Source organism: Chloroflexota bacterium, from assembly GCA_026710945.1.
Taxonomy (GTDB): domain Bacteria; phylum Chloroflexota; class UBA11872; order VXOZ01; family VXOZ01; genus VXOZ01.
The window spans coordinates 1-57,671 of the sequence record JAPOQA010000021.1 but is presented as its reverse complement, the minus strand read 5'-3'; the positions used below and the strand labels follow the sequence as shown (position 1 = coordinate 57,671).

46 protein-coding genes (1 of these 46 running past the window's edge) are annotated in these 57,671 nt (G+C 58.5%); 25 read left to right on the top strand and 21 right to left on the bottom strand.

The features are described 5' to 3' along the window. Both OXE05_04130 and OXE05_04125 read left to right on the top strand, forming a co-directional pair. A protein-coding gene (locus OXE05_04130) for a hypothetical protein (GenBank protein ID MCY4436504.1) crosses the window boundary here: on the top strand, positions 1–600 show its 3' portion. It extends 759 nt beyond the left edge of the window; 600 of the gene's 1,359 nt are visible here — the last part of the coding sequence; its start codon lies off the left edge, out of view; the stop codon is at positions 598–600. 177 nt (positions 601–777) lie between these two features. Then, complete coding sequence (locus tag OXE05_04125; protein ID MCY4436503.1) at positions 778–1,866, top strand: Gfo/Idh/MocA family oxidoreductase; 1,089 nt, start codon at positions 778–780, stop codon at positions 1,864–1,866. 222 nt (positions 1,867–2,088) lie between these two features. Here OXE05_04125 and OXE05_04120 read toward each other — a convergent pair whose 3' ends face one another. Beyond that, on the bottom strand, positions 2,089–3,348 hold the full coding sequence (locus tag OXE05_04120; protein MCY4436502.1) for a deoxyguanosinetriphosphate triphosphohydrolase: 1,260 nt from the start codon (positions 3,346–3,348) through the stop codon (positions 2,089–2,091). Between the two features lie 633 nt (positions 3,349–3,981). On the opposite strand from OXE05_04120, the gene OXE05_04115 reads away from it, so the two are divergent. Together OXE05_04115 and OXE05_04110 are read left to right on the top strand one after the other, a co-directional pair. Further along, positions 3,982–5,496, top strand: coding sequence for a hypothetical protein (locus tag OXE05_04115; GenBank protein MCY4436501.1), 1,515 nt, complete (start codon positions 3,982–3,984; stop codon positions 5,494–5,496). A 382-nt stretch (positions 5,497–5,878) separates the two neighbouring features. Further along, positions 5,879–6,799 (top strand): hypothetical protein, encoded by a 921-nt coding sequence (locus OXE05_04110; protein MCY4436500.1) that lies wholly within the window; start codon positions 5,879–5,881, stop codon positions 6,797–6,799. A gap of 283 nt (positions 6,800–7,082) precedes the next feature. Here OXE05_04110 and OXE05_04105 read toward each other — a convergent pair whose 3' ends face one another. Beyond that, positions 7,083–7,520, bottom strand: a complete 438-nt coding sequence (locus OXE05_04105; protein ID MCY4436499.1) for a hypothetical protein — start codon at positions 7,518–7,520, stop codon at positions 7,083–7,085. Between the two features lie 19 nt (positions 7,521–7,539). On the opposite strand from OXE05_04105, the gene OXE05_04100 reads away from it, so the two are divergent. The 8 genes from OXE05_04100 to OXE05_04065 all read left to right on the top strand — a co-directional run bounded on the left by OXE05_04100 (position 7,540) and on the right by OXE05_04065 (position 18,921). After that, positions 7,540–8,793, top strand: a complete 1,254-nt coding sequence (locus tag OXE05_04100) for a metallophosphoesterase (GenBank protein ID MCY4436498.1) — start codon at positions 7,540–7,542, stop codon at positions 8,791–8,793. A gap of 350 nt (positions 8,794–9,143) precedes the next feature. Beyond that, positions 9,144–10,535, top strand: a complete 1,392-nt coding sequence (locus OXE05_04095; protein ID MCY4436497.1) for an extracellular solute-binding protein — start codon at positions 9,144–9,146, stop codon at positions 10,533–10,535. Between the two features lie 465 nt (positions 10,536–11,000). After that, positions 11,001–11,915 (top strand): hypothetical protein, encoded by a 915-nt coding sequence (locus tag OXE05_04090; GenBank protein MCY4436496.1) that lies wholly within the window; start codon positions 11,001–11,003, stop codon positions 11,913–11,915. A gap of 27 nt (positions 11,916–11,942) precedes the next feature. Further along, entirely contained in the window at positions 11,943–13,106 is a 1,164-nt protein-coding gene (locus tag OXE05_04085) for a hypothetical protein (protein MCY4436495.1), read from the top strand. A 121-nt stretch (positions 13,107–13,227) separates the two neighbouring features. Further along, a complete protein-coding gene (locus OXE05_04080; protein MCY4436494.1) occupies positions 13,228–14,739 on the top strand; it encodes a leucyl aminopeptidase in 1,512 nt (503 codons plus the stop codon). Positions 14,740–15,208: 469 nt separating this feature from the next. Next, positions 15,209–15,634 (top strand): hypothetical protein, encoded by a 426-nt coding sequence (locus tag OXE05_04075; GenBank protein MCY4436493.1) that lies wholly within the window; start codon positions 15,209–15,211, stop codon positions 15,632–15,634. 134 nt (positions 15,635–15,768) lie between these two features. Further along, positions 15,769–18,222 (top strand): ATP-dependent Clp protease ATP-binding subunit, encoded by a 2,454-nt coding sequence (locus tag OXE05_04070; protein ID MCY4436492.1) that lies wholly within the window; start codon positions 15,769–15,771, stop codon positions 18,220–18,222. A 240-nt stretch (positions 18,223–18,462) separates the two neighbouring features. Then, positions 18,463–18,921 carry a ComF family protein gene (locus OXE05_04065; GenBank protein ID MCY4436491.1) on the top strand — a complete coding sequence of 153 codons (459 nt, stop codon included), beginning with the start codon at positions 18,463–18,465 and terminating at the stop codon, positions 18,919–18,921. A 619-nt stretch (positions 18,922–19,540) separates the two neighbouring features. On the opposite strand, the gene glpX is transcribed toward OXE05_04065, so the two are convergent. From glpX to OXE05_04030, 7 genes are all read right to left on the bottom strand, one after another. Next, a complete protein-coding gene (glpX, locus tag OXE05_04060; GenBank protein ID MCY4436490.1) occupies positions 19,541–20,569 on the bottom strand; it encodes a class II fructose-bisphosphatase in 1,029 nt (342 codons plus the stop codon). A gap of 150 nt (positions 20,570–20,719) precedes the next feature. After that, the gene (locus tag OXE05_04055) at positions 20,720–21,106 is read right to left on the bottom strand and encodes a hypothetical protein (protein ID MCY4436489.1); all 387 of its coding nucleotides are present in this window, start codon (positions 21,104–21,106) and stop codon (positions 20,720–20,722) included. Positions 21,107–21,122: 16 nt separating this feature from the next. Further along, a complete protein-coding gene (locus tag OXE05_04050; protein ID MCY4436488.1) occupies positions 21,123–23,855 on the bottom strand; it encodes a VWA domain-containing protein in 2,733 nt (910 codons plus the stop codon). A gap of 2 nt (positions 23,856–23,857) precedes the next feature. Next, positions 23,858–25,705: a VWA domain-containing protein gene (locus OXE05_04045; protein MCY4436487.1), complete on the bottom strand. Its 1,848-nt coding sequence runs from the start codon at positions 25,703–25,705 to the stop codon at positions 23,858–23,860. After that, the gene (locus OXE05_04040; GenBank protein ID MCY4436486.1) at positions 25,702–26,589 is read right to left on the bottom strand and encodes a DUF58 domain-containing protein; all 888 of its coding nucleotides are present in this window, start codon (positions 26,587–26,589) and stop codon (positions 25,702–25,704) included. Before OXE05_04040 ends, OXE05_04045 begins: the two co-directional genes overlap by 4 nt. Then, positions 26,586–27,587 carry a MoxR family ATPase gene (locus OXE05_04035; protein MCY4436485.1) on the bottom strand — a complete coding sequence of 334 codons (1,002 nt, stop codon included), beginning with the start codon at positions 27,585–27,587 and terminating at the stop codon, positions 26,586–26,588. Before OXE05_04035 ends, OXE05_04040 begins: the two co-directional genes overlap by 4 nt. After that, positions 27,584–29,296, bottom strand: coding sequence for a hypothetical protein (locus OXE05_04030; protein ID MCY4436484.1), 1,713 nt, complete (start codon positions 29,294–29,296; stop codon positions 27,584–27,586). Before OXE05_04030 ends, OXE05_04035 begins: the two co-directional genes overlap by 4 nt. 324 nt (positions 29,297–29,620) lie before the next feature. On the opposite strand from OXE05_04030, the gene acs reads away from it, so the two are divergent. The 3 genes from acs to OXE05_04015 are packed head-to-tail and all read left to right on the top strand — an operon-like array spanning position 29,621 to position 32,663. Continuing rightward, complete coding sequence (gene acs, locus OXE05_04025) at positions 29,621–31,582, top strand: acetate--CoA ligase (protein MCY4436483.1); 1,962 nt, start codon at positions 29,621–29,623, stop codon at positions 31,580–31,582. A 54-nt stretch (positions 31,583–31,636) separates the two neighbouring features. Beyond that, on the top strand, positions 31,637–32,320 hold the full coding sequence (locus OXE05_04020; GenBank protein MCY4436482.1) for a hypothetical protein: 684 nt from the start codon (positions 31,637–31,639) through the stop codon (positions 32,318–32,320). After that, the gene (locus OXE05_04015; protein ID MCY4436481.1) at positions 32,307–32,663 is read left to right on the top strand and encodes a DUF805 domain-containing protein; all 357 of its coding nucleotides are present in this window, start codon (positions 32,307–32,309) and stop codon (positions 32,661–32,663) included. The genes OXE05_04020 and OXE05_04015 overlap by 14 nt, the downstream gene beginning before the upstream one ends. A 49-nt stretch (positions 32,664–32,712) precedes the next feature. On the opposite strand, the gene OXE05_04010 is transcribed toward OXE05_04015, so the two are convergent. Continuing rightward, positions 32,713–33,081 carry a helix-turn-helix domain-containing protein gene (locus tag OXE05_04010; GenBank protein ID MCY4436480.1) on the bottom strand — a complete coding sequence of 123 codons (369 nt, stop codon included), beginning with the start codon at positions 33,079–33,081 and terminating at the stop codon, positions 32,713–32,715. Between the two features lie 576 nt (positions 33,082–33,657). Between OXE05_04010 and OXE05_04005 the strand changes: the two genes are divergently transcribed. The 8 genes from OXE05_04005 (at position 33,658) to OXE05_03970 (ending at position 42,702) form a co-directional block, all read left to right on the top strand. Further along, complete coding sequence (locus OXE05_04005; GenBank protein MCY4436479.1) at positions 33,658–34,128, top strand: septal ring lytic transglycosylase RlpA family protein; 471 nt, start codon at positions 33,658–33,660, stop codon at positions 34,126–34,128. Positions 34,129–34,164: 36 nt separating this feature from the next. Next, positions 34,165–35,145, top strand: a complete 981-nt coding sequence (locus OXE05_04000; protein MCY4436478.1) for a GNAT family N-acetyltransferase — start codon at positions 34,165–34,167, stop codon at positions 35,143–35,145. Positions 35,146–35,508: 363 nt separating this feature from the next. Further along, a complete protein-coding gene (locus tag OXE05_03995) occupies positions 35,509–36,114 on the top strand; it encodes a superoxide dismutase (GenBank protein MCY4436477.1) in 606 nt (201 codons plus the stop codon). 327 nt (positions 36,115–36,441) lie between these two features. After that, positions 36,442–37,233 carry an MBL fold metallo-hydrolase gene (locus OXE05_03990; GenBank protein ID MCY4436476.1) on the top strand — a complete coding sequence of 264 codons (792 nt, stop codon included), beginning with the start codon at positions 36,442–36,444 and terminating at the stop codon, positions 37,231–37,233. Then, entirely contained in the window at positions 37,230–38,513 is a 1,284-nt protein-coding gene (locus OXE05_03985) for an amidohydrolase family protein (protein ID MCY4436475.1), read from the top strand. Before OXE05_03990 ends, OXE05_03985 begins: the two co-directional genes overlap by 4 nt. A 550-nt stretch (positions 38,514–39,063) precedes the next feature. After that, positions 39,064–40,455, top strand: coding sequence for a hypothetical protein (locus OXE05_03980; protein ID MCY4436474.1), 1,392 nt, complete (start codon positions 39,064–39,066; stop codon positions 40,453–40,455). Between the two features lie 68 nt (positions 40,456–40,523). Continuing rightward, positions 40,524–42,200, top strand: coding sequence for a hypothetical protein (locus OXE05_03975; protein MCY4436473.1), 1,677 nt, complete (start codon positions 40,524–40,526; stop codon positions 42,198–42,200). Between the two features lie 250 nt (positions 42,201–42,450). Further along, on the top strand, positions 42,451–42,702 hold the full coding sequence (locus tag OXE05_03970) for a hypothetical protein (GenBank protein ID MCY4436472.1): 252 nt from the start codon (positions 42,451–42,453) through the stop codon (positions 42,700–42,702). Positions 42,703–43,048: 346 nt separating this feature from the next. Here the strand turns inward: OXE05_03970 and OXE05_03965 are convergent, their stop codons facing one another. From OXE05_03965 to OXE05_03940, 6 genes are all read right to left on the bottom strand, one after another. After that, the gene (locus OXE05_03965; GenBank protein ID MCY4436471.1) at positions 43,049–43,417 is read right to left on the bottom strand and encodes a transposase; all 369 of its coding nucleotides are present in this window, start codon (positions 43,415–43,417) and stop codon (positions 43,049–43,051) included. A gap of 488 nt (positions 43,418–43,905) precedes the next feature. Beyond that, positions 43,906–44,652, bottom strand: coding sequence for an SDR family oxidoreductase (locus OXE05_03960; GenBank protein ID MCY4436470.1), 747 nt, complete (start codon positions 44,650–44,652; stop codon positions 43,906–43,908). Between the two features lie 207 nt (positions 44,653–44,859). Further along, positions 44,860–45,426 (bottom strand): transposase, encoded by a 567-nt coding sequence (locus OXE05_03955; GenBank protein MCY4436469.1) that lies wholly within the window; start codon positions 45,424–45,426, stop codon positions 44,860–44,862. 190 nt (positions 45,427–45,616) lie between these two features. Beyond that, positions 45,617–47,605, bottom strand: a complete 1,989-nt coding sequence (locus tag OXE05_03950; protein MCY4436468.1) for an alkaline phosphatase family protein — start codon at positions 47,603–47,605, stop codon at positions 45,617–45,619. 598 nt (positions 47,606–48,203) lie between these two features. Beyond that, positions 48,204–49,214, bottom strand: a complete 1,011-nt coding sequence (locus tag OXE05_03945) for an IS30 family transposase (GenBank protein MCY4436467.1) — start codon at positions 49,212–49,214, stop codon at positions 48,204–48,206. A 533-nt stretch (positions 49,215–49,747) separates the two neighbouring features. Beyond that, on the bottom strand, positions 49,748–50,605 hold the full coding sequence (locus tag OXE05_03940; protein ID MCY4436466.1) for a sugar phosphate isomerase/epimerase: 858 nt from the start codon (positions 50,603–50,605) through the stop codon (positions 49,748–49,750). 374 nt (positions 50,606–50,979) lie between these two features. On the opposite strand from OXE05_03940, the gene OXE05_03935 reads away from it, so the two are divergent. Then, on the top strand, positions 50,980–52,173 hold the full coding sequence (locus OXE05_03935) for a C39 family peptidase (GenBank protein MCY4436465.1): 1,194 nt from the start codon (positions 50,980–50,982) through the stop codon (positions 52,171–52,173). A 38-nt stretch (positions 52,174–52,211) separates the two neighbouring features. Here OXE05_03935 and OXE05_03930 read toward each other — a convergent pair whose 3' ends face one another. From OXE05_03930 to secG, 3 genes are all read right to left on the bottom strand, one after another. Continuing rightward, a complete protein-coding gene (locus OXE05_03930) occupies positions 52,212–53,003 on the bottom strand; it encodes a competence/damage-inducible protein A (GenBank protein MCY4436464.1) in 792 nt (263 codons plus the stop codon). A 16-nt stretch (positions 53,004–53,019) separates the two neighbouring features. Beyond that, positions 53,020–54,654, bottom strand: a complete 1,635-nt coding sequence (locus OXE05_03925) for a peptide ABC transporter substrate-binding protein (protein MCY4436463.1) — start codon at positions 54,652–54,654, stop codon at positions 53,020–53,022. A 118-nt stretch (positions 54,655–54,772) separates the two neighbouring features. Then, positions 54,773–54,988, bottom strand: coding sequence for a preprotein translocase subunit SecG (gene secG, locus OXE05_03920; protein ID MCY4436462.1), 216 nt, complete (start codon positions 54,986–54,988; stop codon positions 54,773–54,775). Positions 54,989–55,530: 542 nt separating this feature from the next. Between secG and OXE05_03915 the strand changes: the two genes are divergently transcribed. Further along, entirely contained in the window at positions 55,531–56,400 is an 870-nt protein-coding gene (locus OXE05_03915) for a sugar phosphate isomerase/epimerase (GenBank protein ID MCY4436461.1), read from the top strand. A gap of 112 nt (positions 56,401–56,512) precedes the next feature. Here OXE05_03915 and OXE05_03910 read toward each other — a convergent pair whose 3' ends face one another. Together OXE05_03910 and hisI are read right to left on the bottom strand one after the other, a co-directional pair. Further along, positions 56,513–56,887 carry a phosphoribosyl-ATP diphosphatase gene (locus OXE05_03910; protein MCY4436460.1) on the bottom strand — a complete coding sequence of 125 codons (375 nt, stop codon included), beginning with the start codon at positions 56,885–56,887 and terminating at the stop codon, positions 56,513–56,515. Positions 56,888–56,889: 2 nt separating this feature from the next. Continuing rightward, positions 56,890–57,255, bottom strand: coding sequence for a phosphoribosyl-AMP cyclohydrolase (gene hisI / locus OXE05_03905; protein ID MCY4436459.1), 366 nt, complete (start codon positions 57,253–57,255; stop codon positions 56,890–56,892). Positions 57,256–57,671 lie beyond the last annotated feature (416 nt).

Below are 57,671 nucleotides of genomic sequence, written 5' to 3'. Positions count from 1 at the left end.
TGGACCGCAAGCGGTCACACGCAAGCGATCAAGATGGCAAACGTGTTGGCCGGCCACCTCATCACCGAGATCCAGCTCATGGAGATGCAGGACGAATTGGTGCTGGGGGCGGCAGTGGGCACGTTTGACTTCCAGCGTAAGACCATCACGGCTGAGGACCTCGCCATGGCTGAGAAGATTCTCGCCGTGCCCGCGGGAACGTACACTGACTATGATTCAGGGCCGTTTAGCTGGGTGGTCGGCCAGCCGTTGCCGCATCCGCTTTCGGATGTCTACGCGGCTGAATGCCAGCGCTTGGCGCAAATGCCGCTCACGCACACCGCGCCGGTGCAAGCCCTGCGGCTCGGCGACGCCTCCATCGTGGCCTTGCCCGGTGAAATCTTTGTCGAATTCGGCTTGAACATCAAACAGCAGTCCCCCGCGTCTCCCCAGTTTGTCGTGAGCCTGGCCAACGGTTATATAGGTTACGTCTGCACGGACAAAGCCCTGACCGAGCACGGCGGCTACGAGACCTGGGCGGGATACTCGTCTCTGGGCGGGGTCGGCACCGGGCCTGCCATGGAGCAATGCGCCCTGGAGCTTCTCGGCCGGCTTTTCTAGCCACAGTGCTTGCAAGCGTCTGCCGCCAAACCGCGCCACATGCTGGATGTGCTGTGCCACACACTCCCAAGACTTCCCACGGCGAAACCGTTTGCAAACTATGTGCTGGATAGCTAGTTTAGAATGCACGTTAACAACCTTAGAAACATTTAGCCGCACTGAGAGGAGTGTGTGAACGTGAACGAAAGCAAGATTCGCATGGCCGTAGTCGGATGCGGCGGCATTAGTACCGGTCACATCAATGCCTATGCCCGCATGAGTGAAGCCGTTGAGTTGGCCTATTGCGTGGACATCGACGAAGAAAAGGCCAAAGCCGAGGCGGAGCGCACGGGTGCAAAGTGGTCGACGGACTATGACTCGATCCTCGATGAGGTAGATGCTGTCGATATTTGCACGCCGCCTCATCTACACGCTGCAATGAGCCTGGCCGCCATGCATCGCGGTAAGCACGTCCTCACGGAGAAAGTTATGGCGACGACGCTTGAGGACGCAGACGAGATGATTCGCGTGGCCGACGAAAAGGACGTCAAGTTGATGGTGGCGTATGTGACGCGCTACCAGCCCATCTGGCAGAAACTCAACGAACTGGTGACCGGCGGTGAGTACGGTCAACCATACATGGTGCAGGTACGCACCGAAGACAACATGGCCAATCCGGCAGGGTGGCGCAAGTCGTGGAAGACCTTTCCCATGGGCTGCCTGCTCAGCCACGGTTGCCATTATGTTGACCAGATGGTCTGGAACCTCGGCGACGTGGTGCAAGCTACGTGCCTGAGCGACGATCGCTTCCGCAAGGACACCCTTGGCCGTGAGGATACGGCAGTCTCCATCTACCGCTTTGCCAGCGGCGCATTGGGCAACTACGTAGCGTCTTGGGGCACCAAGCACAGCGACTGCCATCTGCGCTTCGCGGTTTACCTCGAAGGCGGCGAGCTGATCCTCAGCTACGATCCTGATGGCGTCCGCCGCTTGATGCTCTGGCAAGCTGGCGACAAGGAAGGCACGCTCCTGGTTGAAGATGACCCAAGCAAGGCCGACCTCATGGATGCCTTCAGCGCGCGCAAGAACTTCGCCGGCGAATGCGAGCACTTCATCGACTGCATCGTAAACGATAAGACCCCGCTTACCGACGGCGTCGAGTCGAAGAAGTCGATGGAGGCCATTATCGCCGCCTACCACGGTGAAGACTACGGCATAATCGCCGATTTGCCCCTTGAGAACGTGCGACCCCAGCTGGTCTGGCGTAGGACGGACGAGGTCTGGTAGAGGCCGGCACCCTATGGGCGTTGCGCGCGAAACTCTGCGCAGCAACAATTGTTCGCAAATTATGTAGGGGCACGACATGTCGTGCCCCTACATATCTCGACTGATCAAGTCATATCGGCAATCAGCACCCGACTATGCTCAAAATCAGACAGCCTACGTAGGGGCGGTTCGCGAACCGCCCCTACGTAGGCTCCCAATTCTAACGCAGTTGGCCATAGCTGTTCACACCAGCGGGTCGAGAATGCTCTCGTATCCGGGCACAAAGAGGCGTTGATAGGTCCGTTCCGCTTGAAAGTCGGTCATTGTAGCAATATAGTCGCAGGCGACGCGCCGACGCTGAGCATCGTCTCTGGCCGCGGCAAAACTATCCTGAAACTCCAAGGGATACATGGCCGCGCTCGCCTCATCCTGAAAGACGGCAAAGAGCCGTTCGACCATGTGGCGAGCTCTGTAAGCCAGCGTCGTCACCCGAGGTTCGGCAAACACCAAGACAAAGGCGACTTGCTTGAGCACTTCGCAGCGCCGTTCCTGAGCGTCTGGGACCATGAGGCCGTAGCGATACCGCTCCGACTGGCCGTCTGTCCATCCCAACCGTGGCGCACCCTGAGCGCAGCGTACGAACTCGTTGATCAAGCCTGAGGTCAAGCCCTTGAGCGCGGCACGCGCGTGCCGCGGCGTGGGCAATCCTTCCAACTCGATCAGGCGGGCAGCCAGCCAGTCTAGTTCTCGCACTACATCATCAGGCGACCATGCGTGTCCGCGTTCCTCGGCACTTTCCCGCACGCGTTGCATGACCGCATCTTGGTTCGAAGGCCGCCGCAGGTGTTGCAACGTAATCATCCCGACGTGAATACCGTCTTCCAGATCGTGCGCTGAATACGCCACGTCATCGGCCCAATTCATGATCTGGCACTCAAATGAACGCTCCACCGCCGAACCATTCTCGCAGACCCATGCGAGCAAGGGCGCATCCTCGGCGTAGCAGGACTTGCTCAGATTGGGTTGCGAGCCGTGGAGCGCTTTGTACTTCAGGAGACCATCCAAGACGCTGCGGGTGAGATTGAGGCCCACGTAGCGGTCCGACTTCACTTCGAGTTGGGTGAGAACACGCAAGTTTTGCGCGTTCGCCTCAAAGCTGCCATGCCCTGTCATGCCGGCACGCAAGACCTGCTCACCGTAATGGCCGAACGGTGGATGACCGATGTCGTGAGCCAGGCAAATCGCTTCCACCAACGTAGAATCAACGCCTAACCGCATCGCCAGCCCTTTGCCGATTTGGGCCACCTCTAATGAATGGGTCAGCCGGGTGCGAAAGAAATCGCCGTACCGCACGCCGAATACCTGCGTCTTGCCTTGCAGCCGCCGGAAAGCGGCGCTGTGAATTATGCGGGCGCGGTCGCGTTCGAACTCTTCGCGCTCGTCGGCGACCTTGGCTTCTTCAGGCCGGAAGCGCTCCCGGTCATGTGGCGTGTAAGTAAACACGATTCTCCACCTCAGCGAGGCAAAATGAGAGGGCTGCTTGCGTAAAGAGGCCGCCTCGCCCAATACGTCTACCTTAGACGGAAGGCGCGGCACCCACAAGCACGGGGCAGGTGCCCGAGTCTCATGTCTTGCCGGCGCCCGAAGCGGCGTCTCTGTGCCTCTGCATTGCGGTCAATCCATCCGGCAGGTGCGCAGGGGCAAGGCACCTAGGGCGGTAATGTGAGCGCCTTTTTGGTATATCGGCAAGGTCGCTGCAAAGAGTGTGGAAACCGTAAGACAACCCAACGCGTTGCGGCATGCACCCAGTAGCAGTGTCTTACCAATCATCCCCAGCGGCTCATGATCCTGTGCGACTTCTGCTTTGCAGACATGGGCCGGCGGTTGGCTCGAGACTCTTATTCATGTGCTGCGCGAGATGAGGTGAGTTGCTCTGCCACCCCTCACAGCCGGAGTCACGCAACTCTCATCTGCTAATGACATTTTACCGAGATCTCTTTGCTACCCAGCAGACGGGAAGGCCGCGTGTCAGCACTCTGAATGGGATCGGAAAAGAGTTTGACAGCCGCTCCGACTCCCCGTACCCTATACACATCTTTTCGTGATACAACGTAGTACAAGGAAAGAGGAAATGCCGTGTCACAGTTAGACCAATCGCTCCTTATATTCTTCATTGTCTATGTCCTCGTAGTCATAGGGATTTCGCTTTACCGCACCAACCAAACGCAAGAGATGGCGGACCACGTGCTTGCAGGCAGGCGCGTGGGCGCAATCACAACCGGTCTGAGCGCGAGCTCGTCATTAGAGCGCGGTTGGGCGCTGTTTATACTGCCCGCGATTGCCTTCGGTTTGCGCTTTTTGGTTGTGGGAATGGCAATCGCGATCATTATCGGCTTGTGGGCAACCTGGAAGTTGATCGGGCCCCGGCTGCGCCGCTTTACATACGCCGCTCAAAACGCGCTCACCCTGCCGGAATTCTTGGAGCGGCGCTTCAATGACCGCACCGGTGTCTTACGCGTACTCGCGGCCATCCTAACGCTGCTGTTCGTACTCTTCTATGTGAGCGCGGGTATCATGGCCGGCGGCATTCTCTTCAATATTGCGTTCGGTGTGAGCACCGCAGTTGGTGGACTCATAACAGTACTCGTCGTGCTGGCATACATTTTCATCGGTGGCTACGTGGTGGTCGCGCGCACGGATGTCTTTCAAAGCATTATTACGTTGCTTGGCGTGGTGGTCCTGACAGTCGCCGTGTACGTGGTCACTGACAACCCGACTGCAGGCATTGCAGACTCCTTCGGCGATACCTTCGGTACCATTGGCGATACAGTAAATGTATTCCTCTTTGTGCTCTTTTTGGTAGCAACAGTGCAAGGGGCGTTTGGCGCGCAGCGGCTGTTGCAGCGCTTCATGGCAGCCGAGAGCGAAGCCATCATGGATACCAGCCGCCGACTAAGCACGCTATGGATCTTCATCATCTTTGCCTTCAGCGTCGTTCTCGGACTTTTCGCCGAGAACGCCTTGCCGCAAGGGGGAATTCGCCTGGTTTTGTCCGGCGGTTCTGCAAGTGAGAATGGGATTCAGTTCTTCTACTGGTTGGCTGATCTCATCGATAGTCCCATCCTGGGCGCGGTTGCCCTCACCGCCGTTGTCGCTGCGGTGATGAGCACGATCGACTCGCAGATGCTCATTGGCGCCAGTGTCGCCACTTCCGACCTGCCGCTCGTACGCAGGTATGCGCAGCGCAAGCGCTTTGAATTCGTCCTAGGCGCCTACATGCGTGTCTGGATCGGCCGCCTGATGCTGATTCTCATCGGTGTCGTGGCCTGGCTGCTCGCTTTGAGCCAGCCCAACTCAATCGTCACCTTTCTGGTTTACGCCTGGTTGGGCACGGGCTGTACGTTCGGGCCGGTAGTCTTTCTATCACTCTTTTGGCGCCGGTTCAACCTCTATGGCGCGATGGCCGCGCTCGTTGCCGGCGGGCTCTTGACCCTGGTATGCGCGTTCATGGATGTCAGGTTCATCGTCTTTGGCGTACTTACGCTCGGCATATTGCCGATAGCCGTGCTGGTCACGCTCGTAACCAAAGCTCCGTCTGCCGAGGTGCAAGAAGCGTTTGATCAAGGCATAGCCAAGACCGAGGCCGCATAGACACGCACCGCGATAATCTTCGACGAGGGGATGACACACTTTCCTTCGTGTGCGCTGGCAGCGGATGCAAAGATCCGAGGGGGCAGGGCATTTGCCAAGTCTTGGCACCCCGACTGCCTCCCGGCACAGCGGCGAACGTGGTCTCTGCCCCGTTACCGTGGCAGCGCTTGCAGTACCTGAGGCAACCGCGCTGGACGAACAGACCATAAGTCGGTAAACACACACAGAGTGCGCGGAGCGAGACACTCGGCTCGTGTGCTTTGCTTTCCTTAATCATGGAACATGGTCAACCACGCACCCAGGCACTTCAAGCCCCTCTTGTCTGCTATTGTATTCACAACCAGCAGGTCCCAAACCGCAAAGCGCAGAAACGAGGTAGCAGATGCAATCGGATTCAGCAGGCCAGGCGATTGCGATCGCTTGGAATCAAGAAACAGCCGAAGCCCCTTGGACTAAACGTGACTCGATGGGCTGGGCCGTCTTCCAAGACAAGATGTGGTTCATGGGCGGCTTTATCCCCACTCGAGTCAATGACGTCTGGTCGTCTGGCGACGGCGTCAATTGGGAAGAGGTGACGCCCGCCGCGCCTTGGCCCAAGCGCAACCTGCCCTGTACGCTCGTCTACGATGACAAGCTCTGGATCTTTGCCGGTGCGGATAAACCGCACGTCTCACATAACGATGTATGGTGTTCGGGCGACGGCAAGCATTGGGAGGTCGCAACGCTAGACGCGCCTTGGGGCAAACGGAGTGCCGCTTCAGCAGTCGTATTCGACGGCAGAATGTGGCTGTTCGGCGGGTTCAATATCGAGAAGTTTCACCACTACCAGGACGTTTGGACTTCGACCGACGGCAAGCACTGGGACCTGGTGGATGAGCATGCGCCGTGGAGTGCCCGCAGCATGCAGACCTCCGTAGTCTTTGACGGCAGGATGTGGCTCATGGGCGGCGGCGTGTACAACACGAACTATCCCAATAACACCGTGGTGAACCACAACGACGTCTGGTGCACTACCGACGGCACATCGTGGGACATGGTGGCAGTGACCGCAGCCTGGCAGGAGCGGCGCTTCCACGCATCCGCCGTGTATGACGACAAGATGTGGATCATCGGGGGCCACCACAACGACAACCGCAACGACGTGTGGTTCTCCCCGGACGGCGCGCAGTGGACGGAAGCCGTGGGCGATCCAATCTGGCCGATTCGCCATGCGCCGGTCTGCCTCACATACCGTGACAAGCTGTGGGTGATAGGCGGCTTCGGCGACACCCTCTACAACGACGTGTGGTCATACCAGCGGTAAGACCCATGAGAATCACTGCCGGCCCCTACCTGCAGAATGTGGCGAGGGACGCCATCACAATCATGTGGCACACCGACGAGCCCGCCATGTCCCTGGTGGAGTTTGAGCAGAGCGCGCGACTGGGCTGGAGCGCCTATGCAGGCAGACCGCAACCAACGTATCCGTGCCGCGAGGAAGACCGCGCACTGCGCACGGTTCACGCCGTGCGTCTCACGGGCTTGGAGCCCGAACAGGACTACTTCTACCGGGTCTCTTCCTCTTTCCCCGAAGACCCTTGCGAAACTCAGCCAAGAAGCCGCAATCCAGCGAGCGCTGCGCCATCCGCTCCCTCTCTCTCGGGTGCGCCATCCGCTCCCTCTCTCTCGGGCGCGCCGTCCACTCCCTCTCCCTCGGGCGCGCCATCCACTCCCTCTCTCTCGGGCGCGCCGTCCACTCCCTCTCCCTCGGGTGCGCCATCCACTCCCTCTCTCTCGGCTGCGCCATCCACTCCCTCTCTCTCGGCTGCGCCGTCCGCTCCCTCTCCCTCGGGTGCGCCATCCGCTCCCTCTCTCTCGGGCGCGCCTTCCACTCCCTCTCCCTGGGGAGAGGGCCGGGGTGAGGGGAACTCCTCCCCTGCCGGCCGGGAATATGCGAATCGCTCTCCCGGTAGCGTAACAGTCACCTCAGCCGGCGCCAGCTTTCGCACCGCCGTGCGCGAAGACTCGCCTTTCTCCTTCGCCACCTACGGCGACAGCCTCCGCGTGAATGACGCCCACCGCCGCAATGCCGACCTCGCCCGCGCCTATCGGGCGGACATCTGTGTCGGCGCCGGAGACCATGCTCAGGATGAGATAGCGCGGTTTGGCGACTTTTTCGCCTGTACAGAAAACCTGCTGCCGTACACCCCGTGGTTCGCGGCGATGGGAAATCACGACTCGCCCAATGAAGGGTACTTTCGTTATTTCAATTTTCCAGAACCCCACTATTGGTATTCCTTCAACTACGGCGCGGCACACTTCTCTGTGCTCAATAGCAACATGGACTACCGGCCTGGCTCCGAGCAGTGGCACTGGCTGGAGCACGACCTCAAGACCTTTCAGAATGCGCGCTGGAAGTTCGTCGTCTTCCATCATCCGCCGTTTTGTTCGAACAACTGCGAGATTCCGGCGACCCGTGTGCTCTGCCCATTGTTCGAACGCTACGGCGTGGATATCGTCTACACCGCCCATGCGACGATTTACGAGCGGTTTCATCCGCTGCGCAATGGGCAGTACGCCAGCCAGGGCGGCGTAGTCTATTTCGTGTCGGGCGGCGGCGGCTACGACATGAGGCTGTCGCCAAGCGAACTCTGGGACCACCTGCACCCCGTCTCTGCGCTAGCCAAGCCCACGAACCACATTCTGCTGACCTCGGTGGCACCCGATGAGTGTCAGGTACGCGCCATAGATTCCGATGGCAATCTGTTCGACACACTGACATTGAGCAAACCTGAAGCGGCGCTCGCTCCGCTTCCTGCCGCCAGCCCACAGTATTCCTTCCCCGATCTCCCTCCAGCAGGCACAGTGGTCGCAGGCATGGCGGAAGGGGAGGCGCGCTGGATATTGCCGCGAAACCAATTCTCACGCGATTCGGCGACGATACGCTCAAGTAAACAGAGCATTCGCTGGCACCGGTCCGGTGAAGAACCCGTTGTCCCGGCGATTCGCCGGGTGCTTAAGGACGACGGCAAGCTCTTGGCAGATGCTGCCGGCAAGCGCTACGCGCTCGAAGCCTGGGTGCGCACAGAAGATGTGCGCGGCGGCATGACCATCTCGCTTGAGTGGAGCGGCGACATGGGGTTCATTGATCGCGTGCAATCGCAACCGCTTACCGGGACGCATGGTTGGACGCGACTCCAGGTCTGCACGCCGCCCTTACCACCTTATGTCTACTGCTGCCGCGTCGTGCTCTCAGCTCAGCCTGGTTCTGCGGGTACTGCCTGGTTCGATGACATCACCGTGGAGGAACTCGACTAGAACTCTCTCTGCCTCATGCATTGTGCGCTCTCTTGAATTCATTGCCCCCTGCGAACAGTGAAAGACTCTACTTTAGCGGCTGACTGGAGTGTCCATTGCCGCAAATGCAAGCCATTAGTCTCGGCCTGAATGCTGTTTCCGTCCTTAGAATCAGCGATTTTTCTTCGAATGCTGAGCCGTGGAGAGCAGTATTGACGAGGAATACCCCTTGTGCGATACTACTGCTACCCGAACAAGTGTGAAGATAGGGGGAAAGGAGGCTATTCCGCCCTACGGGCCAGAGAGTTCCATCAGTATAGTCCCGTTATGTGTCACTTCACGGGGAAGTGGCTAAATTAGGAGTTTAGATAATGGAAGAGAAGCGACACGTCTTTTCCCGCCGCGGAATCTTGGTGGGCGCAGGCGGTCTCGGTGGTGTGGTCTTCTTGGCAGCTTGCGGCGCAGTTCCGGTCGCGGAGACTGGCGAGATGGCCGAAGACAAAGAGCCAGAGCCCGAGGCCAAAGAAGAGATGGCGATGGAAGAGAAGATCATGCGGATTGACGAGACCTTCGTCGAATCCGATGGTCGCTATCAGGCGTTCCGGAATACCTTGGCGCAAGCCGAGGAAGCGCTGGGAATCAAGACCGAGGTCGTCCCCGGCGAGTACAGCACGATTTGGGAACGACGGCAGACGAACCACGCGGCCGGACAGGCCGACGTGGACCTCTCTATCAACCAGATCAACTGGTACGGCTATGGTGGCTTGCGGGGCATTTTCCCGGACCACATCCCTTACTTCCAGCGCGATAAGATTTCGTTGGAAGATTACTTTCAAGCCGACCTGCGATCTTGGACCTGGCAGAATAAGCTCTACGCCGTACCCATGCAGTCCGGCGGCGAAGTGGTGCTCTTCAACAAGGAGTACTTCGACGAAGCCGGCCTGAACTACCCCGGTGGCGATTGGACCTACGACGACCTGCTCGCCATGGCCGAGCGGCTCCATAAGCCGGACGACGGCCGCTGGGCGATGCAAGTGGGCCAGAATAGCCTCTGGTACATGGGCGGCACCTTCCTGCTCAACTTTGGCGGGGCCATCATGAACGAGAACGACACCAAGGCGCTCTACGGCGAAGACCCATTGTCGCTGCGCGGCGCTCAGTTTAATGTGGACCTCCACCTCAAGCACCGGTACACACCTTCCAGCGAAGACATCCAGAAGGTTACTGCCGGTAGGTCCGGCATCGGCATTCTCGAAGTAAGAGCCCTTGCCATGGAGTTCAACGGCATGTTCCGTTACAACGCCGCCAAGTCGCACTTGGAGGACGCGTTGGATATTGCCATGCCGCCGCGGGACCAGAACCAGACTGCTACCCTGGTTGGGAATGGCTATTCTCTCATGACTCTCTCGCCGGACCAGGAAACCGCTTGGAGCTTCCTCAAGTACATCCACAGCGATGAGGGCGCCGAGGAAACCGACTACTTCGGCTACATTGCCTGGCCGCCGGTCATCCGGCACGGCCTGTTCCCGAAGTGGGCAGCACGCTACGAAGGCACGCAGGTAGAGCAGGTTGTGAACGGTTGGGCCGCCGGCGGCCGCCCGTTCCCGCGTGTGCTGGAATTCAGCGAAGCCTTTGGCCCGTCCAACGAGCCATGGTATCAGGCGCTACGCGGTGAAATCACCGTGGCTGAGGGCCTGCGCCAGTCCGCTGATGTCCTCAACGAGGTCCTCGATCGCCGACCCGAAGAGTATCGGGAAGGATAAGCCCGATCCTTTTGGGTACGCGAAACTGATCTCCATGCTTGGAGAATGACGAGTAGGGGCACGACATGTCGTGCCCCTACTCTTGTTTGCAGAACACTCGTCTCCTGACGCCGGCTTGGTTGTTGAAGAAGCAACTCTTGTCCAACTTACCGCTCTCAAACCTGCAGTGATCTCTGACAAGGCTCGGCCGCACGTCCTCTCACGGCTCACGCTCAACACAGTGCAAGCAGGATACTCTCTAAGCTGCTCGCCATTGCCTCTATTTCCAACCCTACGGCTAGGCAGGCCGAAATAGCTGCCGCCTGCCCTGCTGCAATGCCAAGATCTCTCCCGCTTGTCCCGTCCATTTCCAACGATTGCTTGTGGGTATATAATCGCATTGGTAAACTACGCCGAGAAACAAAACAGGTGCATCTAGAGACAGAGCATTTCCAATCTGTTCACAATCCGGGTAAGGAGCACTCCATGGCTGTGTCGAACAAGGTATTCTTCTCCTATTTCGTCGACTGCGAGCCCTTGGCGGCCAAGTCGCCCCGCTGCGGCGGCCCCGCCTCGTGGGAAGTGAGCGAGCGCACCGTGCGCGCCATTCGCCAGTCCTTCGAATCGCATGGTCTGTTGCCCGCGGTCACCTTCAACCTCACGCCCGAAGCAGCCAAGGCCCATGCCGACATGATGCGGGAGTGGCACAGCGAAGGCGTGAACATAGGAATCCAACCCAATGTCCCCGGCTTTCGTTATCCCAAGTACGAAAACGACCTCGGAGAGTATGACGAGGCAACGCAACGCCAGATCATCGCCGAAGCCACGGAAGACTTCGAGACAGCACTAGGCTTCCGCACGGATACGTATTGTGCGTGCTGCGGCTCGAAGAGCCCGGTCACGCTGCGCCTGCTGTATGAAGCAGGCTATAGGCAATATATTGCGCCCGCGCCGGGCCGCTATTTCCCGGACCGACCGGACCGCTGCACGGAAGGCGACTACCCGTACCCCCATTGGGGCAGCGCGCAGCACCACGTGCTGGGCGGAACTCTGCCAATCTGCGTGATTTCCTGCAGTGGTGAAATGAGCGGCGGCCGCTGGGCACGCCCCCGCGACCTGCGCTCGGAAGAGCCGGTCAGCGAGGAAAGCCGCGAACTCTACCGCACCATCATCGACTGGAACTTAGAGCTCTCCGGTCTCATTCAGACGCCGGTGCGGGCGATTGTCGGCGCCACGCACAACTCCGAGAGAGTCAACATTCCCAACCTGGACTACGTCTTGGAGTACGTCCAGGAAGCAACCGATCGCGAGGGTCTGGAACTCGTACCGGCCTCATTCCCCATGATTCATGAGGCGCTTGAAGAGGCCCTGCCGCTTTCTGAAGCGATGTTGCCGGCTTAAGTTAATTCGAATGTGGAGGCAAAACCCATGGCAACCACCATTGACCGCGTAACGCTTGCGGAACTGGAAGCAGAGTCGGCCGGGGAAGAGGCAATAGCTCCCGAATTACGCGTCATAGAGTACCAGAATGAACGCCTGGTCAAGAGCGCGTTTCCGTTTAGCTATCAAGGCCCCGACGCAATGCTATCGGAACTGCGACGGCGCTACCAACTAGATGAAGTAATCGCTTCCGGGCAGACCGAATTCGAGCAAGTGCTCCTGTTGCGCGAGTGGGTGCACACCCGCTGGAAGCACGGCTGGACTCGCGTGCCCGAGCCCCGCAACGCGCTTGAGATATTGGCTGCGGTGGAGCAAGGCAAGGACTTCAACTGCGGGTACTTTGCGGTGACCTTGATGCAGTGCCTCTTGTCTCTTGGATTCGTCGCGCGAAACTTGAGCATCTGCAAGACGGAAAGCGATTGGATGTCCGCCGACGAGGGCAACATCGGTCATTCAATCGTCGAATTCTGGTCACACGATTACCACAAGTGGATACTGCTCGATCCCGACCTGAACGTGCACTACGAACGCGACAGTATCCCGCTCAGCGTCCTGGAAATCCACACTGCCTGGGTCACGCGCCGCTGGGATGAAGTGAGCATGGTGACGGGACCGACCCCTTTCCGCGTTACCGACAAGGTGGAATCCGGCGCGGGCACAACATTCGTAAATCAAGACAATCAGGACGCCGAATTCCAGATCTTTGGTTGGCACAATGTGGGAGACTATTACTACCACATCGTGTTGCCGATGCGTAACACCCAACATTCGTCCAATGAGTACGAAGCCGCGCTGGAGTGGATTGACCCCTGGACAGCGCCGCGACTCATCGCCTACAACCGGGCCAACAGCAGCCACTTTACCAGCAACGAAGTCGATCTCTATTGGTCCGTTGATCAAGTGCAAATTAACCTCAAGGTAGATCAAGCAGCCTGGGAGCGGAGAAAAGCCGTGCTGTCCGTGTCGCTCGACCACAGCATGCCCAACCTCGATAAGCTCCTTGTACGCCTTAATGATGAAGAGTGGCGGGAGACAACGCCTGAGTTTACGTGGCATCTGCGCCCCGGCAAGAATCAGATTATGGCAAAGGGAGTGAACCGATTTGGCCGAGAGGGGCACGTTAGTCGCATATTGCTCCGCTTCAACCCCTAGCGGCAAGGGCAACAATCTATGTCCGCTCCTTGCGAGAGTGGGGCCAGCCGGGAGCGGTGTGTACTCTATTCAGCGCTACGACCAAAACCTACGACAACTTTAGAATTTACAGGAGATGCCTATGAACGTCTTGGCAGCCCAAGGAAACATCCTGGAACAGGATGCAGACCTCATTGTCGTCAACCTCTTTGAAGGTGTGACCGTACCTGGTGGGGCCACAGGTGCAGTAGACCGCGCTCTTGACGGTCAGATTAGCGATCTAATCGCTGCCGGTGACTTTGAAGGCAAACTGAACGAATCCCTCTACTTGTATACGCAAGGAGCTATCTCGGCCCGGCGTGTCCTCATCATCGGCCTTGGCAAGCAAGATGACTTCACACTGGACCGCGCCCGCCAGGTAGCAGCAAAGGCGGCGCGCACCTCCCGCGACCTTAGCGCGAAACATGTGGCAAGCATTGTGCATGGGGCCGGAATCGGTGGACTCTCCCCTGTTGACGCGGCACGCGCCGCGGCCGAAGGCACTGTGCTCGGCCTCTATCGCTATGAGCGCTACAAGTCCGACAAGGACGATAAAGCACTGGATTCCGTCACCTTCGTCGAAGCCGATTCCGAGAAGTTTGCCGCCGTCTCTACGGGCGTCAATGAAGGCATCGCCATTGGCGACGCCCAGAACTTCACCCGCGACCTTTCCACCACGCCCGGGAGCGACCTCCCGCCAGCGGCGCTTGCTGAAGCGGCCAGTGCAATGGCGCAAGAGTTCGGCCTGAAGTGCACCATTCTCGGGCCGGAAGAGATCGCTGCGGAGAACATGAACGTCATATTGGGTGTTTCGCGAGGTAGCGACCAGCCATGTCGCTTCATCATCCTCGATTACATACCGGACGAGGCTACCGATCAGAACATTGTGCTGGTCGGCAAAGGCATCACGTTCGATACGGGCGGCCTCAACCTCAAACCCGGCGATTCCATGCGGCACATGGAATCTGATATGGCCGGGGGAGCCGGCGTGATGGGTGCAATGCGCCTGGTAGGCCACTTCAAGCCCAGCGTGCGCGTCATCGGCCTGGTGCCTGCATCGGAAAACATGCCCGGCGCCAATGCGTTCAAGCCCGGCGATGTCCTGCGGGCCGCCAACGGCAAGACCATCGAGATCGACAACACCGACGCCGAAGGGAGGCTGGTCTTGGCCGATGCGCTGAGCTATGCGCAACGGTACAATCCATCTGCCATCATAGATATGGCCACGCTGACCGGCGCCGTCATCATTGCCTTGGGCCAGCACGCCGCGGGACTGATGACCAACCACGCCGGGCTGGCGGAAAGAGTCAAGGCGGCGGGAGACGTGACCGGCGAGCGTGTCTGGGAACTACCGCTGTGGCCGGAGTACGAGGAACAGGTTAAGAGCCCCATCGCCGATGTTAAGAACACCGGCGGGCGGGCAGCGGGAAGCATCACCGGCGCGGCGCTCCTCAAGCTGTTCGTCGATGACAAGCCCTGGGTTCACCTGGACATTGCCGGAGTGGATTTCACGGACTTGGATCGACCGTACATACCAAAAGGCAGCAGCGGCTATGGCGCCCGTCTCCTCTACCAGGTCGTACGCGACTGGGAAGGCGGGCTAGAATCTGCTTAGAAGCTATCTCATAAATAGGTTCGATAGCCGATTCGTGCTGAGTGCTGCGCGAAGCCCTTGTCGAGGCACGAACGGATACTTGCCTTTTCCGTTCGCCCTGAGCCTGTCGAAGGGCAGGTCTAACAGAGCGATGTATTTTTGAGACAAGTTCTAGCCTTTTCGTCACAGAATTGTCTCGCGAAGCGTGTCATGGGAAAAGTAGAGCGGAATTAGTAGATATAGGCTTGAAGTCTTTGCAGGCAGCGTTCATGTCATTCCGAGCGCAGCGTCGAACAATGTTCGCGGAATCTAAAAAAGCTCCCGATTCTAGATCCTTCGTCGCTGCGCTCCTCAGAATGACAGTTGGAAGTTGGTTCAGTCCTAAAGACGATCACATGTCTTACCTCTTGCCAACCCAAGCCTAAAACTACCAATTGCTAAGTAGAGATTACCGGGTCGCGAAAGTAGTGTGGTTGTGGGCGCGAACCCAATGTCTGAAATGGCCAAGCGGACGCTTGCCAAGTCACATACTGAAGCGCTCTTCTTTCTCCATGACCAGATTCTGCCGGAGGACATACTATCCGCAATTCTTAGTCTCCCTCATTGTCACGCCGCGCAATTGCTACGCCGACTCGGACTAGACTTGCACCTCGTCACGCGTGAAGTCGTTACGGTCACTCACTTTGGCCCAACTCGCAAGAACATCCGGAATCCGTCACTCTCCGCTACGAGCTTGCGCGTGATCGAACTCGCTGCAGAGGAGTCGCGGTCGCTTGCCGTCGCATACATCGGCGCCGCGCACGCGCTCTTGGGGGTTCTCCAAGAAGAGCATCCGGCTTCGCAGGTACTTACCGAACGCAAGGGCGTCCGGATAGGCGACGTGCGGCATCCGGCCGGGGAGTGGGCCGGTACGTGACCTGAAGAGGTCCCGCAGCATTGCACTTGAGCGGCAGTACCGGCATGGTGCCCCTTCAGCCTGGCAGCGCAACTACCATGATATAATGCGACTAGAACAAGACCCAATTCTTTCACTCCCGGAAGAGCAGCCAAGTGGCGGATATCGTCAATCGCCTTACGGACATGGGCAAGCAAGCCTTGCAGCTTGCGCGCAACGAGGCGCTCTTCTTCCAGCACCAACAAATCAGGCCTGAGCACATACTCCTCGCGCTCGTGGCATTGCCCGAATGTCTCGCAGCGCGCCTGCTACGTGAGTTAGGGCTGGATCTGCACGTGATCGTGCGGGAAATCGTCGCCGCCATTGACTTCGGCCAATCACGCGAAGCCTTTGCCAGTCCGCGTCTATCCTCTTCCGGCTTGCGCGTACTGGAGCTTGCCGATGAAGAATCGCGAGCGCTATCCACCGAGTACATTGGCACCGAGCATTTGCTCCTGGGACTTCTCAGTGAAGAAGAAGGCCTGGCGTCACACGTGCTGATAAACCGCCTGGGTGTGCAAATTGATGTAATGCGGCGCATGGCCAATCGTTGGTCGCGCAAGAGCCCGGAAGTAGGTCGGCAGCGTGGCCGCGAACGTTCTCGTCGCCAGGAACGAACTTCAATCCTCGAGCAATACGGGCGGGACCTGACACAACTGGCCCGCCAAGAAGACCTGGACCCTGTCGTCGGACGCCAGAATGAGGTCGAACGCATGTGCGAGGTCCTCTTGCGCCGCCGTAAGAACAATCCGGTGCTCGTGGGCCCTGCCGGCGTCGGCAAGACCGCCGTAGTTGAGGGACTGGCGGAACGCATCGTTTCAAAGGAAGCTGCCACTGTGATGCACGACATGAGGGTCGTGCAACTTGATCTCGCCGGTCTCATTGCAGGGACGAAGTTCCGGGGCGAGTTCGAAGAGCGGCTCAAGCGACTCATCGAGGAAGTAAAGAGTATCGAAAATCTCATCCTATTCGTCGATGAAGTGCATATGATGCTCGGCGCGGGTGCCGCTGCCGGGGCAATGGATGCCGCAAACATGCTAAAACCGGTGCTCTCGCGCGGCGAATTGCGCATGATCGGTGCGACGACCTGGGACGAATACCGGCGCTACATCGAGCGTGACGGTACATTGGTGCGGCGCTTCCAGCCGATCGCGGTAGAAGAACCGGCGTTCGAGGAGACTGTCGAGATTCTGGCAGGGATTCGGAAAGTCTATGAGACGTTTCACGGCGTCACAATTACGGATGAAGCGTTAGTGAGTTCGGTGCGGCTGGCCCAGCGCTATCTGCCGGGCAGGTTCTTCCCCGATAAGTCCATCGACCTCATTGATGAAGCGGCTGCGAAGATCAAAGTCTCGCGCCTCACGGCGCCATCCGAGATGCGTAAGCTCAAACATCGGCTGGATTTACTCCAAACAGAAGCCAAGGAGGCCCGGGAAGAGGGCAACTACGACTGGATTACGCGCGTAAACACTGAGATTGAGAACTTGCATAAGCAACTGCGTGACATCGAAACAGGATGGCGCAGAGAACTCGCGGAGCGCAGGGCTGAGATCGGCGAGCGAGAGATCGCCGCAGTCATTGCACAATGGACTGGAGTTCCCAGCAGCACGGTCGACTCCAATGAGGCCCGGAGACTGCTCATGATGGAATCGGAAGTCTCCCGGCGCATAGTCGGCCAGCAGGAACCTGCCCGCGATGTCGCTCAGGCGTTGCGCCGTGCGCTCGCCGGGGTCAAGGATCCTACGCGTCCCATCGGATCCTTTCTTTTCATTGGCAGTCCGGGTGTAGGCAAGACGGAGCTTGCGAAAGCAATCGCGGAGTTTACGTTGGGCGATGAGCAGCAAATGGTCCGCATCGACATGTCCGAGTACGATGAGTATCACACGGTCTCACGTTTGATCGGTTCGCCACCCGGTTACGTAGGTTACGACGAAGCCGGACAGCTCACGGAAGCCGTGCGGCGACGGGCGTATGCAGTCATCCTGCTCGATGACATCGACAAAGCGCATCCTGCTGTGCTTGACGCCCTGCTGCAAATCCTCGATCACGGTCAGCTTACCGATGGTCAGGGCCGCGTTGTGAGCTTCCGCAACGCTGTGCTGATCTTCACTTCGAACTTCTTCGACGAAGATCCGAATCGGGTTGGCATAGGCTTCAACGCAGACAATGTGGTGGTTGACTACACACGCATCAAGAGGGCGGCGCTCAAGGCGCTTGAGCGCAACCTCCGCCCCGAGTTCTTGAACCGCGTGGATACCGTCTGTGCCTTTCATCCCCTCACAGAGGAGAACATTCACAGTATTGCCGAACGGCTCATTCGGGAGTGTACAGCGCATCTTGCCACGGAGGGCATTACGCTCGACGTAGACGATGCCGTAATCGAACACCTCGCGAAGCGCTGCGGCACCCTGCAAGGCGCGCGGCCCCTGCGCCGCCTAATCACCACCTTGCTTGAAGACCCCCTAACTGACCTGCGCCTAAGTGACGAGTCCCGGTCGCACTGGATTGTCACCCTCAACGCAGCCGGAGACGACGTCGAAATCCAGCCAGCAGAAGTTCCAATTGGCTGACCGGTGCAGAGAGCGTTGCACAACGTCCTCGACCTGTTATTGCCGCAGCGGTGTGTGAGTTGCCGTGCACTTGGCGAAAACCTCTGCCGGTCATGTATTGGGGGCATAGCTGAATTACCGACGTTGCGCTGTCCTCTTTGCAACGCCGCCGTCGCCAAGCAGTATGCAATCTGCCGCCAGTGCAGATTGACCCATCCTAAGCTGCGCGGAATTGCGACAATAGGCGCGTTCTCCGGCCCGTTGCGTCATGCAATCCACCACTACAAGTACCAGGACCGCACAAGTCTGGCGCAGGACCTCGGCGAGTTGCTGAGCCAGCTTGTCATGGATGCAGAGATTCCCCCATGCGCGGCGATCGTCCCGGTACCGCTTCATCCCAAACGAGAGGCCGAGCGGGGTTTCAATCAAGCTTCGTTGTTGGCGCTGGCGGTCAGCGAGCGTTTGCACCTACCCGTCCTCAGTGACGGAATCGTTCGCATTGTGGATACACCACCGCAGGTGGGACTATCGCGCGAGCAACGCCTCCGCAACGTGGCCGGGGCATTCTCGGCACGCCGCAGCGCATTCCAACACGGCGGCATATTGCTACTTGACGACGTAGCGACAACCGGGGCAACCCTGGTTACCTGCGCGCAAGAGCTCGTCCAGGAAGGCGGCGCGCCCTGGGTCTGGGGTGCGGTGCTCGCGCGCGGGGGATAGAGAAACGCCAAAGCGCAATGGTGCGTACGGTTCGTCCAAGACCTATTTGGGGAGACCTTCACACAGCCACGGCCGGCGGGCAAAAATACTCCCTCTCCTTAGGGAGACCTTTGAATAACACTTGCTGGGGCGGGAAAATCCCCTCTCCCGGAGGAAATCTTTGCATAGCCCCAAATTCAAGCAGGGGCATTCCCTCTCCGGGGAGGCTGTCTCATAGATCGTCTCGATAAGCAAAGCTGTGCTTCGACAGGCTCAGCACGAACGGGATTTGCTTTTGCCGTTCGCCCTGAGCCTGTCGAAGGGCAAGTCTACTTTGAGCAGTGAACTTCTGAGACAAGCTCTAGGGGAGAGGGAGTGGATCTTGCGCCACCGGCTGGGGTCAGGCAAAGTCCTCCTAAGGAGGGGGCTGTGGTAAGGCAGTGTCTTCACCTATCCAGCCGCAATCCTCGTGCCCGCCAAAGCTATGCATCAGGCTGGATGGCCGCGCCTGCCCCTTAACCCAATACGGGAGTCGCCGTCTGGAACAGTGATTGGCGCGGCAGATTCCCATTCACGCCGTCAACACGTAGGAGGCAAACCGAGATTCCCAACAAAGCAGAGTCTGCTCACGTATTCATAGTTAGATTCGTATGCGACCGACTTGCTGGCTGTCAAAAATATGCGTGCTATCGATAAAGCGCGCGACGAGGCGCTGGCCGGTCATGACAAGTGTGTGGGTGCGGACACCTCCGCCGAAAAACCGCACGCCCCGCAGCATGTCGCCGTCCGTGACGGCAGTAGCAACAAAGATAATCTGCTTGCCGCCCGCCAGATCATCGATGCTGAAAACGCGGTCGGGATCGGAAATGCCCATGGACCGCACCCGCTCTCGTTCCTCATCGTTGCGGTACCAGAAGCGGCCCACCATGCCGCCCCCGAGGCAACGCAGCGCGGCGGCGGCAAGAACGCCTTCCGGTGCCCCGCCGATACCCATGACCGCATGCACACCCGTGCCTGAAATGGCGCATGCCACCGCCGGTGTCACGTCACCGTCGGTAATGAGACGAATCCGCGCTCCGGCTTTGCGCACCTCATCTATCAATTCACTATGCCGGTCACGGTCGAGGATTACGACGGTGAGATCTTCCACACGGCGTTGCAATGCGTCGGCAATTATCTGAAGGTTCGCCAAGACCGGAAAGTCGATGTTCACTTTCCCTGCCGCCGGAGGTCCGACGATGAGCTTCTCCATATAGATGTCCGGCGCGTGCAACAGACCCCCGCGCTCGCTGGCGGCAATAACGGCTATGGCGTTGTTTAACCCCCTGGCGACTAAGTTGGTGCCTTCCAAGGGGTCTACGGCGATGTCTACGGCCGGGCCGCCGTCGCTGCCAAGTTGCTCGCCGATATAGAGCATTGGCGCTTCATCTCGTTCGCCTTCACCGATGACTACAGTCCCGTCCATCGTGATTCTCTGTAGAGCGGCGCGCATGGCCTTCACTGCCGCATCGTCCGCGCCATCCGGGCTTCCTTGACCCATCGTGCGGGCGGCAGCTATCGCTCCTTCTTCCGTTACACGAACGAACTCGAGCGCCAGATGCGTTTCGATGCTCGTAAGAGGAGACACTTTTCGCGCGCTCTCACACTCTGTCGCACCCTTTCCTGCCACAGCCTGCTTCCCTTTCAGTGGTTGTCTATTACGCGATCTACTGCAATGATCGCAACCAAATAATCCATAGTATTGGAGTCTCTTCGGATCAATCTGTCTTCAATGCATTTGGCCCACGCCCGTCCAGGGCCTACTCCTGACGATACATCCTCAGTGCTGCGACTCAAGCACGCGAACAGCATTTTCCACAATCTCTTCTACTCTCATAGGCAGCCTAAGAATCCGATCTACACCCATCCAATCCGAGCGCGTGCGCGTACGAGGTTCGACGAGCAGTACGACAGTCAGCGACAACCGTGACAAGGCCTTAATGCGTACGCACTCTTCGTACACGTGGGGATAGATGAACGCTTCATCGAGGACGAGCACTCTTGGCAGTTGGGGCTCATCTTCTTCCCAGTTTACAAGAAGCTTCAGGAGGTCTGGCAGATCGCGGGGAGTATGCGCGGTCTTGTCTTGCGTTTGGAGAGCATCAACTAACCTTGTCCGCAACTGCGGGTTGGCAAGTGCGACAATTATGTCTATGCACTCTTGCATGAGTTGCCGCTTAGGTTTAGGACCGCCTTGACACTCGGCCTCTCAGAGATCGGCCCCGCTTAATCCAAGACAGACGAGATAGGTACTGCAGTGGGCTGCGCAGCACATTCTCAGCCGCTATTCCCAACTGTGGAATGCGCACAGACCGCAGCACAGCACCGAAGATGCCGAGCTCATACCACGTGAACCGGAGCCGGCGCACACCAATGTCTGCGACAAAGAGAAGCAGCGCGACGACCACAAGCGGCTGCCAAAAAGGCCGGTTATACCCTTCGGGGGGTGGTCGGTCATGGCGAAAGGCTTCCGGCGCGCCTGTAAGGACCTGACCGCCGGTCACAACCGCGAGACGACGCAGCAGCCGAAAGTCAGTCTCGAAACTCAAGAATTCAGCCGCCACGGGCACCACCGCACCGGTGATCTGCTCGACTACGGGCGCGTCTTCATCGTACTGTGTGATTCGGAGCGCGTACACGCCAGGCTTATCCGTGGTAAGCGTACCTTCGTAACGTCCCGGCGCTGTCTGCGGCAACGCAAGAGAGAACGCCCGCTGTTCCGGACCGGCTACTTCTACCTGCGTATTGAGCAAATTGCGGATGTTTCCCTGCTCATCTACCGAGTCTACGGCAACCGTTACGTCACTACCGTCCACCCGCACCTGCGTCGCCAATTGCGGATTGAGCGGGCTTGGCATCGTCCAACGTACCATTTGCGCCCAGAAGCGTTGATTCTGGGGCCATTCACCCCAGTCTGCCGCCCAGTCCTGTCCGGCGTCACTCGTCCAGGCCACTGCGCGTCCTAACCCGTATTGCCATTGCGCCAAGATCACCTCGCTGGTGTCGGACAGTAGCGGAGTCTCGGCTGCGGGCTTTGGCTCCGTGCGCACGAAGGCGGTAAGATTTGGCAGGGAATCCGGCAGGATGGCGCGGAGGATAGGGCTAGCTGTCACGACACGCGGCTGAAAGAGACGACTCATTACCAGCGTGCGGCTGGCGCGCTGGCTCTCCTTGGTAACAACCTGAGGGATATTCTCCGGCACGTCGGCATAGTAGTACCGGCCGTCACCCAGTCTCACGAGACGTTGCAGGAGATTCTGGTCCGCATCAGACCCGATCGCCACTGCCGAAAGGGTAATGCGATCACGCCGCATGCGGGTCATCAAAGTTTCCCAGAGACCGGGAGCAGATGTTGACTGGCCGTCAGTAACAAGTATGATGTGCTTCACCTGCGCCGGGGTGCGGCGGAGCGTATCGTAGGCGAGTTGCAGCGCGTTATAGATGTCGGTGCCGCCGCCGGCCTCGATGGTAGCCACGCGCCGCACGACGTTCCTGGCGTCGTCGGCATCGTTCACCGGCGCTGGGCGCACGACCCATTGCGGTGAGTACTCAAAAGCCAACACGCCCAGCACGTCGCCGGTCTCCAATATTTCAACTGCTTGCGCTGCCGCCTCGCGCGCCATGGCAATCTTGGATACCGGGGATCCTTCGTTCATGCTGCCCGATTTGTCGATGAGCAATGCCAGAGCCAGAGTTGGCAGTTCCTCATGGTCCGGCGGCTGTGAAATGACGGGCAGGGCGTGTTCCAAGGGCGTGCCGCCGTAATCGCCCATGCCGAACGCTGCCGCGCCACCAAGGGCGACAAGCCCGCCGCCAAAGCGCTGCACGTATTCCTGAAGCGCGGACATCTGCTGTGTCGTAAGTTGAGAGGCCGGCACGTTGACGAGGACGACACTCGATACACCGTCCAAGTCCTCCGGTCGGCCGGGAAGCTGGGCCGGTCCTACATTCTGGGCTTGAATTCCTGCGGCCTGGAGGGCCTGCGTGAGGATTATGGCATCGCCAATCGAGTTTTCCACCACCAGGACTACGCCCTTTGGTCCCACCTGCGAGTAGCCATAGGCGTCGTTGTTCTGCGGACGCTGATCGTCCGGCGCCACCACCTGGGCGCGGAAAGAGTAGAAGCCTTCTTCCACGCCGGGCTGCTGGATCGTAAAAGTGTTCTGCCCATACACAAGCGCAACCGGCCCCTCGCTGACAAGCGTCTCGTTCATGAAGAGACGCAGCAGCGCCTCCCCTTGCGTTGTGGATGCCACCGTGACCCGCACCTCAAAGCTCTCTTCCGCGCGCAGGGCGGTGGGAGGCGCCACCTCGACGACGGCTGCGTCTACACCCAGCTGAGCCAAGAGCGGTACAACGTCTACCTGCACGCCCTGCGCCGCTACTACTTCCGCAGCACGCATGACGTCGCCAGCCGTTTGATTGCCGTCTGATATGAGCACGATGCGTTTCGGCGCGTCCGGCGGAAAGAGAGACGCGGCTACCTCCAGCGCATCCGCAATGTTCGTGCGCTCATCGACACCTGCAAGGTCATCACCCTCAACGAGGTCGCTGCGACCAAACGGGAGTTCAATACGTGTGTCCGTCCCAAAAGTCAAGAGCGCAAACGTGTCATCAGGAGAGCGCGTCTCAGCCGCCCTATCAATCCATTGACGTGCGGCAGACTGAGTAGCCGGTGTCACGCTGGCAGAGGTATCCAACAAGAAGATCGTATTGACCGGCCCACCCGCCAACGGCAGCTGCAACCCGGCCAGCGCCACGATGAGCAGCGTGACTGCGCACAGACGCAGCGTCGTTGCCAGGACGAGCGTACGCCGCGAAAGCTGCATCACGCCATGCCTGGCGACAACTATGACGACCCCATATGCGAGAGGGATCAGGATTAGCAGCCACGGCTGTGTAAAGTATGCAAACATCGCTACGTCCGCACGCGGTGGTACCACACCCATTCAAAGAGCAAGAGAAAGAGCACTACCAGGGCCAGGAACCTCCAGATTTCCTGGAAGACCGGCAGATCGATTGGAGGCACCGCTGCCCTGCTACTTTCAAGCGCGGCAATCTGATTTCCTACGTTTGTTTCCGCCACTTCCTGGAGACTCACAATGAACACCTCGCTGTAAATCTCTTGCGCCCCCGCAAAGTGCACCACGCGGTAAACGCCGAGCTCCTCAGTGTCTGAAAATGGAATGCGCTGTCTGCCGGCAAACGATACGCTTCCGCCACCCGGCTTATCCACAACCAGGCGATCGGCATGCGGATGCAAACCCAGCTCTATCACGTCCTGGGGTTGAACGTGGGAGACAGTCTCCTGAATGCGGTACGGGTTGAGCCATTGGTAGATGTTGCCAATCAAGACCGGAAACGCCGTGCGCAAGGGGAGATTACTCTGCATCAAGGAGAATGAGAATACCACCATGCGGCGCCCATCCAACGTGCCACTGAAGAGCAACGGCCCTCTGGTGCTGCCGATAAGCTCATCTGCCCATGGCGGCAGTTCCATACGCTGTGCGCGCGCAACGCGCAGATCACGGATCTCCACGAATTGCATGAGCGGATGGTCCTGTGCCAGGTAGTCAAGCGTCGGCGCCACGATTTCTCCGCTTACCGGCAAGAACGGCGAGCCCGCGGGCGGATTGAATATGAGCCAGTTGCCGGGAGGGAGCTCGGACGGGAGCCAGCCATCGAAGATATAGAGGTCGTACACCTCTGCCGGGCGAAACTCTACCGGACGCACGTGATCGAGGGCCAGGAATGGCAATGGCGCAAATACTGTGTTTAGGAAGAATGGCGTATCCGATACCAAGAGGGCTCGCAATACCGGCGGCGGCATCAGAATGGCTGCCGTGCGGTCGTCCGCCGCCAACGCATCTTGGTGATCGAGCACAGCATCAACTCGTGAGATGCCCGCAGGAAACTCACCAAAGACGAGATCCAGCGATGAGCCGGAATCCGGAAACGGCGCCAGATTGATGTCGCGTCGCTCTAGCGGCTGACCGTCTGCCAAAATAACGAGAGGCACGGTTACTGACTGAGCGCTGAAGTTTTGCACCTGGACAAATGCCTGCAGGCTATCAAGGTGACGGCGGATGGCGAATGCGCTGATACCTTGGTTGTCTGCCGGGATACCCACCCGTACGAAATGAACCGTCGCATTCAGTGATTCAGGTACGTTTGGCGCCGGAAAGCTGCCGTCCGTATACAGATAGACCTCGCTGCCCGGCAAAGACTCTGCCAATGATACTGCCAGTTGCAGAGCGCGTTCGCTGTCGCCCACCGTGGCAGTCTGCACAATAGCACTGACGGCATCGCGCGCAGACCGCGTATCCCGGGTCTGGTAGGCAAGAATTGCCGGCTGGCTGCCGAAACTTACCACAGTCAACCGGTCGCCCGGCTCGGTGATAGACACCTGCTCGAGTGCGGCTGCTTTGGCCGCTTCCAGCCGCGTCGTGTCGCCGCTTGCTACGCTCATACTTGCCGAGGCATCGATAACGTGTACCACGTGCCGTTGCGGCAGCGTGTCCGCCGTACGCTCGGGACGCGCCAGCACAAGGGCAAGCAAAAGGATTGCAAGGAGCTGCAGGAATAGCAGCAAGTGACGCCTGAGCCGCTGCCACAACGTGAGCGCCTGCTCGCGCTGTACCAAGTCGCGCCAGAGGAAGATGCTCGGCACTTCAACCCGCAGACTGCGCGGCCGCAAGATGTAAAAGAGCAGCACAAGCCCCGCGAGCGCTCCCCACGCGAGAGCCAATGGGACCAGCAAGCTCATAGAACGACTCTCCGCAACAGTCGCTGGAACACCACCTCTTCCAGCGGCCAAGACGTCTCAAGTCGCACGTAGCGCGCGTTGCGCCGCCCGCAAAACGTCTCGAGCTGGTCTGCCCAGTCGAGAACATGCTCACGGTATTGATTGAGCGTCTCTGCGTCTGCCGCGATGTTGATAGTCCGGCCTGTCTCGCGGTCGACCAGGCTCAATTCGCCGCTCATTTCCGGGTCGATCTCGGCCCAATCAAGCACGTGGAGCAAGACAAGTTCATTCCCGGCCTCCTGAATCGCCGTAATGCCGCGGTACGCGTCTTCGGTCATCATGTCCGAGATCAGGATCACCAAGCCGCGTTGGGCGTTCCGTGCGACATAGTTGCGAGTGGCGGAGACAAGCGACGTAGTGCCGCCTACCGGTTGCGCCTGTTCGAGAAAGTCAAAGTAGCGCAGAATGAATGCTCTTCCTTGAGCGGGCGGAAAATACTGTTCAGTCGATTCGCCGAATATCGCACCGGAGAGCACGTCGTCACGGTTGAGCGCAATGTATCCCAGACTCCCGGCCAAAGACTTTGCATACGAGAACTTATTCTGCCGGCCCCAATCCATAGACCGGCTCCCGTCAACGAGCACGTGAACGGCGAGATGCTCCTCCGCTTCGCGCAGTTTGATGTAGAGGCGGTTTGAGCGGCCAAAGACGTTCCAGTCGATGTGGCGAAAGTCATCGCCGGGGCTATAGTTGCGATAGTCGGCGAATTCGATTGAAGAGCCGAACTGCCGACTCCGCCTGCCGCCGCCGGTCACCATGCCGTAGCCGCGCCGGCTGATGAGTTGCAGCCGGTCCAGCCGCCGCAAAAACGCATGGTCAATTGCTGCCGAAGGACTCGGCTTCATTCTTCACTTTCCGGTGAAATCGTCATTACCAGCTCATCGATGACCGTATCCGCAGTAATTCCCTCCGCTTCGGCCTCGAAGTTTAGGATGAGCCTGTGGCGCAGCGTCTGGTGCGCTACCTCGCGAATGTCATCAAAGGATACGTTATAGCGTTCATCGAATAACGCCCGCACCTTGCCTGCCAGCACAAGGGTCTGCGCGCCGCGTGGCGACGCGCCGTAGCGCACATAGTTTCGCGTAATCTGCGGCGCCTCAGAAGAGTCCGGGTCTGTAGCCGTAATCAAACGCACGGCGTAGCGCAAGACGTGAGAGGCGATCGGCACCTGCCGGACGAGCACCTGCAGCGCCAGTATGTCTTGCGTCGTGGCCACCTTGCGCACCGCGGGCACCTCATCTGTGGTAGTGCGCAGCACGATTTCCTCCAATTCCGACGCATCGGGATAGTCCACGATGATCTTGAAAAAGAACCGGTCGAGCTGCGCTTCCGGCAGCGGATAGGTTCCTTCCATTTCGATGGGATTCTGGGTCGCCATCACAAAGAACGGGATCGGCAGGTCATGAAGTGAGTTCCCTACAGTAACCGTGCGCTCGTGCATGGCTTCCAGCAGCGCCGACTGTGTCTTGGGCGTGGCTCGGTTGATCTCATCCGCCAAGACCAGGTTGTTGAAAATCGGTCCCTGTTCAAAGCGGAAATAGCGGTTATCTTGCTGGTCCTCGGTGATAACTGTCGTGCCGGTGATGTCAGCCGGCATGAGATCAGGCGTGAATTGAACCCTACCGTACCGCAGATCGAGAACTTCCCCAAGCGTCTTTACCAACTCTGTCTTGCCCAAACCGGGTACACCTTCAAGCAGGGCGTGTCCGCCGGCAAGCAGACAAATCAACACATTGTCGACGACTGCTTGCTGACCAACGATTACTTTCCCCAGCTCGGCGCGGATGTCTTGGCTGAGCGTCTGGAAGTGTTCGATCCGTTCTTCGGTCGGCCGTGAGATCATTGTGACTGCTCCATAGCATTTGAGAGGGCGTTGAAGTACTTCTGCACGTAGTCGGCGACCGTCCAGGGCACAAAGTGACTGGCGCCGCCAGTGGAAATAATCGCGTTGCCGGCATCGGTTACGCCAAATTGGGCGGGAGCCGTACCAGGACCGGGAATAGTTACCGGCGCGCGTTGCGGCGACCAGAGAGATGGGCCAACACCTCTGTCCGCCAAGACAACCGATGGCCTCTGTTCAATCTGCAGGCGCGGAGCTTCCGGCCCAGGTTGGAATGACTCTTCACCGCGATTGCCGCCACCCTGGCTTGGGCCGCCCGGCGCCGCCTGGAGTTGCCACGAATCCTGCTGCTGCGCCGGGCCCGATTGCTCCGTTACGCCTGAAGTATTAAACGCCTGCTGGCCTTGCGTTCCTTGCCGCTGCGCATCCCCCTGTTGACCTCCTGAATCTTCTCCACCGGCGCCGGCTCGGAGTTGCTCGGTTTGCTGTTCCAACTGCTGCTGTGCCTGGATCCGCTGCCCCCGTTCCTGAATGGCATCGCCAAGTTCCTGCAGTTCACGCTCCGTTGCCCGGTCATTGTACGAGGCGACCTCCCGGCTTACGTCTGCCAACTCCTGGGCTAGCCTCGGATCGGCCTGTTGAGCGCGCTCCGCAGCCTTCGCGAACGCGTCAGTCATGTCATTGCGGTCCTCCCGCGAAAGGTCGCGCACCTGGCGAGCCAACTCTTCGAGAGCTTGCGTCGCCTGATCGTAGTTGCCGCGTTCCAGATTCTGCCCGGCTTCGCGCGAAGGTCGTGCCTGTGCAAGCTCTCGTCCCACGTCAGCGAGCGCGTTCGCTTGCTGGTCGACATGGGGGTTCCGCGACTCTTGTAGCTGCTGGGCCAGATCGGCGAGGCTCGCTTCCCCTTCGTTGCCCTGGGCGGTCTCTCCTTCTTCTGCTGCTTGGCCTTGTTGCGCCAGATTTTGTTGCTGATCGAGGTCCGCCTGCGTGAGCAACGGCTGATTCTGGTCTAGTTGTTCCGCCGCCTGCGCTCCTTCCGGCTGGGCAAGGTCCTCGTTCACCGCAGGGCCCTGTACCTCTTCACCCACCACGAATGCGTCCGGAGTCGTGCGCTCCAACAGCGTTCCCTCTCGCACCGCCGCTACCTGATACGCGAGCGGGGCAAGCGGCACGAGTTGACCGGCCATATAGGGAAAGATCTCCCAAAGAAACAGCGCCACAGCGCTTAAGACGAGAAGCAGCACGTCTCTTTGCGGGATGCGGATTGGGAACACCTGTCTGGGCCGGATCTTCTGCGCATGTTGCCATGCGTCGTCGAGCAAGACTGCCTTGAAGGGGCTCTCCGGAGCACGGCCCATTACTTCCACCGCTGTGGCAAGACGTTCCGACAGCGCCAATCGCGAGTCGTAGGCTTTGGCAATGTCAAGCGTGCTCAGCCGCCGCAACAAGATGGGGACTACCAAGGCCAAGAACGCGACAAGGGCTATGACAAGACTAATCGCAAAGACTGGAAACTGCGGAACGAGGAGTGACCCCACGAGAGAGAAGCCGACGTACAGCAGCGCAGTCACCCACAGGGCTCGCACACCTCGCAGCAGCACCGCGAGCAGCCGCAGCCGCCGGCCGAATCGCGATAGTAGGTGGGCGTAGATCGACGCCGAGGCAGCGCCCTGCTCAGAGTAATCCGCAGTTGAAGATGCTGTCTTCGACAAGGTCGCCTCGCTGATTGGTGCTTCCTGTCGCAGGTTGTTGCGGCCAAATTACAGCCGACGGCGGCCTAGACGAGGGCAGCTACATCGGCGGATGCCTCTCGAACATCATGATTTCCAGCGCACATTCGCCGGCGTACGAACGTAGTAAGAACGGTCGCAGCCTGCCCCGAATGTGCATCGCTACTTGCCTCAATCTTACCTGACAACCGCATATGCGTAAACGCAGCCGTGATTGAAGCGCCTGAAACGCTATGCTATTATGGCACCCAAACATGCACCGAACTTGGCAAGAGAGCTACGCTCTGTTGTATGCAGGAGGACACGATGGCATCAGAATCCGGCAGTACTATTGAAGCCCTTTTGAATGAGCAACGGCTCTTTGCTTCGCCCGATGAATTCGCAAAGAACGCCTACGTCAATGATGATGCGGTGTTTTCGCAAGCCGCCGCAGATCCCGAAGCCTTTTGGGCATCCATCGCGGAAGAACTGCACTGGTTCAAGAAATGGGACCAGGTGCTGGACGAATCCGACCCGCCATTCTTCAAATGGTTTGTAGGCGGCAAGCTAAACATCACGTATAACTGCCTTGACCGCCATCTGAATTCTTGGAGGCGCAACAAGGCCGCCATCATTTGGGAAGGCGAGCCCGGCGACCAAGTCGTGCTTACGTACTACGACTTGTGGCGAGAAGTAAGCAAGTTCGCGAACGCTCTCAAGGGGCTTGGCGTGAAGCGCGGCGACCGCGTGACCCTTTACATGGGCATGGTGCCTGAGTTGGCAATCGCCATGCTTGCGTGTGCCCGCATTGGCGCCCCGCACAGCATCGTATTCGGCGGTTTCAGCGCGGAGGCCCTTGCCGACCGCATCAATGACGCCCAAGGAAACGTGCTCGTCACCTGCGACGGCGGTTGGCGGCGCGGCAGCATTGTGCCGCTCAAGCGCATGGCCGATGACGCTGCGGATCGCTGCCCCACCATCGAAAGCGTGATCGTGGTGAAACGCATCGGTGACGAAGCCGACATTGCAATGAAAGAGGGGCGCGACCATTGGTGGCACGACCTCATGGACTCAGCCGATCTGCGCTGCGAGCCTGAGGAAATGGACGCCGAGGACATGCTCTATATCCTCTATACCAGCGGAACTACCGGCAAGCCCAAGGGCATTGTGCACACTACCGGCGGCTATTCCACACAGACCTATCTCACGACGAAGTGGGTCTTCGACATGAAAGATGACGACGTGTACTGGTGTACGGCCGACATCGGCTGGGTCACGGGTCACTCGTACATCATCTACGGTCCGCTGCAGAACGGCGCCACGACCGTCATGTACGAGGGCGCGCCGGACTTCCCCGGCCGTGACCGCTTCTGGGACGTCGTGGAAAAGTACGGTGTCACCATTCTCTATACCGCCCCGACCGCTATTCGCGCTTTTATGCGCTGGGGCGATGAGTATCCTGCAATGCACGACATGTCGAGCCTGCGCTTGCTGGGCTCCGTTGGCGAACCGATTAATCCCGAAGCCTGGATTTGGTACCACGAGAACATCGGCGGCGAACGCTGTCCGATCGTGGACACCTGGTGGCAGACCGAGACCGGCGCGATCCTCATCTCACCACTGCCCGGCTACACAACCACGAAGCCGGGTTCGGCCACACGGCCCATCCCCGGCATCACCGCGGCGATCCTGGATGAAGCCGGCAATGAGGTGCCGGAAGGCGGCGGATACCTGGTAATTCAGCGTCCTTGGCCCTCCATGCTGCGGACAATTTACGGCGATCCGGAGCGCTTCAAGGACCAGTACTGGAGCCGCTACCCAGGGATTTACTTCACAGGCGACGGCGCCAAGATTGATTCAGACGGATATTACTGGGTACTCGGCCGCGTCGACGACGTGATGAACGTGGCGGGCCACCGTCTCTCGACCATGGAGATCGAAAGCGCGCTCGTAGACCATCATTCGGTGGCGGAGGCGGCCGTTATTGGCAAGACCCACGAACTCAAAGGCCAAGCAGTTTCTGCGTTCGTGCTCCTCAAAGAGGGCATAGACCCAGGCGACACGCTTCTCGATGAACTCAAGAAACACGTCGCACAGAAGATCGGTCCCATCGCGCGACCCGACGACATCTTCTTCACCGCCGACCTGCCCAAGACCCGCAGCGGCAAGATCATGCGCCGCCTCTTGCGCGACGTCGCCGAAGGTCGTGCCCTAGGCGATACGACCACGCTGCTCGACGCGAACGTGGTAGAGAATCTCCGTGGGCAGTACGAGGATTCGGAGGGCTGATAGACCCGGAATTATCTACTTGACTCACGTCAAGAGAGGTTGTAGCAGGAAAACATGTGGGAGAACATCAAACAATGGTCAGGGCGTATTCTTACCACGGGTGGAGTCGTCTCCATCTTGGGATTCCTGTGGAACGTCGTCTTTCCAATTCCCGGTCAAATCGATGATGGGCTTGCTTGGGCTGCCATCGTTATACAGATGTGGGTGCATGTGACAGACCCAATAACGCTCCTCTTCGCAGGTACCGCTATCGCTTGCTTAGGCTTGGGCACCGCAAAATGGTGGTTGGATCCAGTTTCTCGTCGCCTCAGCAAGAAGCAAGACCCACCCGCATTGCCGGAACCAGCCGAACCAACGCGCGAGTACGCAACTCGCACACCGAAAGAGATCACCCATGAAGCCTTCCTGCACGAATTCGACGATGAGCCGTGGTCCAGCCCGGAGATTGGCAAGTGGCTCAGGTTTGAAGGCAGCATTTTGGCTGCTCCCGACACAAGGCGCGACCCCATCGAGATCACTATGGAAAGTCGCGGTGATGGCGAGTGGGTTTTTCTTCACTTCGACAACGCTACTTGGCGAGAGCAGCTAACCGCTCTCAAGACCGGGGAATGCATCAAGGGCACGGGCAAGATTGTAGGGGTAGAGGCTAACAACATGACACTACACGACTGCAAGCTGCTGGATACGGTGAAGTCTGCGGGCCGCGGTCGTAGGGAGGATTCGCATGACCTTCCTTGACGTGTGGTTTTCGTTCCGGGGAAAGATTGACCGCAAGACCTACTGGCTCAAAGGGATACTGCCGCTCTTCGGGCTCTTCGGAGCAGTACTGGTTGGCGGTTACCTTTTGGGGGCGTTGGGTCCGCAGCTAGACGGCCCCCTCGGCACCTTCGGATACATTGAAGTACTAACGCTCTCTGGGATATACCCTGCTCTTGCGATCTACACGAAACGCTGGCACGACATTGGCAAGTCGGGCTGGTGGTCGCTTCTGTTCTTGGTTCCCATCGTCGGCTTCATCACGTTCATCTACTTGGGAGTCAAAGACAGCACGGTGGATCAGCCCCAGGCAGTGCTAGAATAGCGACAGGGGATGGATTCCCGCTTGCGCGGGAATGACGAGCAGCGGGCGTCTACTTCACGGCAACGCCGCCGGCCGCCACCGGCTCTTCCTCACGGGCGCTAAGCCATCGTTCACCGTACTCTCGCATAATCTCAAGTACCGGAACGAGCGCGCTGCCCTTTTCCGTTAGCGTGTATTCCACGCGCGGCGGAATTTCCGCAAAGGCCCGGCGCGTGATGATTTGCTCTTCCTCAAGCGTGCGGAGCCGCTCGACCAGCGTATTGGGGCTAATGCCCTCCAGGGAGCGCTCCAGCGTGCAGAAGCGCTGCGGACTCTCAGCGAGGTCTCGCAAAATCAGCATTGTCCACCGACCGCAAATCAAAGACGCGGTTCGCGCGATGGCGCACTCAGCATCTTTGTCAGAACAGCGCGTGGACATGGCTTGCCTGAACTCCACTCTGGGTAGATTGCCCACCCTTACACTCGCGCCACCTAATTCCGATTGTAGCGTAGCTCCGGCGCGACGGTCAAACGACCCGCTCGGGGACGGAGCGCCGCAGCGCGGAGGCGCGTCTCTGATGTTGCCGCACTAACCGTAGCGCGGGGGCTTGTCCCCCGCCAGAGCAAAGGGAAACAGGCACGTAAAGGATTGACCTTACAGGAACGTAGGTTGCAAACGTGTCCTGAGCCTGTCGAAGGGCCTGCGCTACCGCGGGACTGGGGCGCGGTGTCTTTCTTCATGAAGTTTAATGCGACAGCATTAGGGCTTGTCCCCCGCCTGAGTACGGAGCATGGGGTATATTTTTCACCAATCTCGCACGGAGAGAGCCATACGGTGGGAATCTGTGATTCCCACGACGAATTGACCCCTACAGCGGCGCAGGTTTGCAACCTGCGCTACCGGGGATGTGAGGCGCGGTGCCCTTGCCGTGTTGACGACTGCGCCTGGCGTAGGTTATAAGAAACCGAGTGGGGGCTTGTCCACCCGCAGTAGACGGAGCGAAACGAGAGGGCTATGGCAAAACGACTTGGCATACGACTGCTGCTCATTCTTGTGGTCTGCCTGGTACCGGTTACGCCGGCCGCGGCATTCTCGTTTGTCGTCGAGGAAGAAGACGGCTCGCTGACGAACCTGACGCGCTTTCGCCCTCCCGCACTCTTGCGCGAACACTCGGAATACACGGTTGTGCGCCTCGAATACGGTAATGCAACGTATTACCATCCCTCGTTGCACGGCAACACCATGGCGAACGGCGAACCGTACAGCCGCTTTGATCCCATCATTGCCGCGAGCCCCTTCTTCTCCTTGGGCACTGTGGTTCGCGTGACCCGACTTTCGACAGGAGCGGCCATCGTGGTGATCGTCAAGGACCGGGCTCCTTCCCCGGGCTTTATGTGGATCGATCTCAGCGAAGCGGCGTTTATCCAACTAGCGCCGTTTGTAACCGGTCGTTTCGACGTGCAATTAGAAGTCCTGAGCCAGTAACCACAACTCCCAACCTTCACTGCTGGGTGCAATGCCATGAAGAGTACGTCGCACACAATTGAACCGCTTACGCCGGTGCCGCAGCATGTGCTGGGAATTCGCGAAGAGTTCAACATGCTGACGTACGGCCCCAGCGAAATCCTGCTCGCCAAAGACGGTAACGAGATTACGGGAGCCGTGCGCCTTGCGCTGCGGCAAGATGCCCGCCGTCAGCACGGCCTGATTGCCGACCTCTCGGTGCACGAAGACTACGCTCGCCAGGGAATCGAAGAGGACTTGATCGCCGCTGCCGAAGAGCACCTGAAAGCCTCGGGGGTAACGAAGATCGACGCCATCGTGCGCGACGGTGAAGGCGCCACCGTGCCGTTCTATGAGCGCGGCTACTGGGCAGCTCGCAAGATGGTGCTGCTAACGTGGAACCTCCGCACGCTCGACCGGCTAGAGTCCAGCCAGGAGTTCACCATTGAAGAGCAATCCTCCCCGGACCCGGCGTTCTTCACAGAGTTCATTCTCAATAGTTACCAGCCGTACTGGCGTTGGTGGAAAGAGTACAAGGAAGACACTCGCTGGCACCGCGTCGAATATCCCGCTGAGCCGGAAGCGCCGCCAAGCGAGGAACTGGCGCAGGAGATGCGTGCCCGCATAGAAGCGCGCGTTGCTTCATTTGGTGCAGGCGCGCCGCAGACTCTCTTTGCCGCACGGTCTAACGGCGAAGTGGTAGGACTCTGCGACGCCAAGGCCGTGGCCGATGACACGACGTTCGATTGGGGGCTTCTGGTACGCCGCGATTACGGCGGACGCCGCATTGGATCGGCGCTGCTTGGTCACGCACTGCACTGGCTCAAGGCGCAAGGAATGAACACCGCTCGTATCGTTACTACATCAGGTCTCGATGACTACGATCCCACCGTCTACCTCTACGCCTTCTCGTATGGCGGCGTGATCAGCGCCGAGTATCTGAACCTAGTGAAGCGGAGACTCTACGGCGCCAATGCCGGCGATGGAGACGAATCCTAGGCCCCCGCACAACGCGTTGCGACCATCAAGATCAGGCGACATCACGGTCGGATTGGTGTACCGTTCGCGCTGAGCCTACAGCACCAGACCCCATCCCCCGTTCGTGCTGTGCCTGCCACAGCAAACCCCATCCCCCGTTCGTGCTGAGCCTGTCGAAGCATGAACGAACGACACTGAGGTAGCTTCAAAGCAAGAGTATCAACCCACGCCCGCGATCTATGCTGAGAGCGCTCAGTACGCCCGCACCAATTCCTTCACTATTCGCCGGAAGTATGGTAGTTTAACTGCGAACGCGACTGCTATTCGTCGTACCGAGCATTGCCAAATATTGCACACGATCAAGAATTAGAGGGAGCACCCACCATGGCCTTTACTGTGAAGGACCTCAAGTTCGGCAAAGATGCCCTTGAAGGCATATCGGAAAAGACACTAACCGTCCACCACGATACGCTCTATGCGGGTTATGTAAACAAGCGCAACGAGATTGAAGACGGTCTTAAGAATGTGGACCGTTCCACGGCAAACCAGGCCTACAGCGCTTACCGCGCGCTTAAGCTGGAAGAGACCTTCGCCGCAGATGGCCAAATTCTACACGAATTATATTTCGATACGCTGGGCGGTAACGGTGAAGCCGGCGGCGATCTGGCGGACAAGATTGCCGAGGACTTCGGCTCCTGGGATGCCTTTATCGAAGACGCCCGCGCTTGCGCTATGGCCGCGCGCGGCTGGATGGTAACCGCCCTCGATCCCACGGACGGCAAGATCCACAACTTCCTGTGCGACGTGCACAACCAAGGCGGCGTTTGGGGCACAGTCCCCTTGTGGACGATTGATACGTATGAGCACGCCTATTTCATGGACTACGGCAGTGATCGCCCGTCCTACATCACGGCGCTCCTCAAGAATGTGGACTGGGACGCCGTAAACGAGCGGTACCAGGCAGCCAAGGCATCACTGGCAGCCAGGTAGGGGAAACTCGCGGCAATCGACCGCGAAGCGAACTTGCTTGCAACTGGGAAAGAGAGAGGCGCAGGGAACGGTCCTGCGCCTCTTTACTTTAATACTCGAAAAGAGTCCCAACATCCCCGCGTCCGAGTTGGGTCCTCAATCTTAAACTATCGCTTCTACCTCATCCCACCATGTGGTGGGCATGACTGCCCCCGGCGTGTGGCGCCATCATGGTTTTACCCACGGCATCTTGCCTCCCACGCCAGCCTAACATAGCAGTCAGGCTGCGCGGCTGCTACAATGACACGGACATAACAGGGGCCAGATTGACGAGGAGATGCTGTAGCCGTGAGTATCGCAGCAGAGATCAAGGGTACGTGCGTGCCGCAGAACACTATTGCCGTGTGGAGCCTCGGGCAAGCCGGGTGTGTTTTCAAGTCAAGCCAGGGCACGATTGTGTACGTAGATCCCTACCTTGGCGACGCGTGCAATCAGCTCTACGGTTTGGAACGCCTCCTTACACCCCCGGTCGAGGCGGCAGACGTGCAGGCAGACTTTGTCCTCGCCACACACAATCACGCCGACCACCTTGATCCTGACGCCTTTCCCGTAATCGCGCGTCACAATGCGACAGCACTGCTCATCGGCCCATCGTCGTGCACTAACGCCATGCGCGAACTTGGCATCCCCGCCAGCCAGACGTATACGCTCAATCACGACGACGTGCTCCATAGCGGCCACGTCCGCATTCACGCCACGTTTGCGAACCACGTCTGGGATGATCCTGATGACGCGCCGGATGCCGTGGGATATGTGATCGATTTTGGTGGCCTGCGGGTGTACATAAGCGGCGATACCCTCTACCACGAACGGATGGAAGGCATTGCCAGCCTGCAACCAAACCTTGCCTTCATTTGCATCAATGGGCGCTGGGGGAACATGTCGGCGGCGGAGGCCGCCCATCTCGCAACCGTGCTGCGCGCCCAGACCGCCGTACCGACGCATTACAACATGTTTGCGAACAACATGGCAGATCCTGCCGACTTTGCCGGCGCGCTCAAAGCAGAGGGAGGGAGCGTGCAACCGCTCGTCCTCTCGCCAGGGCAGTGTGTGCTCTATCCAGAAAGGGATGCCTCGTGAGCCAGAAGAGAGTTCTCAAAGCTGACAGGGCCTTTACCGCCACCGGCGCCGACCCCATCGCGCAAGCGGCAGTGGTCCTTACTGACGACCGCATCACATTCGTGGGGCCGGCTGCTGAACTTAACCAGAGCCACCTGGAAGGCGCGATTGTCGAGGAATTCCCCGGCCATACATTGATGCCCGGGTTGCTCGACGGGCACACGCACTTGAGCTTTACCGCAGGCCGCCACCACGAGGAAGTCGTTGACGAGATTAGCCGCGAGACCGACATGCAGCAAGTGCTACGCACCGCGGCAAATGCCCAGAAGTGCTTGCGAGCGGGGTTGACGACCGTGCGCGATCTTGGCGGTCGCCGCGACGTGGTGCCCACGGTGCGCGACGCCATCAACCGCGGCAGGATTGCCGGCCCGCGCATTCTCTCCTGCAACGTCCCCATTACGGTGACCGGCGGGCACATTCACTTTGTCGGCTGGGAAGCCAATGAGGAGTGGGAACTGCGCAAGGCCGTGCGTACGCTCATCAAAGAAGGCGCCGATGTCATCAAGATTTGCGCCAGCGGCGGCAATATGACTGCTGAGTCCAACCCCCTCATGGTCCAATACAGCGCCCAGCAATTGCGCGTTGTGGTGGAGGAGGCCCACAAACTCGATACACCGGTGGCGGCGCATGCCATACCCGCCGATAGCATCCGCAACTGCATCGAGGCCGGTATCGATAGCATCGAACATTGTGTCTGGCTTGGCGCCGATGGCGGCTACGATTACGATGCGACAGCCATGGCAACGGCAGTAGCAAAGGATCTCACCGTTTCCATTACACTCGCCGGCGTCTTACGGGGTTACCTTGCCGACATGCCGCTTAGTGATGAAATGCGCGCGGCCATGAACATACAGGGCCCGCTGGAAGATGAACGCGTAGAGCAGTTTCGCAAGATCTGGCAATCAGGTGTGAACCTCATCATCTCCAGTGACGCGGGGGTACGGTATACGCCATTCGACGACTACTACATATCGCTGCGTTGCGCCGTCGAGCTGATCGGCATTCCGGCCAAGGATGTGCTGCACATGGCCACCCGCAATCCCGCCAAGGGTCTGGGAGTTCTTGACGAACGAGGCACCCTGGAGGAGGGCAAAGTTGCCGACGTTATCGCGGTGGAAGGGGATCCAATCGCAGACATCAAAGCTATGGCGAACGTGAAGCTAACCATCGTGGGCGGCAAGGTCGTATTCCGCGAGGACATGATCGAAGCGCCCCGCACAATCGAATTGGGAGTCAGTTAAGGATACAAAGAGTGGTGGACACGGTTTGACAGAAACCCCGCCCGTGTCCCTTCTCCCTGAGGAGACCTTTGCATAACTCCGTCATTTCTGTAAATGTCAGATAATTCGTTGACAGATTTGGTAGAAGTAACATGGGAGCAGAACTCTGTGCTTGCCTGCATGCATGTCATTCCGAACGGAGCGCAGCGGAGTGAGGAATCTAAAGTACTGAGCCGTATGGACCATGTTCGACATTGATTCTAGATTCCGCGAACCCTGTTCGACGCTGCGCTCGGAATGACATGCACCGTCAACTCTTTAGAATGGAAAGCGAATTCTGTCTACGAATTACTCAACACTTAGAATTCCGGCAAAAGCCGGAATCCAGGAGAGCTATTGAAACTAAAGACGACATGAAGTAAATTCACTTCACTCTCATTCCACCCTTCCCCTTTAGTGGAAAGAGGTTACGCAAAGGTCTCATGAGGGAAAGGGCTAGAGCCTGCCCCGTACTTGATACGGGGTGAGGATGAAACATCAGGGCAGAATTATGGTGAAAGGTTACTGAAGCATGGCGGCGCAGTTGCTATCTGATATTCGCATCCGGGAAGTTCAAACGTATTTCACCGACGAGGTCGCGCGCACGCCGCTCAAGTTCGGCGGTGTCACCATGGAAGGAGCCACTCACGTGCGGGTGCGAATTTCCGTCGAGAATCGCGCCGGACAGGTCGCGGAGGGTTGGGGCAGCATGTTCCTTGCCATTGGCTGGGCCTGGCCGACTGACGCCGTTGACGCGCTGGCCCGCGACGCCGCGATGCGACAGGTGGTGGAACGTTACGCCAAAGCCCTGGAAAGCCACACGAGCTACGCCCATCCCATCGACATTGCGCTCAAGACCGAGCCCACACTCCTTAGCAACGCCACCGAGACCAGCCGCGCCATGCAACTAGCGGAGCCGATGCCGGTCTTGGCCTCGCTTGTGTGTGGCTCGCCCTTTGACGGCGCGCTGCATGACGCATTTGGCAACGTAAACGGCATTTCAAGCTATGACGGCTACTCTGACGAATTCATGGCGGAAGACCTAAGTGCGTACCTCGGGCCGGAGTTCAAGGGACAGTTCCTCGACGACTACGTTCGCCGCGCCTATGTTGCCGAGCTTCCCGTCTTCCACCTCGTCGGCGGCCTCGACAAGCTGTGGGAGCACGAGATCACCCCTGACGATCCTGACGACGGCGAACCGGTCTCGCTCGACCAATGGATCGCCCGGGACGGAGTCTATTGCCTGAAGATCAAGCTTCTGGGCAATGACATGGACTGGGACGTGCAGCGCACATTAGACGTCTATGCCATTGGCAAAGAAGCGCTCGCAAAGCAGGGCAGGGAGGAAATCTATCTCACTGCCGACACGAACGAAATCTGCGAGACGCCCGACTATATGGTCGAGTACCTCGAGCGGGTGCGTGAACAATCGCCCGCAGCCTACGACACCCTGCTCTACGTGGAGCAGCCCACGCACCGCGACCTGGATAGAGCGCCCTTCCGCATGGATGGAATCGATAAGCTCAAGCCGGTCATCATGGACGAGAGCCTCTACAATCACCGCCAGTACGAGCGAGCCAAGGAGCTTGGGTGGTCCGGCATTGCCTTGAAAGTCTGCAAGGGACACTCCCACAGCCTGCTCTTTACGGCGCTGGCAACCCACGACGGCCTACCGTATACAGTGCAGGACCTCACCAATCCTGACCTATCGCTCATTCACTCGGTGAGTTTTGCCGCGCGCATCGATCCGATGATGGGCGTGGAATGCAACTCGCGCCAGTTCTTCCCCGCCTCGAATGGCGCGGTGGCTGCCGTCCACCCCCGCATCGCCAACGTGCGTAACGGCGTGGCGCATACCGGCACGCTTACTGGTACCGGACTTGGCTATCAGATGGACCGCATACTCGCCCAGACCACCACGTAACGGCGGTTCTTGGGGCCGCCGATGTCGAATTACGAATCGGCGCGCTCTAGCGCAAAGGAATCCCTTTCATGCCAAAGCCACAGTCGTGGCGGTTGGATAGCGAAAGCGATTTAGGTGCGGGCGCGCTATGGTTGTTGAGCCTATCACTGGCCGTGCTGGTAAGCGTAGTCGTTGCGCTCATGGCGCTGCCGGCAATACATGCGCAGCAGACCTTTTCCCATGGCGCCGTGGTTGCACTAGAGGGCACGCCGCACCTCTGGATTGCCGACGCGCAAGGCGTCCTGCACTGGGGCGGCGATACCCGCGCCCTGGCCGGCAAGCACGTCAACTGGAACGACCGCACCGAGGTCACTCTGGCACAGTTGCGCAGGCTGGCGGTGGGCGACCCCTGGCTGTCGGCCGGGCTGCTCAAAGACGGCGATCCCATCTATCTGGTCAAGTGGGAGAGCGACTGGGAGCGGCCGCGGTTGCTTCACATCCAGTCCATCGCCGACGTAGAGCTCTTTGGCATCGACGGCAGTAACTACGGGAGATTTGTGCTCGACAGAGCAACGTGGGAAGCGCGGTATGGCATGTCGGCGGCGAGTCTGCAACGATCGGCGCTGCCCGCGGCCGTGACCACCGCTATAGCTACACCAACGCCAATTCGGCGTCCGACTATAGACCCGCGCCTGCAAGCTGCCCTGAACATGATCGAGGAAACCTTGCCGGGGCACGTCTATGGTGAATATAGTGCAGTGACCACGAAAGGCACAACTTTCACCTTTGGCCACATCGAGCACCTGGCGCAGTACACCATTTCCACGAACACCATCACGGTTGACGAATCCATGCGCCACCAACCGCTCGAAGTGATCGCCTACCTGCTGGTGCACGAGCTAAACCACGCGAAAAAGCCCTGGACGAAGTACGGGGAGAAGCCGAAGGGTGCAGAGGGCTTAGCCAGTGATTATTGCTTTACGAATGAGTATTTTGCTGAACAAAGCGCGGCGTGGTGGTGGAGCAAAAGGTACGGGGAAGCGGGGCATCCCGACACGGACAACCCCAGGGTAAGACATGCCAACTACGCTGCGTGGTTGTTTCGTCAGGACTATAGAGACATTGAAAACGGCAAAGAAGCCAATCGCTTCAAGGACTTCATGCGCGATATTCTCAAGGATTACTGCAAGCTAGGGCAGACAGCAGCGCCAGCGCCCACACCTACGCCCGTACCTACGCCGCAGCCTGCCCCAGTCCCAATATCGGGCACGGCCACCATCGAGGAAGTAGAACGTTTCCTGTCTCTGCCCGCGTGGCACTACGAGGCGATGGTGCGCAACGCGCTGGCGCAGAAGTATAACCTCAATCCTAACGGCTATGCGATGGCAACGCTGATGAGGGTATTCCCTAAGTACATCGACGTTCTGCCCCTCGTCTACCTCATGTACACGTGGAGCGAGTACCCCTACGGGACGTTCCCCGACATACAGGCGTTCGTGAGCGCCTACGTAGGCAATGCGAGGGAGTACGTGAGACTTGCCTACAAGTGGTTGGAGAGCGACCCGTGCACGTGGCCGGAGCCTGTGCAGCAAGAGATGGTAACAGCGGAGCAGAAGAGTCCAGGGCTGATGAAGGCAATGTTGGTAAACAGCGTGGAGGCCCCACACTTGGCAGAAATCGTCGTCCCCGGCACCATCGACGAAGCGAGGCAGGCATACTTAGATGACCCCGAAGCATACCTAAATCAGTTCAGATGCACAGCCTGATAACGAGGATAGATTCCCTGGTAGAAGTAGGTGTAATGACAGCACATCCCCCAGCGGTAGTACGCTGGGGGATCCAAGAGCGACTCCGGAGATTTCGCTATGTCCACTCTATCTAACCTTCCCTGGTCTGTCAACCACCGCCAGGAGGTCCGTGCGGCATGGAAGCTCATCTGCCTACTTTACCCTGCCACTACGCCCACGCGCTGACGCTTGCTGCATGAGCTAATGGACGACTACGGGAGATGGGTCATTGAAACGCACCATGTTGGTAAAGTTCGCCAGAGAGACACTTGTCTTTATCTTCCACGCAGCACGGTTTGGTCTCGGCTTTGGGATATTGCTATCCACATGGTTTGCCTACAGCGCGTTCTTTGGCGACATGTACCAACGTTGGAGCTATGCGGGTGCACTGGGGGCGATGCTTGTTGGCGTTGGGATTTTGGTGATCTGCGCGTATACGGCTCAGCTATCGGAAGGTTGGAGATGGAGACGCAAAAAATGAGACGGTGAACTGATAGATTAGGCTATTGACACTAAAGGGGTAATTGACTCAGTTCTAGCTGTTTGGTAAGCTGACTTAAAGCAAAACGCCCAGCATAGGGCCAGGCTAATTGCTCGCTACCCCTATAGGAGGGTGATGTGCTCACATTAACAGGTTCGGTTGTATGTGTCAACTCGCACACCAGCAGCGAGTTCATGACTGCTTACAGGCGTTACAAAGACGACGGCATCAGTCTCGAAGAAGCGGAATCATACACGGTGCAGACCAATCACCAGCAGTGCATTGTCTGTGACGCTACCAATTGCTTGCTCTATTTCAGACTGCTGCGGATTATGGTTCGCGGAGCCTAACTCACTCCCACCACCCGCGCCATGAAGTCGTCCCAGGGCGTCTCTGAGCGGCGCGTGTTGTACTTGTAGCTTGCTCCATCGATGTACATCGCCGCATGGTTCGACGGTGTAGTGATGATGTTAGCGGGAGATCGCCCCTTCACCAACGCCCAGAAGCCCTCGATGATGTTCGTGTGGATGGGGCCGTCCACGTACTCGACGCTGTGGTTGATGCATAGGTGCTGCATCCAGTCGCGGACTTCGTTATAGCCTGGCCAGTAATCAGTCACGAGCACTGAGCGTGGGTCAACGTTGTGGCGCAGGAAGTAGTTGATGAGCTTGGTGGTGACGCGGGGGCGCTGGCTCTGCTCTGACTTTGCCGCCAATGTAGGTCTCGTCTGACTCTACGATCCCACACAGCAGTTCCCTATCGTCCTGCATAGCCTTGCGAATCCGCATCGCCATGTACCAGGCGGTTTGTTGGGTTAGGTCTAAGTCACGGGCAAGCTGGCAACTGGACACCGACTTCTTGGCGTTCAGCAAAACAGGCGCTCTACGCTAACCCCAACCGCTATCGCTGCCAAGCGAACTAAGGTGTGTTCACACTTTATGTCATTCCGAGCGCAGCGAGGAATCTAAAGCGTTCGCGCGGATGTCTCTGTCGCTTTGCTCTTCAAAGTGACGCGCAGCATCTGACAACAATGTTAGTTGCGTATATGGTCTCTCGGTACTCCGCGACGCGCCAAGTGCCGCCGCGGGAATGACGCTGCCGGCTGTGGTCCCTTCTCATAGCAATGACGGCAAAGTGCCTACACCCTAGAACCCGCTGCTTGGCGTGAGGCGGTCAACCAAGCCTACGCGCCACAACCATGACTCAAAGCGAATCACCGCCATCCACGTCGAGGATCTGTCCCGTGACCCACGCCGCTTCATCTGAGGCCAAGTATACTGCTGAATGCGCTACGTCGGCCGGATGGCCGTCGCGGTCAAGCGCCGCCGGCGGCAAGCCGGCATCTTCCGGGCCCCGCGAGTCGCCAATAGCGCCGGGGCAGATACAATTCACGCGGATGCCGTTTTCACGATACTCCCGCGCCAAGGTGCGGGTCAGACCGACCAGCGCCTCTTTGCCCGCCGCATAGCCGACGTTGGCTTCCCGGCGCGTACGCGAGGCCGCCGCGACCAGGAGGATAGATCCGCTGCCCTGTTCCATCATCGCGGGCAACACTGCATGAGCACAATAGTAGGCGGTATCTACATTTATGTTCAGCAAGTATCGCCACTCCTCCGGCGCCGTTTCGTGCAGCCTCTGGCCGCCGTAGGCGTAGTCGCCGAGATTGTCGAAGAGCACGTCGATACGCCCCCAACGATCGAGAGCGGCTTGGGCCATTGCCGCAGCGCCCGCAGGCGTTGCCAGGTCACCTGTAGCTACTGCGGCCTCTCCTCCGCGCTCCTCGATCTCCCTTGCCAGCACTTCCAACGGCTCCGCGCGCCGTGCAACCAGCAGGACTCTTGCGCCCTCGAGGGCAAAGCGCAGCGGAGTCGCGCTCCCCATGCCGCCCCCGGCCCCGGCAATCACCGCCACCTTGCCCGCCAAGCGGCCCGAACCTTCTTGATTTGCCATTCTCTTCCTTCCCCTACAGACTCTAATCTCTACCTACTGCAACGCGCTACCATCGAGGAACGGTTTCTCCGGTAGCGCAGGTTTGTAACCTGCGTCTTTTGCGCACGCCTTCACACTCTCAATGAATCGGATGCGCATTCTGACGTACCTCACCAAAACCATCACAACCTTCCCGTAGCGCAGGTTTGTAACCTGCGCCATACTCCATCAATTTATAGATTCACACCAGAATCCGTCGTATTTCCACGGGTCTTCTACCAAGCCGCGTTTCAGCGCATTGGCCAGAATGTACTGTGACTTTTCATCAAATTCAGCCTCGTCTCTTACGATCCGATCGTAGGTCTCGGCTTGCCACAGTCTTCCTTGGCGTTCTCGGACGAGATTGATTTGGCGAGCGCTGTGCCTCTTAACGCTATGCATTATCCCACTCAATGAGTACCACTCGGCTGAAGCGGACTGAAGTGGCGAAGCCAACACGTGCACGTGGTCTGGCATCACAGTTAGCACATGCACGCGCCATTTTACCTGATGCCAATGGAGGACAGCCTCTTTCACGACAGCACGCTCACGCCTGCTTAGATTCGCCCTGACGCTAGCATGCAGGTGAAAGGTAAGGAAATACGCGGAGCCGCCCAACTGCCAGTGGGGGAGATTTCTCTTCTTGGTTGTGAGTGTCGATTTCGCAGGTTGCAAACCTGCGCTACCGGAAGAGTCAAAGACTTTACGTTTCACCACGACACCCGCTTCTCCGATGTACTCGCTAACCCATGGCATCGCTGACCGCTACCCAAGCGCAGGTCGTAAACCTACGCTACCGGAGCATTGGTCTCCTCTGGGTCACAAGAGTCAATCTCGCAGGTTGCAAACTTGCGCTACCGGAGCAACGGTCTCATTTTGGTAGCTCTATGAGGTCCTGCTGTTTTCAATGTTGCAGGGTTAGTATCGTAGAAATCCCACGCAGCGGCTATCCCTCCGCCTTGTGGTACGTATGCGTCATTGATGCTTCTGATTCCGCTACGCCGGAGAGCACGTCCACGTGGCGCTGGAGGCGCATGCGTTCCTTGAGTGGAGCGTCCGGGTCGGCAAGCGCCTGGTAGACTACAGCGCCTTCACAAGCGGCGGGCACAGGCAAGTCCATGAGATAACAGACCGTAGGCACAAGGTCTTTCAGGCTGACGTTGCGCTCCAGCACGTGCCCTCTCTTTACACCCGGCCCGGAGAGCGCGAAGAGACCGCGCATATCGCCCATACCATCGGTGGCGGATGGAAACTGCGGTCCGTGTTGGGAGCCGTATTCATCGGCGTAGCAGAACACCACGTCGCCGGTAGAATCGCCGTAGAGATCCAGCATGCGGGCGTTCTGTTTCTTGAATGCAAAGCCAATGGGCTTTAGCCCGGTCTCCGGGTCGGTATAGTCGTAGAGAGCTTTGATGATCTCATTCTGCACGGCAACGTAGTCTTCCGGCTCCACGATCCCTTCCGGGTCACGTCCCTTCAGGTTTACCCAGACGTACGATGATCCGCTGGCGGCCGCGCGGGTCTTGGACCAATCCACCTGCTTGCGTCCCGTATAGGCCGCGAAGTGCGCCACAGCATCGGGGTCTTCCTCTTCAGCGAGCACCGTAAGCCCCGCGTCAATCAGGATTTGACCGGGGTTGCACTTGTATCCATTCGCCTTTGCGCCGTGATCCGACACGTAAGCATAAAGCGTCCGCCGCGGCGCAGCTTCCGCTATGTCTGCAAAGGCCCGGTCCAGACTCTCGTACATGCGCGCCTCGACTTCCTGCCAGTGTTTGAGGCTCTCCGCGTTGCGGTTGAGCGCCGGATCGACCTCGCTGGCAAAGAGATGGTAGAAGTAGTCAGGCGTATGGATGTGAATGAAGAAGAGGTCCCAGGGCTTGTCGTTCATCAGGTGCCTTGCAGCATCGGCAAACCACTGGTGGTGCATGTCGCAAAGCTCGATAAACGTATCGGCGTCGAACCAGCCCATACGGAACGTGCGTAACCCCAGGTACGGCGCCGGCAGCCCGCGGCATTGCCCATTCTCGAAGATCTCGCGGTCTAAGCCCTGCGGAAAGGTCCAGCCGTCGATTTGGCAAAGCGGCGTCACGAAGAGCGTTACCATCTCGCCGTCCGCAGACAACTCAAGCAGCTTGATGCGGAAGATCGCCTCGGTCTTCCCCAACTCTTCGCTCGTGAATTCGCGAACGATGTAGTCCGACCACTCGCCTACCTTTAGCGAACACATAGCGGTTGCGCGGTCGCGGTCCTCGCAAATGTGCACCGTCGTATAGTCGCCCTGTGCATCCGGTTCCAAGAGCGCATGCCACGTAAGCGGTTTCATCGTGTACTTGGGGTACCGGAAGCGCCACTGTAACTCAGCCTCCAAGTGTTCACCATCTGCCTCGTGCCCCTGCCAGCCTTCCGCAGTTTCCACCTCCACCAGTGTGCCTTCCACATGGTCTTCGGTAGAGAAAAGGGCATCGCCGGAGAAGGTGTACGCGTGGTGAAACGTAGGATGATCGTGCCATTCGTTGACCGAGAGGCCGTACCCGGCGATCTGCCAGCCGTCTTGCATGCGCGCCGGCCAAGTAGAAGGCCAGTTGATGACGATAGACCGTTTCCCCACCTTCTCGGCTGCTTCCCACAAGTATTCGGCTGAGTGCCACCGCGAGTCGAATGCCGCGTGGGTTGTGCCAATCGGCTCCCCTTTCCAGTGGACGTTGAAGTCGGTGAAGCCGGTGCGCCCAGCCGAAGCGCCGGTTGCTATGGTCGTCCAGTTTGGCGGCGTTATCGTGGGATACGGCACCAAGCAGTTATCCGCCCACGTGCCGCTTGCTACGAGTTTCCGCATGAGCGGCATGCGCCCCTCGCACATGAGCCGCTGCAGCGTAGGCAGAATTGGGCCGTCGATGCCGAATACGATCAATTTCTCCGGGGGGCGGTAGGCCATGAGACTTGCTCCCTCTGCTTGCTAGTGGTTCAACATTATTGTAATGATGGCCAGTTGCCTGTGGCGTCGTTGCCCCGCAACACGGTAAGACCACGCAGGTTGCAAACCTATGCTACCGGAGCGCAGGTTGCAAACCTACGCTACCGGAGTTTCTACCCCCCATTGCAAAAGCGTTAGACTGCTCGGATGTGTTGACTTTTCAAGAACCAGCGCGTCATTGCCCTAGCATAGGCAGCAACCCGGCCCGCTATTGCCCTGAAAACAGACCGCCTGCCTCCGTATCTCCCGCCGCGCCCTTTGCGTTATCCCCATGCTCGTTTCCAGGGTCTTTCGATTTGTCACCCTGAACAGAGTGAAGGGTCTAAGATGCCTACAACCAAGCAACATTGCTTCTAGGCGAGCACCTTAGATTCCGCGTCTTCGACGAAGTCAGCGTCTTCGACGAAGTCAGCGAACCCTGTTCGACGCTCTGCTCGGAATGACAGCAGCGGTCAGCTTCTCCAGAGGCATAATCGAAAGACTCTGATGCTCCTTTCCGTCATCCCCAATCTTGTTTCGTTATTCTCAAGCTCGTTGCGCCTTTCCCGCTCTTGTTTCGTCATTCCCGTGAAAGCGGGAAGGTGGATTCACATTTCAAGTGCAACACCTGATTCAGAAACACTTCTGCTGGGGTTTGAAAGTCAAGACACTTGCGCGGGGTGTGGTTGTAGACCTGCACCAGGTGCGCAAAGCGTTCTTTGGTGACCGTGGCCAGGTCGGTCTTGCGCGGCAGCACCCGGCGCAGGCGGCCGATGGCGTTCTCGACACCGCCTTTCTGCCAGGGAGCGTGGGTGTCGCAGAAGAAGGTCTGGAGGCCCAAGTCGTGGAGGCGGTAGTGACGCGCGAACTCGGTGCCGTTGTCGAAGGTGACGGTCTGGCGCCACTCTTGGGGCACGAGCGCCAGCAGGTCGCACATGGCGCTGGCAATCGGGTCGGCCGCCTTGCCGGCGGTGCGTGTGGCCAGCAGCAGCCGCGAATGGCGCTCGTGCAGGGTCAGCACCGCCCGACCATGCCTCCCAAAGAGCATCAGGTCTGCCTCCCAGTGGCCGGGCGTTTGGCGGTTGGCCGCCGCTTGCGGGCGCTCTGCCACAGGCCGGCGCTGCGCGATGAAGGAGGCCGGACTGCGCCCACTGCGCCGGTGGCTGCGTCGTTTCGCCCTGCCGCTTGGCAGGAAGGAGCGCCAAGCGTAGTTCTTGGTGCGCGCAATCTGCCCATAAATGAAGCGATAGATGCTCTCGTGGGAGATGACCGGCGCGCCTTTCTCCCGCGCCAAGCGCCCCGACACCTGCTCCGGCGACCAGCCCCGCCACAGATATTCCAGCACCTTCTCCCGCAAGGCGTCGTCCCGTTCCAACTTGCCGCCACCCCAGCGACGCGCCCACGCCTGTTCATCGGCATACCCCGCTTGATATTCACCACTCTGTGTTCCATTGCGTTTTACCTCCCGCATAATCGTCGATGGCGCGCGATCCAGAGCTGCAGCGATTTGCCGGTACGATTGCCCCGCGGCATGAAGTCGGGCCACTTCACACCGCTCTTCAATGGTAAACTGACTGTAGTATGTTCCCATGGCAACACCTCAGCAAAGTGTTGCACTTCGTTTGTGAGTCTAGCGAATCCATCCCTCCGCGCTAACGCGCGCTGCCCCAAGCAAGGGGCAAATCCCAATGCTGTCACATAGAACTTGATGGGCTCTGCGTCTTTGACGAAGTCGGTCCTCCCCGTTCGTGCTGAGCCTGTCGAAGTACGAACGGGGAGGAGAGCGGCGCAACCTCTACTCCGTTTTCCCCGCCGTTCACCCTGCGACAAGCCTGTGCTGAGCTTGCCGAAGTGCTCAGAGCCTGCCCCGTACTCGGTACGGGGGGCGAACGGATTTGCTGTGTCCGCCTCCATTCTATCTCCCAATTTCAAGAGAGGAGGACGACCGGTATGCGCCAAAAGTTAATGCGACAACATTAGGGGGGACAAGCCCCGCGGTCTTCGACGAAGTCGACCTACGCTTTCGATTCCGCGTCTTCGACGAAGTCGGCGGACACAGTTCGACGCTGCGCTCGGAACGATGTGAACGAGACTGTGCCGGACGCAATCCAGTAGCAACACTGCCTAGTCGGCGGCGGTCGCCACTGTGCCCGCAGCCGCGGCGTAGTAGGGCAAAGCGCTTTCGCCCGCGGCCGCGGCCAGGGCATTCCAAGCGCGGAAGAGCTGCGCGTACATGAGGAAGTAGTCCTCATGCGTCGGCTCGGTCTTGCCAATCTCCGAGGAAAGATAGCCATCGTAGCCGTCGCGCTGGAGCAGTCCAAAGAGCTCGGCATACGGAAACCCATTGACGAAGTCGTGCATGTGCACGTGGCCGATAAGATGCGCTACGCGGCTGTACGTAGACGCCACAGAGCCGCCCACGAGGTCGCGGTTGTCGCAGTTATAGAGAATCCCCACTTGCGGATGGTCGGCGTGCTCTACCGCGGTCATGGCGAAGTGCCAGAAGTTAAATTGTCCGTGCATCTCCAGCATCACATTGACGCCGTGCGGTTCTGCAAACTCGCCCAGCTCACGGAGGGAGTCGCCGACATAGCGCATCACGTCTTCGCGCGGCGGCGGCGGACCACCATCCACGCCCTCCTTGGGCATATCATTGCCAAAGACCCGTATCTGGCGCGCGTTGACGTCAGCCGCAAGCTCGATGTAGCGCTTGCTGCGCTCAACGACTTCCCGTCGCTTTGTGGCGTCCGGTGTGTCGAAACGCGAACTGGTACTGATACCGGCAACTTCCAGGCACGCATCCTGCACCTGGTAACGTATCGCCCGGCGTTCCTCCGCGCTCGTTTCCAATTCCACGCCGTGCTTATGGCCGGCCTCAGCCCGCAGTTCCAGTCCGCTGAAACCTCCCAAACGCGCTACCTCGATGAGTTCCGGCAGCTCCCAATGACGCGCCATGTTGTAAGTCAATAGACAGAGTTTCATCGCCTTGCTCCAAGGATTGTGTAGAGTTTTCCTTTGGCACGATAGCGTGCCCTGGGTGAGTCGTCAACATCGGCTAGCAACAGAGTAGGCAGGTTTTGGGGCAGAACCAACGGCCAATTCCGCGCCACCATGCCAGAAGAAGGAGCAGCGCCGCCAGCCCATTGCATGTGACATCGCCCAAGAAAGTGTCTACACGATCAAGAGAAACCGAGTAAGATGGTTCTCATTCTCACTAGGGTAAAGTATGATGAGGATAGCTAGAGAGCAGACTGGAGGGTGCTTCGATGAAGGATGCCGCTAGGCCGGTGCACGTTAGGATAATTCCCCGCCCTCCCCGGAGGCGCAGGAGGCCATCCAGGTTGCCTTTCTTGGCAATGCTAGCTGTGCTCGGCGTGTTTATCGGCTCCTTCTCCTTTGCCGCTTCTGGGAACGGATCGTGGTTTTCCTCCTTGTTCGCGCGGAGTGCGCCGCAGTTTGAGACGGTTAGCCCGCAAGTCGCGCCGCAGCGCCAGTCTGCCTCGCAACCGGCTGAGCCGCTCGTAGTTCCTTCAAGCGGCAATGAAGCGGGCGCCCCGCCAGCGAAGCCAATCGTCCTTGCGCCGGAACCTGAAACCGTTTCGCCTGCGGCGTCGACCCCGCTGCCGAAATTCACACTCTTGCAGGGCTTGCGGCACGAATACCAGGGGTGGAACAACTGCGCTCCTAGCTCTTTAGGCATGGTGCTTAGCTACTACGGCCGCGCGGAGACGCAGAAAGATGTCGCCCCCCTCCTGAAGTCCGATCCCAAGGACAAGAACGTTAGCCCCCATGAGTTCACGGCCTACGTCAAGAGCATTGGCTTTCAGGCGCACGTCGGCGTGGGAGGCGACCTGGACCTCCTAAAGCGCATCTTGTCCGCTGGCTTCCCCGTGATCGTCGAGTTCTGGTTTGAACCGGAGCCAAATGATGGCATGGGTCACTACCGCGTGCTCTACGGCTACGATGATCAGTCGAAAGTGTTCCACGCTCACGACTCCTACGTGGGACCAAGTGTCACGGTATCCTACACGGAACTTGACTCAGAATGGCAGGTCTTCAATCGCACTTATGTGGTCATCTACCCTTCAGAGAGCCAAGCTGCTGTGGAGACGGTCCTTACCGAGAGTAACAGAGGCAGGCAAATGTGGGAGCGGGCACTGCACGTCGCCCAGCAGGAGCTTTCCCAAGACGAAAACAACGCTTTCGCCTGGTTCAATCTGGGTACGAACGCGCTCCAACTCGGCGACACCCACCTGGCGGCCCAAGCCTTCGATTGGGCGCGGCACTTAGGCCTGCCTTGGCGCATGTTGTGGTATCAGTTCGGCCCGTTTGAAGCCTATTGGGTGCAAGGGCGATACGACGACGTGATCGCACTTGCTAATTCCCACTTAGGGGAGTCTTCCTCGGAGGAGTGGCACTATTGGCGAGGGCGCGCGCGGGAAATGACCGGAGATCTTGCGGGGGCGCGCAGCGACTTCATTGCGGCCATCGAGCTGAATGCAAACTTTCTTGCCGCCAGAGAGGCTTTGGAAAAAAGCCAAGCCGCCTAGGAGAGCGCTATACGCGACAAAGCGAGGCGGGAAAAGGGCTAGTAGTGTATGTCCTTACCTAATGCCTTTACGCCCAATGAAAACTGGTCGATGGCATCGCTAAGCATCCCGCGGGCCTCGCGATCGGAGGAAGCGCGCGCCACAAAATCGACAGGCATGTGCGTATCGGTGCGCAAGGCGACGTAGGCTTTGGCGTAAAGTCCGGGCAACTGCTCCATTGCGACTTCGATCAGTGGTGATACTTCGGATTCGCTCATGTTCACGAAGACGCGCCGGGCGGCGCTTCTAATCTCAAGCGATTCCGAAATGGCAGTCGCGACGTACCGGTCGAAGAGTGCTTCCATCTCGCGTGGGGGACCCGGCAAAACAAAGTAGGTAGTTTTCGCCTTCTTGACCTGAATGCACGGCGCCCAGCCGGCGGGACTCGCCCACACCACCGCACTTTCCGGCACGGTTGCCATCTTGCGCAGCCCATCGCTCAGTTCATCCTCGCCAATTTGCCGTCGGCGCATGTAGTCTTCCAGGAGACTACGGTCTTGGTAGGTGCCCTCGTTGAGCAGTTTGGCAAAAGCTTCAACCGTGAGATCATCCGGCGTCGGTCCTAGCCCGCCGGTAACCACCACGAACTCTGTGCCGTCGTCGGCCGCTCCCTGCAGCACCGGGATCACCTCATCAAAGGTATCCGGAATCACCGTGATGCGCCGCACCTCCGCGCCCAACTCTGAAAGCTGCTGCGAGAGCCAGAACGAGTTGGTGTCCTGAATCCGACCCAGCACGAGTTCGGTGCCGACTGCAACAATTTGCACGGTTGGTACTTTCGGCTCTGCCACGTTTCACACACTCCCATTAGGAAAAGAAAGGAATTCGCCAACCTTCCAAGGGCCCGCGCACGTTCAAGACATTCTTCTTGGTCTTAATGTACCAACTGCCAATCTCGGAGAGGCGGGAGTCAACAGTTGGCAGGACTGTCGGAACCGTTACGCCGCGCACCGTCGTCCTGACCGCGAAACTGTAGCGCGGGCTCAGTAGCATCAGACTGGGAACTTCCTCCGCAAATGCCCGTTGAAAGTCTACGTACATCCGTTTTCGTTCATTCTGGTCCAAGGTGTTGCGGGCATTCTGCAGCGCCTCATCGACTCGGGGGTCAATGAAGCCGGAGAAATTCCAACCTTCAATCTGGCTGGAATGCCAGTTCAGGTAAGGATCGGGTTCTAAGCCGTTCAGCAACCACGTGTACAACGCAATGTCGAATTCATGGGTGAGCAAGAAGTCATTGAGCAGTCCTGAGGGCCCGGCAACTTGTATGTCCACCTCAAACCCGACTTCTCCCAACTGTTCAGAAATGGCTTCCGCGAGTTCAACGTGGCCTGGCAAGTCCGTGGCAAGCAGGGTAAGAGCGAGGCGCCCCTCGCCTTTTATTCGAACACCGTCAGAGCCCACGATCCAGCCCGTCTCCTCCAGTAGATACTTGCTGCGAGCTGGGTCGTACGGATAGCGTACAACATCGGCGGAGTGTACTTGGGAAACCGGCAAAATCGGTCCTTCAAGCGGGTCCGCGATGCCACCTTGCACCTCTTCGGCTAGATATTCTCGGTTGATGGCATGGGCGATGGCTTGTCGTACTCTGCGATCGAAAAACGGCGGACGACGCAAGTTGAAGTAGAGAACTGTATAGCCTGCCAACGACGCGCTGTACGTCTCTACATCCGCAATCTCTCTCACCCTGTCTATTTCCGCAGGCGGCAAGTAGCTCACGCCTTCCACTTCGCCGCGCTCAAGGGCTGTTATGGTAGCGCCCGCGTTTGGGTAGAATTTGAATTTTAGGAAGCGGATGCGGGGTAACCCGCCGAAATAGTCCTCATTTGCCCTGAGCAGCGCGAACTCTTCAGTCACCTCTTCAACACGGTACGGCCCTGTACCCACTGGCGCCAGGTTGAACGGAGTGAGCAAGATTTGATCGGCGCTTACGCCCTCCAAGAGATGTTGCGGGAGAATCCCAATCATCGCATATTCGAGCAGTGGAACGTACACATTATTCAGCAAGAAGATGCGTACGCTGCGGTTACCCTCACGTTCTGCCCGTACGTTGCTCCAAACCGGGTCATTGCGTGTGGGGCTCGTCAACATGGCGTAAGTAAAAAGCACATCGTCCACCGTGAACGGCGTGCCATCATGCCACCTGACACCCTCCCGGAGATGAAAAACGTAGGAACGACTCTGAGGGTCAATCTCCCATCGCGTCGCTAAGTCAGGCACTATCGTACCGTCAGCAGCAAATCGCGTAAGGCCGTTGAAGATCAGTCCCGAGAGAGTGCGCGCCGTCTGGTCATTGGCGAGCATCGGCACCAGCGATGCAGGGGGGCCGAGCGTTCCCTCGATGTACGTGCCACCATAATCCGGAACGTCCACGACGGTAGCAGCATACGCGAAGTATGCCAGCAGCGCCGCCGCCAGCAGCGCGCCAATGCCGCCAACAATCACTATCCCGGATACGCGAGAGGAAGTGGGGGATTGCGTCGTAGACGGCGACTGCGACGAAGTCGACGATTGCGATGAGTTCGACGCCAACCGATCAGTCATACTCTACCCCTGCGGCGCACTAGATGCGCACAAGGACAACGGATACGATGATGAAGAGCGTCGCGATCCCGATCGTGACATTGAAGAGTAAACGATCGACGCCGCGCCGGGTGTTATGAATGGTGTCCGATCCGCCAAATGCCGAGCCCAGTGCAGCACCTCGCGCTTGCAAGAGCACCGCGGCAACGAGCGCGACCGACAGAATTATCTGGATTACTTGTAGGTACTGTTGCACCGTGTGGCGTTCTCCTTGATGTTCCTACCTGTCCCTCTGAGGAATCTGTCTAAAGCATTGATCTGCAGTTGCGCGCGCGTCCTGCCGACCTTGACCTCTACCGACCGCACCGACGCCACGCCTGCCTTCGAGGTTCCTTTGCTACGTGTATTGCTGGCTACATTATACCAACTTCCACGCAGCAGTAGAGACCTATCCTTGCCGCACTTCCTCCAATGGGTATGTTCAAGCGAGCGGAGCCTCTGCGTGCGCCAACTTTATTCTGATTTGGAAGCAGAGTGACCGCTCCGGAATTCATACTCCGGTCTATACCAGTTTGTCAGCACTCATCATACCCGCGCAGGTTCTGCTTCGTCATCTAGACTCCGCAATCCTCCCACGCATACCATCTGAAATTGTACGGCGCAGGATGAGCCGCTATGCTAGAACTAGAAACTTGAAGCGTCGCGGCTTGCTTTAGTACCAAGTCAATAGAAAAACAGTATTGGGCATTGCGAATGGCCGTAACGGACCTATCCGAAAGCTTGCGAGGAGACTGAATCATGTACGAGAAGATTAGCGGCTTTAGTGATGAAATCGTCGACGACTTTGCCGGGCAACTCGACGCCATGCAGGAACTCGGCATCAAACACATCGAAGTGCGCAATCTTGCCGTCAACGGCAAGCCGAAAGCCGTTATCGTTGACCTCACCGAAGATGATTTGCACGCGGCTAAGCGTGAACTCGACAACCGCGGCATGCGTGTTTCGGCCATTGGCTCACCTATTGGCAAGATCTTGATAACTGATGATTTCGATGCGCACATGGAACGCTTCAAGGGCGCGCTTCGTGCCGCTGATATCCTTGAAACCTCCTACATCCGGATGTTTTCGTTCTTCATGCCGGAGGGCGAGGACCCGGCACAGCACCGCGATGAGGTGATGCGCCGCCTGAACGCCCTCTGCGAGGCAGCCCGCCAACATCGGTCCGACATTCTTCTCTTGCACGAGAACGAAAGCGATATCTATGGCGATACGCCCTCGCGCTGCAAGGACATCTTTGAATCGGTAGGGGCTGAGAATTTCCGATTCACGCTCGACCCCGCAAACTTTGTCGCATGCGGTGTGAAGCCGTTTACTGAGGCCTACCCGGAGCTGAAACCCTGGCTGCACTACGTGCACGTAAAAGACAAAGAGTCGCCTGATGGAAAGGTCGTAGTTGCCGGCGAGGGAAGCGCAGAGTGGCGGGAACTCTTGGGCGCACTCAAAGCGGATGGGTACGACGGCTTTTACTCGCTCGAGCCGCACCTGCAGGTTGCCGGGCGCTCATTTGGCTATACCGGGCACGATCTCTTTGCCAAAGCGCACGGGGCGCTCATGGACTTGCTTACTGAAACGGGCTGGCAAGCGCCGTCTAATGTGAGCGCTTCCTAGACCTGATTTACGTGCGGTCAGCCACGGGATACAAGAAGAATTGCCACAACGCGTAGTGGTGGCCAATTTGAATTCTGGCTCGTGGATCGAATCGTCCGGCCCGGCGACCTAACTACGTATCCTCGATAGATGGCAACCGCGACTGCGCCTCGGCTTTGACTTGAAAACTTGGACGCTTGCCGTGCCGCTTGGCGAGTTCTTGGTAAATGTCCTCCGGTACGCCACCACTCTGTGCCAGCAACACCAAACAGTGGAACCAGAGATCAGCCAGCTCCGCCGTCAGTTCGTCCGGTGTCTCATTCTTGGCCGCCAGCACCACCTCGATCGACTCTTCGCCAACTTTGCGGGCAATGCGATCAATTCCACCGCTTAGCAAGTGCGTGACATACGAACCCTCGGGCAGCAGCCGCTGCCGCTCACGAATAGTCTCAAAGACCTCATCGAGTACCGACGCCGACGTTGCAGCGGGCGACTTGTCCGCGGCCATGGCTATTCCTCTTCAAGCGTACGGTAATAGCAGGAAACACTGCCGGTGTGGCACGTTGGACCTTCAGGCCGAGCCAGGATTAGCAGCGAGTTTTCTTCACAATTGCGGTACACTTGCACCACATTCAGATAATTGCCGCTCGTTGCACCTTTGTGCCAAGGTTCCTGCCGGCTCCGACTCCAAAACCACACCTGTCCCAACGCCAGTGTCTTCGCCAACATCGCTTTCGTCATAAAGCCCAACATGAGCACCTGCTTCGTGTCCGCGTCCTGGACCACAGCAGGGACTAGCCCCTGGGCATCGAATTCGAGCCGCTCGAGAGCAGAATCTGTCGCACTCTCACCCATAGACATCGTTGCTTCGCTCATGATTCTCCTATGGTGCGTTTCCGCCGACAATGCACCACTCCACACATCTTCCATCGTGTCAATGCGAGATGCAGCGCATTTGCTTCCCCAAAATTATACCGCAGCGGCACTCAGCTAGTGTGAAAACGCTGCACCAGCGAGTGCTGCAAATCGTTATCCGTCTTTCCCTTTGGAGACCATTGCATAACCCCACTTTCAAGCAGGGGCACTCCCTCTCCTGAGGAGGCTGTCTCAAAAATATATCTATCGGATGTATACTGGCGTGAAGAGGAGCAAGGTGAGGTAGTGGGATAGTTTGTAGAGAGGTAGTGACGATGCCGTTGCGACCGTTTAGTCGTGAACAGGCCTGGCTGCTGCCGCCGACGCTGGAGGAACTGATCCCGGACGACCATCCTGTCAGGTTTGCGGCAGCGTTC

Bases quoted from the DNA above. Each gene is read 5' to 3' on its own strand.
- OXE05_04110 (MCY4436500.1), top strand. From the start codon at position 5,879: ATGCAATCGGATTCAGCAGGCCAGGCGATTGCGATCGCTTGGAATCAA.
- OXE05_04095 (MCY4436497.1), top strand. From the start codon at position 9,144: ATGGAAGAGAAGCGACACGTCTTTTCCCGCCGCGGAATCTTGGTGGGC.
- OXE05_04090 (MCY4436496.1), top strand. From the start codon at position 11,001: ATGGCTGTGTCGAACAAGGTATTCTTCTCCTATTTCGTCGACTGCGAG.
- OXE05_04085 (MCY4436495.1), top strand. From the start codon at position 11,943: ATGGCAACCACCATTGACCGCGTAACGCTTGCGGAACTGGAAGCAGAG.
- OXE05_04080 (MCY4436494.1), top strand. From the start codon at position 13,228: ATGAACGTCTTGGCAGCCCAAGGAAACATCCTGGAACAGGATGCAGAC.
- OXE05_04075 (MCY4436493.1), top strand. From the start codon at position 15,209: ATGTCTGAAATGGCCAAGCGGACGCTTGCCAAGTCACATACTGAAGCG.
- OXE05_04055 (MCY4436489.1), bottom strand. From the start codon at position 21,106: ATGCAAGAGTGCATAGACATAATTGTCGCACTTGCCAACCCGCAGTTG.
- OXE05_04050 (MCY4436488.1), bottom strand. From the start codon at position 23,855: ATGTTTGCATACTTTACACAGCCGTGGCTGCTAATCCTGATCCCTCTC.
- OXE05_04045 (MCY4436487.1), bottom strand. From the start codon at position 25,705: ATGAGCTTGCTGGTCCCATTGGCTCTCGCGTGGGGAGCGCTCGCGGGG.
- OXE05_04040 (MCY4436486.1), bottom strand. From the start codon at position 26,589: ATGAAGCCGAGTCCTTCGGCAGCAATTGACCATGCGTTTTTGCGGCGG.
- OXE05_04035 (MCY4436485.1), bottom strand. From the start codon at position 27,587: ATGATCTCACGGCCGACCGAAGAACGGATCGAACACTTCCAGACGCTC.
- acs (MCY4436483.1), top strand. From the start codon at position 29,621: ATGGCATCAGAATCCGGCAGTACTATTGAAGCCCTTTTGAATGAGCAA.
- OXE05_04020 (MCY4436482.1), top strand. From the start codon at position 31,637: ATGTGGGAGAACATCAAACAATGGTCAGGGCGTATTCTTACCACGGGT.
- OXE05_04015 (MCY4436481.1), top strand. From the start codon at position 32,307: ATGACCTTCCTTGACGTGTGGTTTTCGTTCCGGGGAAAGATTGACCGC.
- OXE05_04010 (MCY4436480.1), bottom strand. From the start codon at position 33,081: ATGTCCACGCGCTGTTCTGACAAAGATGCTGAGTGCGCCATCGCGCGA.
- OXE05_04005 (MCY4436479.1), top strand. From the start codon at position 33,658: ATGGCAAAACGACTTGGCATACGACTGCTGCTCATTCTTGTGGTCTGC.
- OXE05_04000 (MCY4436478.1), top strand. From the start codon at position 34,165: ATGAAGAGTACGTCGCACACAATTGAACCGCTTACGCCGGTGCCGCAG.
- OXE05_03995 (MCY4436477.1), top strand. From the start codon at position 35,509: ATGGCCTTTACTGTGAAGGACCTCAAGTTCGGCAAAGATGCCCTTGAA.
- OXE05_03980 (MCY4436474.1), top strand. From the start codon at position 39,064: ATGGCGGCGCAGTTGCTATCTGATATTCGCATCCGGGAAGTTCAAACG.
- OXE05_03975 (MCY4436473.1), top strand. From the start codon at position 40,524: ATGCCAAAGCCACAGTCGTGGCGGTTGGATAGCGAAAGCGATTTAGGT.
- OXE05_03960 (MCY4436470.1), bottom strand. From the start codon at position 44,652: ATGGCAAATCAAGAAGGTTCGGGCCGCTTGGCGGGCAAGGTGGCGGTG.
- OXE05_03955 (MCY4436469.1), bottom strand. From the start codon at position 45,426: ATGCCATGGGTTAGCGAGTACATCGGAGAAGCGGGTGTCGTGGTGAAA.
- OXE05_03950 (MCY4436468.1), bottom strand. From the start codon at position 47,605: ATGGCCTACCGCCCCCCGGAGAAATTGATCGTATTCGGCATCGACGGC.
- OXE05_03945 (MCY4436467.1), bottom strand. From the start codon at position 49,214: ATGGGAACATACTACAGTCAGTTTACCATTGAAGAGCGGTGTGAAGTG.
- OXE05_03940 (MCY4436466.1), bottom strand. From the start codon at position 50,605: ATGAAACTCTGTCTATTGACTTACAACATGGCGCGTCATTGGGAGCTG.
- OXE05_03935 (MCY4436465.1), top strand. From the start codon at position 50,980: ATGCTAGCTGTGCTCGGCGTGTTTATCGGCTCCTTCTCCTTTGCCGCT.
- OXE05_03915 (MCY4436461.1), top strand. From the start codon at position 55,531: ATGTACGAGAAGATTAGCGGCTTTAGTGATGAAATCGTCGACGACTTT.
- OXE05_03910 (MCY4436460.1), bottom strand. From the start codon at position 56,887: ATGGCCGCGGACAAGTCGCCCGCTGCAACGTCGGCGTCGGTACTCGAT.
- hisI (MCY4436459.1), bottom strand. From the start codon at position 57,255: ATGAGCGAAGCAACGATGTCTATGGGTGAGAGTGCGACAGATTCTGCT.